52 protein-coding genes (1 of these 52 running past the window's edge) are annotated in these 57,671 nt (G+C 55.9%); 21 read left to right on the plus strand and 31 right to left on the minus strand.

Features of this window, described 5'->3' with window-relative positions; genetic code table 11:
- Positions 1–57: 57 nt before the first annotated feature.
- Complete coding sequence (gene mnmM, locus JJL52_RS17140) at positions 58–522, plus strand: tRNA 5-(aminomethyl)-2-thiouridylate-methyltransferase MnmM (RefSeq protein WP_236994335.1); 465 nt, start codon at positions 58–60, stop codon at positions 520–522.
- A gap of 91 nt (positions 523–613) precedes the next feature.
- Positions 614–955 (plus strand): DUF2956 domain-containing protein, encoded by a 342-nt coding sequence (locus tag JJL52_RS17145; protein WP_202053717.1) that lies wholly within the window; start codon positions 614–616, stop codon positions 953–955.
- Positions 956–1,031: 76 nt separating this feature from the next.
- Here the strand turns inward: JJL52_RS17145 and JJL52_RS17150 are convergent, their stop codons facing one another.
- On the minus strand, positions 1,032–1,751 hold the full coding sequence (locus JJL52_RS17150; protein WP_202053718.1) for a glutathione S-transferase family protein: 720 nt from the start codon (positions 1,749–1,751) through the stop codon (positions 1,032–1,034).
- A 107-nt stretch (positions 1,752–1,858) separates the two neighbouring features.
- On the opposite strand from JJL52_RS17150, the gene JJL52_RS17155 reads away from it, so the two are divergent.
- Entirely contained in the window at positions 1,859–2,242 is a 384-nt protein-coding gene (locus JJL52_RS17155) for a winged helix-turn-helix transcriptional regulator (RefSeq protein WP_202053719.1), read from the plus strand.
- Positions 2,243–2,321: 79 nt separating this feature from the next.
- On the opposite strand, the gene tatC is transcribed toward JJL52_RS17155, so the two are convergent.
- From tatC to hisB, 9 genes are all read right to left on the minus strand, one after another.
- Positions 2,322–3,092 carry a twin-arginine translocase subunit TatC gene (tatC, locus tag JJL52_RS17160; RefSeq protein ID WP_236994333.1) on the minus strand — a complete coding sequence of 257 codons (771 nt, stop codon included), beginning with the start codon at positions 3,090–3,092 and terminating at the stop codon, positions 2,322–2,324.
- Complete coding sequence (gene tatB, locus JJL52_RS17165) at positions 3,082–3,408, minus strand: Sec-independent protein translocase protein TatB (protein ID WP_202053720.1); 327 nt, start codon at positions 3,406–3,408, stop codon at positions 3,082–3,084. Before tatB ends, tatC begins: the two co-directional genes overlap by 11 nt.
- 2 nt (positions 3,409–3,410) lie before the next feature.
- Positions 3,411–3,623: a twin-arginine translocase TatA/TatE family subunit gene (tatA, locus tag JJL52_RS17170; RefSeq protein WP_202053721.1), complete on the minus strand. Its 213-nt coding sequence runs from the start codon at positions 3,621–3,623 to the stop codon at positions 3,411–3,413.
- A 176-nt stretch (positions 3,624–3,799) separates the two neighbouring features.
- Positions 3,800–4,117: a phosphoribosyl-ATP diphosphatase gene (locus tag JJL52_RS17175; RefSeq protein ID WP_202053722.1), complete on the minus strand. Its 318-nt coding sequence runs from the start codon at positions 4,115–4,117 to the stop codon at positions 3,800–3,802.
- On the minus strand, positions 4,114–4,506 hold the full coding sequence (gene hisI / locus JJL52_RS17180) for a phosphoribosyl-AMP cyclohydrolase (RefSeq protein ID WP_202053723.1): 393 nt from the start codon (positions 4,504–4,506) through the stop codon (positions 4,114–4,116). Before hisI ends, JJL52_RS17175 begins: the two co-directional genes overlap by 4 nt.
- Positions 4,503–5,279: an imidazole glycerol phosphate synthase subunit HisF gene (gene hisF, locus JJL52_RS17185; RefSeq protein WP_202053724.1), complete on the minus strand. Its 777-nt coding sequence runs from the start codon at positions 5,277–5,279 to the stop codon at positions 4,503–4,505. Before hisF ends, hisI begins: the two co-directional genes overlap by 4 nt.
- Positions 5,280–5,281: 2 nt before the next feature.
- Positions 5,282–6,013, minus strand: coding sequence for a 1-(5-phosphoribosyl)-5-[(5-phosphoribosylamino)methylideneamino]imidazole-4-carboxamide isomerase (hisA, locus tag JJL52_RS17190; RefSeq protein ID WP_202053725.1), 732 nt, complete (start codon positions 6,011–6,013; stop codon positions 5,282–5,284).
- Between the two features lie 63 nt (positions 6,014–6,076).
- Positions 6,077–6,712, minus strand: coding sequence for an imidazole glycerol phosphate synthase subunit HisH (gene hisH / locus JJL52_RS17195; RefSeq protein WP_202053726.1), 636 nt, complete (start codon positions 6,710–6,712; stop codon positions 6,077–6,079).
- Positions 6,713–6,793: 81 nt separating this feature from the next.
- The gene (gene hisB / locus JJL52_RS17200; RefSeq protein WP_202053727.1) at positions 6,794–7,387 is read right to left on the minus strand and encodes an imidazoleglycerol-phosphate dehydratase HisB; all 594 of its coding nucleotides are present in this window, start codon (positions 7,385–7,387) and stop codon (positions 6,794–6,796) included.
- A gap of 296 nt (positions 7,388–7,683) precedes the next feature.
- Between hisB and JJL52_RS17205 the strand changes: the two genes are divergently transcribed.
- Entirely contained in the window at positions 7,684–9,645 is a 1,962-nt protein-coding gene (locus tag JJL52_RS17205; protein ID WP_202053728.1) for a SpoIIE family protein phosphatase, read from the plus strand.
- A 433-nt stretch (positions 9,646–10,078) separates the two neighbouring features.
- Positions 10,079–11,095 carry a sterol desaturase family protein gene (locus JJL52_RS17210; RefSeq protein ID WP_202053729.1) on the plus strand — a complete coding sequence of 339 codons (1,017 nt, stop codon included), beginning with the start codon at positions 10,079–10,081 and terminating at the stop codon, positions 11,093–11,095.
- A 73-nt stretch (positions 11,096–11,168) separates the two neighbouring features.
- Here JJL52_RS17210 and JJL52_RS17215 read toward each other — a convergent pair whose 3' ends face one another.
- On the minus strand, positions 11,169–12,542 hold the full coding sequence (locus JJL52_RS17215; protein ID WP_202053730.1) for a class II fumarate hydratase: 1,374 nt from the start codon (positions 12,540–12,542) through the stop codon (positions 11,169–11,171).
- A gap of 190 nt (positions 12,543–12,732) precedes the next feature.
- Here JJL52_RS17215 and JJL52_RS17220 point away from each other — a divergent pair, with 190 nt between their 5' ends.
- Positions 12,733–12,987 (plus strand): hypothetical protein, encoded by a 255-nt coding sequence (locus JJL52_RS17220; RefSeq protein WP_202053731.1) that lies wholly within the window; start codon positions 12,733–12,735, stop codon positions 12,985–12,987.
- A 143-nt stretch (positions 12,988–13,130) separates the two neighbouring features.
- Here JJL52_RS17220 and JJL52_RS17225 read toward each other — a convergent pair whose 3' ends face one another.
- Positions 13,131–13,343 carry a cold-shock protein gene (locus JJL52_RS17225; RefSeq protein WP_202053732.1) on the minus strand — a complete coding sequence of 71 codons (213 nt, stop codon included), beginning with the start codon at positions 13,341–13,343 and terminating at the stop codon, positions 13,131–13,133.
- Positions 13,344–13,717: 374 nt separating this feature from the next.
- On the minus strand, positions 13,718–14,062 hold the full coding sequence (smbP, locus tag JJL52_RS17230) for a small metal-binding protein SmbP (RefSeq protein WP_202053733.1): 345 nt from the start codon (positions 14,060–14,062) through the stop codon (positions 13,718–13,720).
- Between the two features lie 646 nt (positions 14,063–14,708).
- Here smbP and JJL52_RS17235 point away from each other — a divergent pair.
- Complete coding sequence (locus JJL52_RS17235; protein ID WP_202053734.1) at positions 14,709–14,972, plus strand: RNA recognition motif domain-containing protein; 264 nt, start codon at positions 14,709–14,711, stop codon at positions 14,970–14,972.
- A gap of 170 nt (positions 14,973–15,142) precedes the next feature.
- On the plus strand, positions 15,143–16,279 hold the full coding sequence (locus JJL52_RS17240) for a DEAD/DEAH box helicase (RefSeq protein WP_202053735.1): 1,137 nt from the start codon (positions 15,143–15,145) through the stop codon (positions 16,277–16,279).
- 289 nt (positions 16,280–16,568) lie between these two features.
- Here the strand turns inward: JJL52_RS17240 and JJL52_RS17245 are convergent, their stop codons facing one another.
- The 4 genes from JJL52_RS17245 to JJL52_RS17260 form a co-directional block, all read right to left on the minus strand.
- Positions 16,569–17,267, minus strand: a complete 699-nt coding sequence (locus JJL52_RS17245) for an OmpA family protein (protein WP_202053736.1) — start codon at positions 17,265–17,267, stop codon at positions 16,569–16,571.
- 70 nt (positions 17,268–17,337) lie between these two features.
- Positions 17,338–17,751 carry an exosortase system-associated protein, TIGR04073 family gene (locus JJL52_RS17250; protein ID WP_202053737.1) on the minus strand — a complete coding sequence of 138 codons (414 nt, stop codon included), beginning with the start codon at positions 17,749–17,751 and terminating at the stop codon, positions 17,338–17,340.
- Positions 17,752–18,252: 501 nt separating this feature from the next.
- Positions 18,253–20,160: a proton-conducting transporter transmembrane domain-containing protein gene (locus JJL52_RS17255; protein WP_202053738.1), complete on the minus strand. Its 1,908-nt coding sequence runs from the start codon at positions 20,158–20,160 to the stop codon at positions 18,253–18,255.
- On the minus strand, positions 20,157–22,760 hold the full coding sequence (locus JJL52_RS17260) for a YbcC family protein (protein WP_202053739.1): 2,604 nt from the start codon (positions 22,758–22,760) through the stop codon (positions 20,157–20,159). Before JJL52_RS17260 ends, JJL52_RS17255 begins: the two co-directional genes overlap by 4 nt.
- Positions 22,761–23,410: 650 nt before the next feature.
- On the opposite strand from JJL52_RS17260, the gene JJL52_RS17265 reads away from it, so the two are divergent.
- Genes JJL52_RS17265 through JJL52_RS17290 form a run of 6 tightly spaced genes read left to right on the plus strand, consistent with a single transcriptional unit; the run spans position 23,411 to position 33,129 of the window.
- Positions 23,411–24,874, plus strand: coding sequence for a complex I subunit 4 family protein (locus JJL52_RS17265; RefSeq protein ID WP_202053740.1), 1,464 nt, complete (start codon positions 23,411–23,413; stop codon positions 24,872–24,874).
- 27 nt (positions 24,875–24,901) lie between these two features.
- Positions 24,902–28,195, plus strand: coding sequence for a DUF2309 domain-containing protein (locus tag JJL52_RS17270; protein WP_202053741.1), 3,294 nt, complete (start codon positions 24,902–24,904; stop codon positions 28,193–28,195).
- A 2-nt stretch (positions 28,196–28,197) separates the two neighbouring features.
- On the plus strand, positions 28,198–29,760 hold the full coding sequence (locus JJL52_RS17275; protein WP_202053742.1) for a proton-conducting transporter transmembrane domain-containing protein: 1,563 nt from the start codon (positions 28,198–28,200) through the stop codon (positions 29,758–29,760).
- 7 nt (positions 29,761–29,767) lie between these two features.
- Complete coding sequence (locus JJL52_RS17280) at positions 29,768–31,357, plus strand: complex I subunit 4 family protein (protein WP_202053743.1); 1,590 nt, start codon at positions 29,768–29,770, stop codon at positions 31,355–31,357.
- Positions 31,354–32,913 (plus strand): complex I subunit 4 family protein, encoded by a 1,560-nt coding sequence (locus JJL52_RS17285; RefSeq protein WP_202053744.1) that lies wholly within the window; start codon positions 31,354–31,356, stop codon positions 32,911–32,913. Before JJL52_RS17280 ends, JJL52_RS17285 begins: the two co-directional genes overlap by 4 nt.
- 18 nt (positions 32,914–32,931) lie before the next feature.
- On the plus strand, positions 32,932–33,129 hold the full coding sequence (locus JJL52_RS17290; protein WP_202053745.1) for a (2Fe-2S)-binding protein: 198 nt from the start codon (positions 32,932–32,934) through the stop codon (positions 33,127–33,129).
- 98 nt (positions 33,130–33,227) lie between these two features.
- Here the strand turns inward: JJL52_RS17290 and JJL52_RS17295 are convergent, their stop codons facing one another.
- The 8 genes from JJL52_RS17295 to JJL52_RS17330 form a co-directional block, all read right to left on the minus strand.
- Positions 33,228–34,241 (minus strand): sodium:calcium antiporter, encoded by a 1,014-nt coding sequence (locus JJL52_RS17295; protein ID WP_202053746.1) that lies wholly within the window; start codon positions 34,239–34,241, stop codon positions 33,228–33,230.
- 60 nt (positions 34,242–34,301) lie between these two features.
- A complete protein-coding gene (locus JJL52_RS17300; protein ID WP_202053747.1) occupies positions 34,302–34,892 on the minus strand; it encodes a DUF502 domain-containing protein in 591 nt (196 codons plus the stop codon).
- A 578-nt stretch (positions 34,893–35,470) separates the two neighbouring features.
- Positions 35,471–37,144: a formate--tetrahydrofolate ligase gene (locus JJL52_RS17305; protein WP_202053748.1), complete on the minus strand. Its 1,674-nt coding sequence runs from the start codon at positions 37,142–37,144 to the stop codon at positions 35,471–35,473.
- Between the two features lie 63 nt (positions 37,145–37,207).
- Complete coding sequence (locus JJL52_RS17310; RefSeq protein WP_202053749.1) at positions 37,208–37,444, minus strand: PIN domain-containing protein; 237 nt, start codon at positions 37,442–37,444, stop codon at positions 37,208–37,210.
- Positions 37,441–37,671 (minus strand): hypothetical protein, encoded by a 231-nt coding sequence (locus JJL52_RS17315; protein WP_202053750.1) that lies wholly within the window; start codon positions 37,669–37,671, stop codon positions 37,441–37,443. The genes JJL52_RS17310 and JJL52_RS17315 overlap by 4 nt, the downstream gene beginning before the upstream one ends.
- A gap of 155 nt (positions 37,672–37,826) precedes the next feature.
- Positions 37,827–39,083 carry a serine hydroxymethyltransferase gene (glyA, locus tag JJL52_RS17320; RefSeq protein WP_202053751.1) on the minus strand — a complete coding sequence of 419 codons (1,257 nt, stop codon included), beginning with the start codon at positions 39,081–39,083 and terminating at the stop codon, positions 37,827–37,829.
- A 76-nt stretch (positions 39,084–39,159) separates the two neighbouring features.
- On the minus strand, positions 39,160–40,524 hold the full coding sequence (locus tag JJL52_RS17325) for a DUF4147 domain-containing protein (protein ID WP_202053752.1): 1,365 nt from the start codon (positions 40,522–40,524) through the stop codon (positions 39,160–39,162).
- Positions 40,525–40,548: 24 nt separating this feature from the next.
- Positions 40,549–41,406, minus strand: coding sequence for an NADP-dependent methylenetetrahydromethanopterin/methylenetetrahydrofolate dehydrogenase (locus JJL52_RS17330; protein ID WP_202053753.1), 858 nt, complete (start codon positions 41,404–41,406; stop codon positions 40,549–40,551).
- Between the two features lie 246 nt (positions 41,407–41,652).
- Between JJL52_RS17330 and JJL52_RS17335 the strand changes: the two genes are divergently transcribed.
- Positions 41,653–42,630 (plus strand): malate dehydrogenase, encoded by a 978-nt coding sequence (locus JJL52_RS17335; protein ID WP_202053754.1) that lies wholly within the window; start codon positions 41,653–41,655, stop codon positions 42,628–42,630.
- Positions 42,631–42,721: 91 nt separating this feature from the next.
- Here the strand turns inward: JJL52_RS17335 and JJL52_RS17340 are convergent, their stop codons facing one another.
- The 5 genes from JJL52_RS17340 to JJL52_RS17360 all read right to left on the minus strand — a co-directional run bounded on the left by JJL52_RS17340 (position 42,722) and on the right by JJL52_RS17360 (position 47,800).
- Positions 42,722–43,696, minus strand: coding sequence for a 2-hydroxyacid dehydrogenase (locus JJL52_RS17340; protein ID WP_202053755.1), 975 nt, complete (start codon positions 43,694–43,696; stop codon positions 42,722–42,724).
- Between the two features lie 220 nt (positions 43,697–43,916).
- Positions 43,917–45,083 (minus strand): aminotransferase class V-fold PLP-dependent enzyme, encoded by a 1,167-nt coding sequence (locus JJL52_RS17345; protein ID WP_202053756.1) that lies wholly within the window; start codon positions 45,081–45,083, stop codon positions 43,917–43,919.
- 247 nt (positions 45,084–45,330) lie between these two features.
- Positions 45,331–46,557 (minus strand): vWA domain-containing protein, encoded by a 1,227-nt coding sequence (locus JJL52_RS17350; RefSeq protein WP_202053757.1) that lies wholly within the window; start codon positions 46,555–46,557, stop codon positions 45,331–45,333.
- Between the two features lie 146 nt (positions 46,558–46,703).
- Positions 46,704–47,273, minus strand: coding sequence for a hypothetical protein (locus tag JJL52_RS17355; RefSeq protein WP_202053758.1), 570 nt, complete (start codon positions 47,271–47,273; stop codon positions 46,704–46,706).
- Positions 47,270–47,800 carry a PspA/IM30 family protein gene (locus JJL52_RS17360; protein ID WP_202053759.1) on the minus strand — a complete coding sequence of 177 codons (531 nt, stop codon included), beginning with the start codon at positions 47,798–47,800 and terminating at the stop codon, positions 47,270–47,272. The genes JJL52_RS17355 and JJL52_RS17360 overlap by 4 nt, the downstream gene beginning before the upstream one ends.
- Before the next feature lie 176 nt (positions 47,801–47,976).
- Here JJL52_RS17360 and JJL52_RS17365 point away from each other — a divergent pair, with 176 nt between their 5' ends.
- The 6 genes from JJL52_RS17365 (at position 47,977) to JJL52_RS17390 (ending at position 56,634) form a co-directional block, all read left to right on the plus strand.
- Positions 47,977–48,684, plus strand: a complete 708-nt coding sequence (locus JJL52_RS17365) for a response regulator transcription factor (protein ID WP_202053760.1) — start codon at positions 47,977–47,979, stop codon at positions 48,682–48,684.
- Positions 48,681–50,843 (plus strand): sensor histidine kinase, encoded by a 2,163-nt coding sequence (locus JJL52_RS17370; protein WP_202053761.1) that lies wholly within the window; start codon positions 48,681–48,683, stop codon positions 50,841–50,843. The genes JJL52_RS17365 and JJL52_RS17370 overlap by 4 nt, the downstream gene beginning before the upstream one ends.
- A 600-nt stretch (positions 50,844–51,443) precedes the next feature.
- Positions 51,444–52,394: an HpcH/HpaI aldolase/citrate lyase family protein gene (locus tag JJL52_RS17375; protein WP_202053762.1), complete on the plus strand. Its 951-nt coding sequence runs from the start codon at positions 51,444–51,446 to the stop codon at positions 52,392–52,394.
- 26 nt (positions 52,395–52,420) lie between these two features.
- Positions 52,421–53,620, plus strand: a complete 1,200-nt coding sequence (locus JJL52_RS17380; protein ID WP_202053763.1) for a malate--CoA ligase subunit beta — start codon at positions 52,421–52,423, stop codon at positions 53,618–53,620.
- 9 nt (positions 53,621–53,629) lie between these two features.
- Positions 53,630–54,517, plus strand: coding sequence for a succinate--CoA ligase subunit alpha (gene sucD, locus JJL52_RS17385; RefSeq protein WP_202053764.1), 888 nt, complete (start codon positions 53,630–53,632; stop codon positions 54,515–54,517).
- 1,106 nt (positions 54,518–55,623) lie between these two features.
- Positions 55,624–56,634, plus strand: coding sequence for a cytochrome-c peroxidase (locus tag JJL52_RS17390; protein WP_202053765.1), 1,011 nt, complete (start codon positions 55,624–55,626; stop codon positions 56,632–56,634).
- A gap of 168 nt (positions 56,635–56,802) precedes the next feature.
- Here JJL52_RS17390 and JJL52_RS17395 read toward each other — a convergent pair whose 3' ends face one another.
- Positions 56,803–57,671 carry the 3' portion of a YfiM family lipoprotein gene (locus tag JJL52_RS17395; RefSeq protein WP_202053766.1) on the minus strand. Its footprint extends 412 nt past the window's final position, so 869 of the gene's 1,281 nt are visible here — the last part of the coding sequence; the start codon falls outside the window, past its right edge; it ends in the stop codon at positions 56,803–56,805.

The raw sequence follows: 57,671 nt of genomic DNA on the forward strand, positions 1-57,671 counted from the left end.
AACGGTATTTCTTTACCTGCCTTTTGTGGATCGGGGTAAAGTGATAGGTGGTGAGTTCTGTTACAGAAAGTCGCGCCGAAGGGCAGGGTCTACGGTTTCGATATTCAACAGTCGGCTCTTGAATCAGCGCAAGACAGAATTACAAACCCTATCCTTCGGAATTGCCTGACCCTGTTTCATCGCAGCCATGCCGAAATGGATGAGATGCTGCCTCAGGCGCGGCATGGCTTGGTCAGTGCCGTGATGTTCAATCTCGGCTATTTGCCCGGCGGCGATAAATCGGTAATCACCCGATCCGAGTCGACATTGGCGGCATTATCGGCTGCAAGCCGGCTGCTGAGTCCTAAAGGGATCATCACGATCGTCGCCTATCCCGGCCATGCCGGCGGCGCACAGGAATGCGAACAGGTCCGGCAGTGGTGTGCGCAGTTGGACTCCGGGCGCTTTGAGTTTGAACTGATCGCGGCCAAACCGGGCGATCAGTCCGCTCCCCGGCTTTTTGCGGTGAACCGGAAATTTTAAGCGCTGCCGATGGTTTTTGGCTGCAGCATGCGGTCGAGCGAAGCCGGCAAGATCTGTTTGATGAAATGTATTTTCCTTCCCATACACCTTTATGGCTAACAAAAATTATCAAAAACCTTCGCCGCAAACCCAGGAAGAGGCGCTGAAAATCGCCCGGGCTACCCAGCGGCCGGCGCAGACGAAAGAACAGACCAAACTGATCGCCCAAGGCATCCAGAAAGGCATCGAGCAGTATAAAAAACAGCAAAAGGAAAAAGCTCGGGAACTGAGCAAGAGGCTCAAGAAAGCCTCGCATCAGAACGGGCCGCAGGACGTCCAAACAGACATCAATCCGTCGATTCCGGAAACGATCGTTTACAAGCAGCACTGGCTGCCCTGGCTGTTGCTCGGTTTGACCTGGCTCGGGATCGGCATTTACGGACTGTTTTACTGAAAGGCTCCATCCGATACGCTGACTCCTAAGCGGAAAGGACGCTATTCAGCAACGCCATCACGGGCCTTGATGCACTTCAGCTTGCGCGCCAGGGCAGTTCCGGATAGAACTCGGCCTGCATGCGCCTGCAGTAGTCGTGCAGGTTTTGCCTGGATAACGCATGATCTTTCAGCGGCGATTCGATCGGGCCGCCGATGATATTGACCAGAATGCCATAGGCACTGGCATCCAGGGTGCTTGGCCGCTTGCCCATGAAATACGGCTTCTCGCCGAGAAAATCTGCGAGGCTGTCGAGGTCTTCCTTGCCCAGTTTGAACTTTTCCTCGTGGCTCAGACGGCCGATGCCGTGCCCGAGAATCTGGCCCTTGATTTTACGGCGGTAAACGGCGGCGGCCAAGTCGCGCGCAATCGGCGGCAACACCCCGAAAATCGCGGCTTTGTTTGCCTGCCAGTTGCTGTCGCCGTAGTCCCAGCGCGTCACCATGCTGATCCAGTAGAGATGCTCTTCCAAGAGGCGCTGAAACGATTTGGCCGTGGCCAGTTCTTCGGACGAAAGGTGGGCATCCCGGCCCGTGCCGTATTTCGATTGCAAGTGATGCAGGATCAGGCGCGAGTCGGCGATTCGATGGCCTTCGTCGTCGATAAACGGCAGTTTGCCGCGCGGAGCCTTGAGGGGAAGGGATTCGGCGATTTGATACGGTATCCGGTTCATGCGCAAGTAGGTTTCGAGCTTGACGCAGAACTGGCTCAAGTTGGGAAGTCCCCAGGTACGGGCGAATTGGTGAAGGATGATCATTTTTTTCTCCGGGCAGTTCATGTGTTATAGTTACTTTAAAAATGCAAGTGACTATGTTAGGGCAAGTAACTTGCAAAAAGCAAGTAATATGAAAACCGGATGCTGAAATGCACGATCCCAATCAAGACAAATTCGAACGCTCCTGTTGTCCGGTCGCGAATGTGCTGGATCTGTTAGGAGATAAATGGACGCTGCTGGTGGTGCGCGATCTGGTATTAGGCAAATCGCGTTTCGGCGAGTTTAGCGAATCGCCCGAAGCGATCCCGACCAACATTCTGGCGGACCGCCTGAAAAGGTTGGAGCAAAGCGGAATAGTAATGAAAGCCCCTTATTGCCGCAGACCCCTCCGCTACGAATACGAACTGACCGAGAGAGGGCGGGACTTGATACCGGTGCTGGAGTCGATGGTCGTCTGGGCGGGCAAACACCTGCCCGGAACGCAGGTGTTTGCCCGTTACGTCCGGCCGGTTCAGGATGGCTCGGGCGGATAGATTGGGTTAAGGCAGGCAGACCTGCCAGGTTTTAAAAACCTGGCAGGTTTTTTGCGGGCAAGTGGTGGCTCGCCCTGCCTTAGGATGGCGTCAGTTGCTTGTTTGGATCGGATTCGGCGGGTTTGGGCGCAAACAAACGGGAGCACAACAAGCCCGCTTCGAACAGCAGCCACATCGGTACCGCCAGCAAGGTCTGCGAAATCACGTCGGGCGGAGTCAGCACCATCCCGATCACGAAAGCGCCGACAATCACATAGGGACGTTGTTCGGCAAGGCTGCGCGGCGTTACGAGGCCGGCCCAGACCAATACGACCGTAAAAATCGGCACTTCAAAGCAAATGCCGAAGGCGAAAAACAGGGTCAGAACGAAGTCGAGATAGTGGCTGATGTCGGTCATCATGGTCACGCCGGTAGGCGCGGCTGCGGTCAAAAACTGGAACATCAGCGGAAACACGGCGAAATATGCAAACGCGACGCCGAGAAAGAACAGCAGGGTGCTGGCGATCAGCAGCGGCAGGATGAAGCGCCGCTCGTGCTGGTAGAGTCCCGGTGCGACGAAGGCCCAGAATTGGTACAGCAGATACGGAATCGAGATGAAGATCGCAACGACCAGCGCCAATTTAAAGGGTGTAAAGAACGGCGAGGCGACTTCGATCGCGATCATGCTGCTGTTGGCGGGCATGTACTTCATGAGCGGGCCTGCCAGCAGCGCATAAATATCGTTCGCGTAATAGGCGAGCGCGAGGAAGACCGCCAGCACGAAGATGACTCCCCGCAGCAGGCGGTCGCGCAGTTCGATCAAATGGCTCAGGAAAGGCATTTCCTGGTCGTCGTTCAAGTTATTTTTCATGATGCTGCTCTGCGTCCGGCTTCGGGCTGTCTTGCGGCAGACTTTCGAGAGAGGATTGGAACGAACGGGCGGCGCCGCGGGTTTCATCGATCAGGTTTTGCAGTTCTTTCAGATCGCCCTGTTCTTTTAAAACCTGCCGCATTTCCTCGGCATGAAGCTCGGCGCTGATTTCGGCCTTGGCGGCGGCAATCATCCGCCGGGTTTTGCCGATCCAGTAGCCGGCAACCCGGGCGACTTTGGGAAGCCGCTCCGGCCCGATCACCAGCAGGCTGACCAGCCCGACCATGACGATTTCGGAAAAGCCTATTTCGAACATGGTCAGGTTTTTTCTTGATGTTTGGTGATCGTTTCGCCTTCGATCGGCGGTTTATCCTCGGCTGAAAGCGTCGGATTGTCCTGGTCTTTGACCGCGTTACGGAAGCCCTTGATGGCTGCGCCCAGGTCGGAGCCGACATTGCGCAACCGTTTGGTGCCGAACAGCACCACCACGATCAGCAACAAAACTAATAATTCGGAAATGCTGATGCCCATGGGCTTAACCTCTTTCTGATTAGGTGGGAGTTACGACTGGGCTTCAGTAGCCCGTTGTCGCCGGCGCGGGAGCCTTTTATTAGGACAAAACCTCAGTGCCATTATCGTGAGAATTGATTTGAAAAGCAGGGCGGATACGCTTCGCTATTCTCGCGCTGCAATATGATTCCTTAGGTTTATTTTTGCCGTTGCGCCTTTTCTTCGATACCCGACAGCCCGAAGCGGCGCTGCAGCTCGTTCAACACGTCGTCCGGCCCCAGTCCTTGTTGGGCCAGCAGCACCATGCAGTGAAACCATAAATCGGCCGTTTCATAAACGATCTGCTGCTTGTCGCCGCCTTTCGCGGCGATTACCGTTTCGGTCGCTTCCTCGCCGATCTTTTTCAGGATCGTGTCGAGTCCCTTTGCGTAAAGGCTTGCGACATAGGATTTCTCCGCCGATTGCTGTTTGCGCTGTTCCAGCACGTCCGCCAGTTGTTGCAGTATTTCGCTCATGAGGTTCGATAGATAGCTTCGGGGTCTTTCAGTACCGGTTCGACCGTCTGCCATCGATCACCCTGCAGTTGCCGGTAAAAGCAGCTCTCACGTCCGGTATGACAGGCAATGCCGCCTTGCTGTTCAATTTTGAGCAAAACGACGTCTTCGTCGCAATCGAGGTAGATGCCGAGCACTTTTTGCCGATGGCCGGATTCTTCGCCCTTGCGCCACAATTTGTTCCGCGACCTGGACCAATACACCGCATAGCCTTCGGCGGCCGTCAACTGCAGCGACTCGCGGTTCATCCAGGCGAACATCAATATTTTGCCGCTGTCCGCCTGCTGGGCGATCGCCGGCACCAGGCCGTCGGCGGTCCAGCGGATTTCGTCGAGCCAGGCTTCGCTCATGTCAGCCTTACCTCGATCCCGCGCGCGGCCATGTGCCGTTTCGCCTGCTGGATCGAGTATTCGGCGAAATGGAAGATGCTGGCCGCGAGCACCGCATCGGCTCTGCCTTCGATAATGCCGTCCGCCAGATGATCCAGATTGCCGACGCCGCCCGAGGCGATCACCGGAACAGTGACCGCTTCACTGATTGCGCGCGTCAGCGGCAGATCGAAGCCTTCGCGCGTCCCGTCCCGGTCCATGCTGGTCAGCAGAATTTCGCCGGCGCCGTAATCGACCATTTTTCTCGCCCAGCCGATTGCGTCGATGCCGGTCGGTTTGCGCCCGCCGTGCGTGAAGATTTCCCAACGGTTTGGTTCGCCGGGGGCGGACACTTTTTTCGCGTCGATCGCGACGACGATGCACTGCGAACCGAAGCGGTCGGCTGCTTCGCGTACGAACTCGGGATTGAAGACGGCCGCGCTGTTGATGCCGACCTTGTCCGCGCCGGCGTTCAGCATCCGGCGGATGTCGTCGAGCGTGCGGATGCCGCCGCCGACCGTCAGCGGGATGAAGACTTCGCCGGCGACCTGTTCGACCACATGCACCATCGTGGCGCGGTTGTCATGCGTGGCGGTAATGTCCAGAAAAGTGATTTCATCCGCGCCTTCGCGGTCGTAGCGCCGGGCAATCTCGACCGGGTCGCCGGCGTCGCGGATATCGACGAACTTGACGCCTTTGACGACTCGTCCGTTGTCGACGTCCAGGCAGGGAATGATGCGTTTGGCAAGGCTCATGATCAGAACGATTCGGCCAGTTTTTCCGCTTCGGCGAAATCGAGCGTGCCTTCGTAGATGGCTCGGCCGGTGATTGCGCCGATCACCCCGTCGCCGGCAATCTCGCCGAGCGCGCGGATGTCGTCGATATTGGTGATGCCGCCCGAGGCGATGACCGGAATCCGGATCGCGCGTGCGAGCCGCGAGGTGGCTTCGATGTTTACGCCGGACATCATGCCGTCCCGCGAAATATCGGTATAAATGATCGCTTCGACGCCGTCTTCCTCGAAATGCTGCGCGAGGTCGATCACGTCATGGCGGGACAGTTTGGACCAGCCGTCGATCGCGACCTTGCCGTCTTTCGCGTCGAGCCCGACGATGATCCGGCGCGGATATTCGACCGCCATGTCGCGGACGAAATGCGGCGCATTGACCGCCTTGGTGCCGATGATCACGTATTCGACGCCCGCATTCAGATAAGCCTGAACCGTTTCTTCGTCGCGGATGCCGCCGCCGATCTGGATTGGAATATCAGGAAAGGCTTCGACGATCGCATGAATCACGTCCGCATTGCGCGGCTTGCCCGCGAAGGCGCCGTCCAGATCGACCAGATGCAGCCGTCTGGCGCCCAGGCCGACCCAGCGGCCCGCGACTGCGACCGGATCCTCGGAGAATACCGTATCGTCTTCCATACGCCCCTGCCGCAAACGGACACACTTGCCTTCTTTCAGATCAATAGCAGGTATCAACAACATACGCGGATTTCCTCAACAGCAATTTTTATAATAATTAAGAAAGATCAGTAAGATAAAAGTCAATCAGCAGGACCAGCGCAAAAAGTTGCGCAGCAGCTGCAAGCCGGCCGTCTGGCTTTTTTCGGGGTGAAACTGCACCGCGAAAATATTGTCCTGCGCCAGTGCGCAGGCGAAGGTTTCGGGGTAGGCGCTCGTGGCGGCCGTCGTATCGGCGTTATCGGGCCGGGCGTAATAGCTGTGCACGAAATAGAACCGGCTGTCCTGCGGAATGTCCTGCCATAGAACGTGCGGAATTTGATGAACTTGGTTCCAGCCCATATGCGGAATTTTAAGCGCATGGCCGTCGCTGTCGGCCAGATTCTCGGCGAAACGGACCACATGCCCCGGGATCAGGCTCAAGCCCGAAGTACCGCCGTTTTCCTCGCTGTCGGTCAATAATGCCTGCATTCCGAGGCAAATGCCCAGCAGTGGTTTGGCTGCGGCGACTCGGCGGATCACCTCGTCCAGCCCGCTTTCGTTCAAGGCGCGCATGCAGTCGCGGATCGCGCCGACACCGGGGAAAACTACCCGGTCTGCGCCGAGAATGGCTTTGGAATCGGCTGTGCAGATCACTTCGGTTTCAGGATCGGCATGCTGCAGTGCTTTGACGATGGAATGCAGGTTACCCATTCCGTAATCGATAACAGCGACGGATGACATAAGACTAAGACGAAAGGCTCGGACTAAAAGGAAAAAAATTCAGGAATCATTGCCGATAAAATGCACTGGAGATGCGCGTGGTTAAAGGCTGCCTTTCGTGGAGGGCATGATGCCGGCCATGCGCGGGTCGGGAGTGACCGCCATTCGCAGCGCGCGTCCCAGGGCTTTAAAGATCGTTTCGGCGATGTGATGGGCGTTGACGCCTTTCAAATTGTCGATGTGCAGCGTTACCCCGGCGTGGTTGACGAAACCCTGGAAAAACTCCCTGAACAGATCGACATCGAAGCGGCCGATCATCGCGCGCGGAAATTTGACTTCATAGAAGAGCCCCGGGCGGCCGGACAGATCGATCGCGACACGCGACAGGGCTTCGTCGAGCGGCACATACGCATGGCCATAGCGAACGATGCCTTTCTTGTCGCCGACCGCCTGCGCGAAGGCCTGGCCGAGCGTGATGCCGATGTCTTCGACGGTATGGTGGGCGTCGATTTCGAGATCGCCTTGCGCATCGACCTCAATATCGATTAAGCCGTGCCTGGCGATTTGATCCAGCATGTGGTCCAGAAACGGAACGCCGGTGACAAACCGGGCTTTGCCGGTCCCGTCCAGATTCAGGCTGATCTTGATTTGCGTTTCGAGCGTGTTGCGCTCGACGCGAGCGGTGCGTGGGTCCATGATTCGGTTAAAAAAAGCAATGTCGGCCATTTTACTATGAACTGAAGTGTTTTTGCAGTAGTTGTTCGCTTTAACCGGCAATGCCGGTTTGCGGAGAGGCGGAGAGGGAAAGCGGCGCCTGCGATTATCCGGCGAATTCAAGGTTAGGACGGCAAATTAAACCCATAGGGGGAAAGATCGAGGCGAGGACGATTGTGTTATGATCCGAAAAGCTCCGGAGCCTAATCTTGCCTTGCTTAACCAGGATTTTTTCAACAAACCTGAAAGTCTCAGCTGAAGTTATCAGGAGAGAAAACTTGCATCAGCCTAATGAACTTCCGAAAGCCAAGATCGTGATTGCCGAATGGGAACGTTCGGGCAATGCCTGCGTCTGGCCTCCCCGGATCAAGCACATCAATGCCGCGGCGGCCGAACTCTTGGGCTTCGACGAGAAGGAGGTGGCGGACAAATCCTTCCATTTGCTCTGCCCGGAAAACGAAGATCAACCCTGGCAGCAAGTCTTTTCGCGTTTGCTCGAATCGGGCGACGATCAGTATGTGATCGCCGGAGTTGCGACCCGTAGCGGACGGCTAATCAAATCCCAACTGTCGCTGTCGCGCTTGATTACAAAGGATCCGGATTTGATCAATATATTGATCCTGATTCAGGAATTCGGCAATAAACTCCTTCTGGAAACCGCCGGAGAGGAGGAAACCAGGTTTTCTTCCGCGACTTCGGGGTTGTGTATGGATGTCGAATCGGCGCTGATCGAGAGCGAGAAACGTTTTCGGCAGATGGCCGAAATGACCGGGGAATGGCTTTGGGAACAAGATCCCGACGGCTTCTATATTTACTCCAGCACGGCGGTTTACCAGATTTTGGGTTACCGGCCCGATCAGGTCATCGGCAAGCACTACACCGAATTTTTAACTGCGCAAGACAAGGCCGAGCAACTGTTTTACGCGACCAGCCAGGAGCCGTTCTACAGCCTGATCAACCACTACCAGCATCGGGATGGCCATCAGGTGATTACCGAATCCACCGGCTTGCCGATCGTCGACGCCAGCGGAAAATTGCTTAAGTGGCGCGGCGTCGACCGCGATATTACGGCTCGAAAGCAATTCCAGGATGCCTTGATCGAAAGCGAAAAACGCATCCGGATGATTATCGAGAGCTCCCTGAATGCGGTTGTAATCATGGATGCTCACGGGCTTATCCGGGACTGGAATCAAAAAGCCGAACAGATGTTCGGCTGGAGCCGCGAAGAAGCACTCGGACAGCGCCTGGAAGAACTGATCATTCCCGAACGGTTCCGCAGAGCGCATCGGCAGGGCGTGGAGAATTTTTTGCGCAGCGGCGAGGGTCCCGTTTTGAATCGCCTGATCGAACAGACCGCCTTGCGCCGCAGCGGCGCGGAGTTTCCGATCGAACTGAGCATCTCGCCGCTCAGGGAAGGCAATACCTTCATCTTCAGCGGGTTCATTCACGATATCAGCGCGCGCAAGGCTGCCGAACAACAGATCCGCCAGGCCCAGGTCAAACTGGCGGTCGCGCGCAACGAAATCGAAATCGCGCGCAAGATTCAGACAACGCTCTCTCCGTCATGCCCGATCCGCAACGACCAATTCGAAGTCGTAGGCCGCTGTTTGCCGGCCGACCGGGTCGGCGGCGATTATTACGACTATTTCAGCCGCGGCAGCCGCCATCTGGAACTGGTGATTGCCGATGTATCGGGCCATGCGATCGGGCCGGCGCTGTTTATGGTCGAGACGCGCAGCGCGATCCGCGCAAATGCGGGCGGGGTCGAGTCGCCGGCGGCGAAGCTGAGCGTGTTGAACAATTTCCTGTTTGAGGATCTTGACAAATCGGACTTTTTCCTGACCTTATTCTATCTGCAATACGACATCGACAACCGGCTGATCCGTTATGCGAATGCCGGCCATCCTCCGCCTTTATTATATCGGCAGCGCCACCATGTCTGCTTTCCGCTGGATGCGGAGGGTTTGATCGTGGGCGTTACCGAACAAGTTTTTTTTGAAGAAAAGTCCCTGCCGCTGGAACCGGGCGACATGATTTTGTTTTACACCGACGGTTTAATCGAAGCCGAAAACGATGGCGGCGATTTTTTCGGAATGCAGCGGGTCGAGAACCTGCTGCTTGAACACTGCAGAGACGATCCTGAAACGCTGATCGATGCTTTTTTGGCTCGCCTGCAGCAGTTTTGCCGGACCGATTCGTTCAAGGACGATATTACGTTGATGGTTTTCAAGTGCCGTTGAATCGGCTTCGCCGGGGCAAAAAAATCGGCAATACTTTCGCTGAAACATATACCCGGCATTTACCTGCCGGAACTTTTGGTTTTGATGCAAATCTACAACAGTAACTGCACCTAAAACAACAATTCAATCGCACAATAAAGGTGCATGTTTTCTTCGGGGAACTGAACTTTTTACCCTTCTTTTTCAAAAACTTAAGATATTTATTTGTAAAAACAATAAAATCAAGTATTTAAGTATTTGTTGTTTGCTTTTTCCTTAAAAAATAGCTGCAATTTTTTATGGCATTGAAATTGCTGTGAACCCTAATGAGGAAATAGCGGAAATCCGTCTAAAACCCAGAGAGAAATTTTCATCACTCCGTCACATGCAATAATTAGAATAATTTTGTGATGCACTTTCCATCAAGTTATTTGCGGTAAATTGAGGTAAAGTCATGCTTAACATCATCGAAATTTATTCCACCCTGCAACCCTTGCTGTCGGCCTGGCAAATGCAGTTCGCCGACAATTGGCCGTTCATTTGTGTGATTTTGGGATTTGCTCTGCTGTCGTTTGCCGAAATTCAGCAGCCCAACCTGCCGCAGCGGCCTAAACAAACCCTTGCTGCCTATCGCGTTAATTTGGGACTCTTTGTCGTCAACAGTGTGCTGATATCCGCTTTGTCAATAACAGGCTTATGGTTTGCGCTGGAGCATTTTTCCGGAAAAGGCCTGCTGGACGGGATCCGTAGCCACGGTTGGAAAGCGCTGGTAGGCTTCTTACTGCTGGATTTGCTTTTGTATGCATGGCATCGGGTCTGCCATCGGTTCGACGGATTATGGCTGTTCCACAAGGTCCACCACAGCGATCCCTATCTGAATGCATCGACTGCTTTCAGGATTCATATCGTCGAGATGGTGATGACGACCGTGCTGAAAGCGCTATACATTGTTCTGCTCGGCATCGACAAAACGGTCGTATTCGCTTACGAAACGGTATACCCGCTGTTCGTGATGTTCCACCATGCGAATATCGCCTTTCCGGGTGAGAAATGGCTCGGTCAAGTGATCGTGACGCCGCATCTGCATCGCGTTCACCATTCGCGCGAACGGTCGGAGCACGACAGTAATTACGGGGCGATCCTTTCGATCTGGGACCGGCTGTTCCTGTCGCGTAAAGAGGTTGAGCCGGCAGCCGTCGGGATCAAGCAGGCGGCACCGCAAACGGTGTGGGGATTGGTCAGATTCGGTTTCGTGAATACCGCACCCCCTGCGCCGGTTCCTGCCTGTGCCGGCGCGGTCACGGTGAATATCCACACTATGATTGCCGAAGCGGCGTACTACAAAGCCGAAAAGCGGTCATTTTCGCCGGGTTATGAATTGTACGACTGGCTCGAAGCGAAGAAGGAAATCCTCAGCCAGATCCAGCGTGACCACAATCAGTTCCAGCGCGATCGCTGCATGAATTGTTGAGGTGCCGTCCGAATGTAATGGACAGTGCAGTGCGGCAGGCGAGTGAAAATTAACTAATCGCTCGCCTGCCGCGTTATTTGCCGATCAGCCGGGCCGGATCCAGCAGTTTTTCGAGTTCCTCGCGCGACAGACCGGTCATCTCCGCGGCCACGTCGATGATCGGGCGCTGTTGCCGATAAGCGGTCTTCGCAATTTCCGCGGCTTTGGCATAGCCGACGACCGGATTCAATGCAGTCGCCAGCATCGGGTTTTTCGCCAGCGGCTCCGCGAGTTTTTCAGTCCGCACTTTAAACCCCTTAATCGCCTTATCGGCCAGCAGGCGGCAGGCGTTGCCGAGTATCTCGATGCTTTGCAGCAGATTGTAGGCGATCACCGGCAGCATCACGTTCAGCTGGAAATTGCCGGATGCGCCGGCCAGCGTGATCGCCGCATCGTTGCCGATCACCTGGACGGCGGCCATCGCGGCCGCTTCCGGAATCACCGGATTGACCTTGCCCGGCATGATGCTGCTGCCCGGCTGCAAGGCGGGCAGTTCGATTTCTCCAAGACCCGCCAATGGACCGCTGTTCATCCAGCGCAGGTCGTTCGCGATTTTGAGCAGGCTCACCGCAACCACTTTCAACTGGCTCGATAATTCGACGCTGGCGTCCTGGCAGCTCAGGCTTTCGAAAAACGAGCCGTTCGGACTGAACGGCAGGCCCGTGTCGCGGCGCACCGCTTCGGCAAACCTTGCCGCGAATTCGGGATGTGCGTTGGCGCCGGTGCCGACTGCCGTGCCGCCCTGCGCCAGTCGGTAAATCCTAACCAGCGCCGTCTCGATTCTTTCCTTACCATTCCTGATCTGCAGCGTCCAGGCGTTCATTTCCTGACTCATCCGCAGCGGCAGCGCGTCCATCAAGTGCGTGCGGCCGGTCTTCAGGATTTCGTTAAGAGCGGCCGATTTCGTTTCGATCGCTTCGGCCAGATGCGTCAGCGCAGGCAACAGGTTGCGATGGCAGGCGAGTGCGGCGCTCAAATGAATCGCGGTCGGTATCACGTCGTTGCTGCTTTGCCCGCGGTTCACATGGTCGTTCGGGTGAATCTCGACCCCCGCCTGCCGGCTTGCCAGGGACGCAATCACTTCATTCACATTCATGTTCGTGCTGGTGCCGGAACCCGTCTGAAATATGTCGACCGGGAACTGATCGGCGTGCCGGCCGTCGATGATTTCCTGCGCGGCTTCGGCAATTGCCGCGCTGCGCGCTTCATCTAGCTCGCCCAGTTCTGCGTTGACCTCCGCCGCGATTTTCTTGATCAGCGCGATGGCCTGGATGAAGCTTGGCGGCAAAGTCAGGTCGCTGACCGGGAAATTCTCGATCGCGCGCTGAGTTTGCGCGCCGTATAAAACGGAGGAGGGCACACGGATCTCGCCGAGGCTGTCTTTCTCGATGCGGTAGGATGGAGTCATGGCATAGCCTTGCAAAGTATGAATTGTAGAGTCGATCTCTTGCCAGTTCTTTGAGTGGGTTGTGCCGTGAAGGTTTCCGAAGCCGGCTCCGATGTCTTGTCTGCCCGCCCGATACGATAAAGGCATGTTTAAGATCAGCGGACGGCGCTTGCTGTAAAATCGCCTTTCGACAAATGATCGGAAAATCGCTATGGCTATTAATCCGTGGGCAACCCGCGTTTTGTTTTTATTCTGCCTGCTGTTGAACGCTTGCGCCGAAATTAAACAGACCGGCAGGGTTGTCGGCCATACCACGCGCGATGCGACGCGCGAAATTGGGCATGGCACGCGCGATGTCGTCAAAGCCATCGGTCATGGAACTCGGGATGCGGCTCGGGAAATCGGACATGGCGCCCGGCGCGCGGTCGATAATATTAAGGGCGAAGTGGAGGGAGAGGAAAATTAATCCGCGGATGGCGAACGGCCATAGATGCGCTTACTCCGTTAGCACATCCTACAAGCTAAAATCAATCGCCATTAACTTAAACGAGGGCGAGTAAAGGCCGGAAGGCAGGCTGCGGTATCTGCACAGCCTGCCCAGTCAATGAGTTAAATGACCTTTACGTTTTCCGCTTGTGGACCTTTCGGGCCGCGGTTTACGCTGAATTCGACCCGTTGGCCTTCATCGAGGGTTTTATAGCCGCCCGCATTGATGATGCTTCTGAAATGGACGAAAACATCCGGGCCATTCTGTTGTTGAATGAAGCCGAAACCTTTTTCAGCGTTGAACCATTTGACGGTGCCTGTAACAACTGTAGACATAATAAGTCCTCTAAAAATTAATAATGGTAAAGCCCTAAGCGGGCGGATGTAGCTGATAAAAGAAAACTTACTGAGTGGAAAACAGGACGAGAAACTACAGGAGAGACATCGAAATGAGAAACAGAGGGTAAATCTTTTTTAAGCTCCTATTAGTATGAGCCGGATGTTTGGTGAAGTCAAACAATATCTGACTAGACTTTCTATGACTTACCGATTTCTAGAGGGTGGGGCGTTAAAGCCCGCGCTCTTCCATTGCGGCGGGCTTTGTGTGCGAGTTTCGTGTTTAGCGGCATTTCCGCAGAGAAGCGGTCGAGAAAAGGCTTGGGTTCCGTCTGAAAACCTCATCTTAGAGCGGCTTAAAACGTGCAGTCAAATTACTGATTACCGGCTTTAATGTGGGCCGCCGCTTCTTCAGCGGCTTTGGTTGCAGCTTTTGCGTGGTCTTTTCCTTTCATTTTGCCGTGTTCGATAGAGGCTTCCAGGGATTTAACGGCGGCATCCATATGAGTTTTCGACTCGCCACTGGCAACCCGCGCGGCCGCTTTCGCGTGAATCAATGCCTCTTTTGCGTGTGTGGTCAAAATAGCGTTATGTTCGGCCTTTCCATATTGGATCGCCATATTTGTATGTTTCAAAGCCTCGTCGGCGTGTTCTTCCGCAACTACCGCAACGCTCAGTAAACCCATTAAAGCGGCGCCGATCAATGTGATTTTTTTCATAGTGTCCTCTGTTTATTTTTTTTATGAATATTCCTGAGCTGTAGCGGTAAACAATTTGCGAAGTTCAGGAGCCGGCATCATATCATGTCCTGAAAAAAGCCCACGATTTAATTCCGATTAAAATTATCGGAATTATTGTGCGGTCCTGTATCGTATGCCGCCATTGTCCGCATAAAATGGTCAGTATCTATCGCATAAGCTTGATATTTAGGCGGTTTTATTTGAACCCCAAATAAGAGTGATTTGCACTCCTTGGGACGCGAATTAAATTAAATCATAGGATTAAATTGCTGTCCGGTTAGTGAATGTCATATAATCGAGACCGTTTCGAACTTCATAGCTAAATTGTAGTTGTTTAGTTATTGTTGTGGATGACCAAGGGTTAGGCGCAATCTTCCGGTTGTTGCTGACATCAAGTCGTTCAAATCCCCTCTATTCTTCTATCTGAGGCATTGGATGGGGCGCGGAAAGTAATCCTTGCGCCTCTCTTCTATCCAGAATTCGCTACGCTTGTCCAGGGGATTCAAGCAAACTGATGATTTGCCTCTCCTGTGACGCCTCCATCAGCGTAGCACTCCACCCTGTTGTATCCCGGATTTACAAATTGACCGGCTACAGCTTTTCTATCCCCTATTAAGGACTTCTATTGAAAAGATTATTTGTGGGAAATTTGCCCAGCGACGCGACCGAAGCCGGTGTAACGGCATTGTTCTCGGAGTTTGGCAGAGTCCATTCCATTGAAATTATTACCGATCTGTTCAGCGGCAAATGCAAGGGTTTTGGCTATATCGGCATGGAAGGCCATGAAGCCAGAGCCGCAATAGCTAAACTTAACGGCATGCCTTATAGCGGCAAGCCGCTCCGAGTCAGTTTTGAAGACACTAGCGGCAGAAAGGGCGGTCGCCGCTAGCAAAACGGTTAAATCAGTCAAAGAACATCATCTGTTCATTCTACCCTGGAGCGCGGCACCTAGCATTGGACAGGATCTTATGTTCTGTGCGAGGAAAAGAGCCGCGCCATCATCTTCCTCCGTTTTTTTAATTATCCTGGGACTTGAGTTCCTTCTTATTGAGATTTTCTATGCCATTTTCTTCTCTCGGCCTCTCCGAGCCCCTGTTGCGCGCGGTCAGCGACTCAGGCTATACCACGCCTACACCGATACAGCAAAAGGCCATTCCAGCGGTTCTATCGGGCCGCGATCTGCTCGCCGCCGCGCAGACCGGCACCGGCAAGACCGCCGGCTTTACCCTGCCAATCCTCCATCGGCTGGCGGATAAGCCTTACGACCGTAACCGTCCGGTCAGGGCGCTTATCTTGACCCCAACCCGAGAACTGGCGGCGCAAGTGGGCGAATCGGTAACCAAATACGGCGCGCATCAACTGCCTCGGCTAAAATCGGACGTCGTATTCGGTGGTGTTAAGATCAACCCGCAGATGATGCGGCTGCGCGGCGGCGTCGATATTTTGACCGCTACGCCAGGGCGTCTGCTGGATTTGGTTGCGCAGAATGCGGTCAAATTGAATCAGGTCGAGATTCTGGTTTTGGATGAAGCGGACCGCATGCTGGACATGGGGTTTATCCGGGATCTCCACAAGATTCTGGCGCTGTTGCCCAAGAGGCGGCAGAATCTGCTGTTTTCCGCAACTTATTCGCCGGAAATCCGCAAATTGACGCAAAAACTGCTCATCAATCCGGTGCAGATCGAAGTCGCGGTTGAAAACGCGGCGGCCGACACCGTCGAACAGGTAGTCTACTCGGTCAATAAGACGGCGAAGACCGCGTTTTTGACGCAGTTGATCAAGCACAATGACTGGCGGCAGGTTTTGGTGTTTACCAGCACCAAGCACGGTGCCAATAAACTCACCGAAAAGTTGAATTCCGCGCAGATTGCAGCCAAGGCCATACACGGCAATAAGAGTCAGGGAGCGAGAACCAGTGCCTTGGCCGATTTCAAAGCCGGGGAAATCCAAGTACTTGTCGCTACCGATATCGCCGCGCGGGGGATCGATATCGACCAGTTGCCGCATGTTGTAAATTATGAATTACCGCGCTCCTCCGCCGATTACGTGCACCGTATCGGTCGTACCGGACGGGCAGGCCGAGGCGGACTTGCGGTTTCTCTGGTTTCGGAAGAAGAAAATAGCGCGCTGCGTCTGGTGGAAAAATTGATCGGATCTAAAATCGCTCGCGGACAAGGGGTTGATTTCTTTAAATAGAAGCCTATCGTTAAGCTATTTGGGAACGAAGCAGAGGGGGCAGAGGGCTTTTTTTATAGTGTAGAACCAAACTGTCTGTTACCCAGTAATAACCTGCCGATAAAGGCGCGGCCCGGTAAGGCCGTTTTGGGGCTGAAATGAGACGTTGTGGGTAAGACATTATCAAGATTAATTCGAGGCGTTATACGATAAAGTTCAAATCTTTACAGTTTCAGCGGCTTGTGCCCCACGCCGCTTTCCTCTGGTTTTTGCTTAAAAGCCTGAACAGGCGCGGGGCAGGAAGACGGTTTTATTTTAAACCGGCGCAGTCCTGGTAGCCCGGATGGAGGGTACTCATCATCACCACTCGATGCTGTTGGCTCGGCGTATTATCAGGGCCTTCCGCTTCGCCCATCGCTTTGACGCGCAGTTGCCCGGATTTTGCGCCGTGCTCGACGAGCAGCCTGGCAACCGTTTCGGCACGTCTTTCCGCCAAACCCTGGTTGCTGGCTTGATTGCCCACTGTATCGGTATAGGCTGTCACATCGGCAAAAGCATCGGGATGCGATTGCAGGTACCGGCCCATGATCGCGATGGCTCGCTGATCGGTTCGGTAAGGGGTGGCGCTGCCGGTTTTGAAATAGGCGGCGGCATGCTGCGCAACCTCGCTCATGTGGTGGTTGGGGCTGTGGACGGCCGTCAGCCACTGGCAGAGCGCTTTTTCCGATTCCAGGCGGTGCTGCGAGGCGGCCCGGGCCGAATCGATCGCATGCTGCCCTTCCTCGATATTCCAGTAGTGATCGTTTTTCCAGTGGTTCAATACCTTGACGGCCTTTTCCAGATTTTCCTCGGCCAGTTCCTCGTGATGGATGGACTGGCCGTAATCCCCGAGGACGGCGGCGTCTGCTTCCGAGGTCAGCAGCGGAATGTCTTTATGGGGCGGCTGCGCGCATCCGGCAAGTGCCGTGGCAATTACCGCGCTGGGCAAGTAAAAAAAGTGTTTGTTCATGATCTTATCCTCTTAATTCCAAATCAACCGCAGTAGTGAGCAACGATGAGCTGATGGGAACCGGCGCGGCCTAATCGTCGTCGCCGTCGTCCAATGGACCGTAAGTCGTCCAGAAACCGGGATAATGCGCCCCGAAATAGCGTGTGTCCTCGCTAAAGCGTTCCCAGACGTAAGGAGGCGTAATGTAATCGTCGGTCGGGATCGGAGAGGTAATTAATTCCGCCGCACCGACAAGGGTGCGGCTGACCGCATGTGCCGTGCCGCGCAGCAGCCCCCAGCTAAAACCGACGAAGATATTTTGATCGTGGCTGATATTGACGACGTTTTTGGGAATTTCGATCCATCCCGTGGTCGTATTGAAAAATCCCTGATTGACTTTAGAGGTAAAACCGGAGAGATAAGTGTGCGTATCGGCATGGGCCGGTTGCGTCGACAGCAGGGTGCCGGTTAGAACACATAGGTTAAAGAGGTGTTTTTTGTTCATTATTGATTCCTCCCAAAAATTAAATAGCCGAATCTTGTTTCACCGAAAAAAAGATTCCGGGGAAATTTAATACGATGAAACGGGCAAGAAGATCATACAACGGTAAATCCTTGAAAGCGACAATTTCTAGATATTGAAAACCACGGAAGGTTCAGTTGGGGATTGCGTTAATTTCTCGATACGTCTTAAGCGGTTACCGGCAAAGGATGAGGATAAAGACCCGCTTCCCAGTCGAGGATATTTTGTAATGATTTGGCTTGTTTACCGGTTTGGAAGAATCTACAGCGTAATCTAAGGGGTATGCTTAAGGGGGATATCGCTTAAGAGGGAGGGGATCAGACGGCGACTTCCCGAACTGAAGAGGCTTTGCAATTTCATGCCTGAAAACTTCATCCATAAAATCGCAAAGCTAGGTTGATGGTGTGGATTTGGCGGTCTGGCTGCGGGCTGATACGCGTTTTCGCTGCCAGACTATTATTGAATCAAAAAGTTGAATTCCGGTTATTTATTCAATTCCACCGGCCGTCCCATGCATAACCGCAGAAAAATACGCGCGGCCGCGATGCCGTTCACGACGAACGAGAAAGCGATTAGCGCCGCGAACCACGGTTGTTGGCTGCTGGCGTGGTAGAGCAACAGGTCTTCGCCGACGAAAGCCGGCGTGATCGGGAAACCGACCAGACCCAAGAAACTCAGAAACAACAGCAGCGACAACAGCGGTTTACTTTCCGCCATACCGCGGTAGGCGAACGGCATTTCGTCGAAATTTTCCGCTTTGAGCAGTAAATAAAGTGCGGCCAGACCTAAAAGCCAGGCCGGCACGATGCCGGTCAGGAACAGCAGCGCATCGTCCCAGGCCGAATTGACCATGAACCAGACCGCGGTGCAGGCAAAGAAATAACTGAGCGCGATATCGTTCCAGGTCCTGAAAGGGCTGTGTTTTTGGCTGAAGCCGCTTAACGTGGCCAGTACCATCGCGATCGAAGCAGGAAGCGCGAGATATTGGTAATGCAGCAGTTCCGCTTCGGCGACGAACACGAACAATCCGAAAATCAGGAGCGCGGTCGAGCCTTTGATCCAGGGGCTGATTTTGTTCATCTTGGCGCCGATTTTCTTCAATGGATCCCATAATAAGGCGCGCATCAGCATTTCGAGGTTGCCTTCCTGCAGCGAAAACACGTACAGGCTGTTGCGCAGCACGCCCGGCAAGGTGTCGCGGATCGACAGGGGCAGTTTTTCGCGCAGCGAATTGCTCTTGATGTAGAACTCGGTGTCGGCCGAGCCTTCCAGGCGCAACAAATGCGCGACGATCGACGGCGACACCAGCAGCTGATAACAGCGCAAGAAGGCATTGCCGAGGAAATGCACCAGCACCAGGAGTTCGAGGCCGAACGCCAGTTCCATGAACATGAAGCCGACTTGGGTGATCGAGCTGTAGGCGATCTGGCCTTTGATGTTCGATTGGGTTTTTTCCGATAAGGTGGCGATGCAAACGGTCATCAACCCGATCAGAAACACGATCGCGCGACTCGGGAAATGATAGGTCCAGATCGGCATCGTGCGCAGCAGTAAAAACACGCCGAGATGCACCGACAAGGCGCCGTAGAAGATCGCGCTCGACGGCGTCGGTCCTTCCATTGCACGCGGCAGCCAAAAACAGAACGGGAATTGCGCCGATTTGCCCGAGGCGGCCATCACGATCAGCAGCGACAACAGCAACAGCGCGCCGTAGCCGGCCGGCGGCATCGCTTCGTGTTCCAACAGCCGGGCAATCTGGCTGAAGTGATCGCTTTCATGGAAAAGCATGTGCGTCATCCAGGCGCCGAGCAGCAGGCCGATGTCGCAAAAACGGTAGATCGTATAGGCGCGCAACGCATTGCGGACCGGCTGCGGGCGATGGCGGTAGAACGCGATCAGCAGGAAGGACGAGACGCCGACGATTTCCCAGCCGGCGAACAGCGTATCGATCGAGCCGGCCAGGATGACCATGATCAGGCCGAACACGAACGCGAAAATGGTCAGGAAAAAGCGCTTATAGCCGGCTTCCCGGTGCAGGTAATTGCGGCAGTAGCGGACGATGATCGAGAAAATGATCCAGGTGCAGAACAAATAGGCCGCACTGACCTTATCCAGATAGAACAAAACCGGGAAGCGGTAATCGCCTTTTTCATACAGCGTAAACGCCTCGTATTCGTAGCGCGGAAAACCGTCCAGCGCCCATAACGCCAGCAGCGAAGCGATGCTGATGCCGAGCGCGGCCGTGCACCCGTAACTGATGGCGGCGATTCTTTTTTCGTCCGCGCTCCAGTAGGTGTATTGGGCAAAGGTTTTGCGGTCCTTGGGCGTCAGAAAGATGCCGATGAAGCCGAGCAAAGGCAAGAACTGGCAAGCCAGCAATAAAGTATTCATGATGGGCTCCGTTCTGTCACGAGTTTGTGGATCGGCACCGTATGGGTTTGTCCTGAGAAGGCGGCTTCGGAGTCGGGTGCGGACGGCGTTGGCGCGCTGTCTTCAAAACCGACGCGATCCCAGCCTTGTGCGCGGTAAAAATAGACTGCATGGCTGCCGGGTTCGAGACAGCCGAAACGGACCCAGTCGTTGTCGAGCCATTCCCGTAAACTGCCGATTTGTCCCAAGGCTTTGTCGATGATTTCGCGTGTCTGCTCGATTACGATCAGCAAGCGTGCCGGCTCGTGCACTTCGATCATTTGATTTGGCAGGCCGGTGCGCAAGTCCCCTTCGACGCCGTTCGCTACGCCGAGCAAGCCGATCACGTTATGCGGCAGCTTAGTGCCGGCCCCGTAGACTGAATTATCGATTCGCGAAAATAGATATTCCAGGTTGATGCCGCCGCAAACCGGAATAATCGCGTTCAAAATTCGGGCTAAGATCAGACCTTGATCGTCGTTGCCGGGATCGTACGAATGCAGAAAAGCTCGCCTGTCCATGAACAAATCGCGGCTCAACGCGCGTTTGCCGACGATGCAGTACAGATTGTTCGAATGGTTGTATTCGGGGCGCGGCTCGAAAATCGATACCGAGCGGCCTTTCACGTGCGCATGCGCCGCTTTAGGATTTTGGCTTTGTGGCGCTAACTCGAACCAGCGGCAGCGTTCAAGCGCGTTGCGTTCGAGGGCGCGTTGCATCGTATCCTTGAAGGCCTGCAAGCCGCTGGCCGGCTGCTGCTCGAAGAGATGCTCGTCGAAATAGGTCATTTCGTCGCGGGTGGTGTTGTGCATCGCGGCAATGAACCGGGTCGTTTCGGGAATGTCGATTCCGCGCTCACGCAACAGTGCGCGTACCTTTTCGTGATTGGCCATCCAGGCGAAGGCGCGCGCATTCGGCGCGCCTGGCTTGCCGGAACAGGCGCCGCAGTCGTAAGCCGCAAAATGCGGATTATTGACGCTGGTCGAACCGTGCGCGACCACCACGACCAGCGGCGCAAAGTCTTTGATCAGCCCGATGTTGCGGAGCAGCCCCTCGATCCGGTCCGCCATTTCTCCGAGCGAAAATCCGAGCATGCGCCCGTCCTCGGTCGGCGTATCGCTTTCGCGCAGCAGATGCAGATGCGTGTGCGCAGCGACTTCGCTCAATTTTTTGATATCGGGCAAGCGGCCGCCAGGTCGAAACACGTTCCAGGCCAGCCTGATCGCATAACCGATGCCGAGCGTTTGGGTGTACAGCCAACCGCGGAACAGTGAGTGCCCTTTGACGTGCAAGTGCTGCAATTCGCCGCCGCCTTTCCTTTTGTCTTGCGTTACCGAAAGGCGCGATTCGCGTACGAGATGCTTCGGCTGGATGATCACCGGGCATTGCGCAACCGGGAACGCATCGTCGATGCCTTGATACAGGAAGTCGATACCGAAAAAACCGGCCGCGCCGAAGGTTTCGATCGCCGGGTTCAATTCTTCAAGATGCCTCCGCAGCGAGCACTCGCGGTCGTCGATGCAAAACAACGCTTGCGCGAGCGTTGCGGCTTTTGTCGCGCCGGCCGGAGGCTCTGAAGCCAAGGCTGCCAATAGTTCGGAATGTAACGTCCATTCCATCGCTTCATGCCAGACTTTCAGGCGTAAAGGGACTTTCGGTTTGAAGTGCGGGTCGTTCAAGAGCGGGGCGGCTTTGGCTTTAGGGGTTTGAGCGATGTTCGCGAATCGGTGGCCTTTTTTTAAGTAGAGGAATGCCAGTTCGCAGGCCAGTTCGACGGCAATCAATTCTTTCAACGAAATGTTTCGGCGCGCCAGCAGCGCGGATGGATTCAATTCGACCAAACGAACCATGCCGGACCAGCCCGGATGGGCGAGCAGCATTTCGAGAAGATATTGTTCGTAAAGCTGTTCGTCGCCGACGATTCGGTCAAGGCAGGTTAGGATGACTCGTTCCGGTTTTTCGAGTAGCAGCGTACGGACAGTAGGTTCGTGGAAAGGGTGGAGCGATAACAGGCTGTTGTGTACGAGCCGCCACAGGCAATCCCAGAATCGCTCTCCATCTTGAGAGAGCGTCCAGCGGCTGATGCCTTGATCTAAAAAATTTGCCAATAAACGGAACAGGACCGGATGCGTCAGAGCGTTCAAATCGACTTCCAGTTGCGTCAGCCAAGTATTGCGGATGCCTTGGTTGGCAAGCGAAACGGGCGGATAATGACTGCGGTAGTCCTCGATAAATAGGGAGTCGCGGAATTTTTCGATGTCTTCGATATAGGCTGCCGATTGGTCTATCGCCCAATCGATCGCCGCATCGGCGATTCTTCCCTGCCGGTAGCGTTTCTGGTAATCGGCGAGCGGCAAATAGCTGCGGGCGCCGAAAATCCGGGCCGCCAGCGCGACGCCTTCATGAAAGGGGTGCTGCTGAACCGAATGCAGCGTATTGTGGTGAATGAAGTCTTTGATCGGGCCCTGGGTCGGAAGCCAATGCGAGATATGATCGATGGCAGCGTCCAAATTGAACGTGGATATCGTCTTATCGGAGACGGAGGGATGGGGAACGTGTCGATGCGGTGCGCTAATGGTCATCTTGAGACTGTAAACCTCGAGAAAAATAGTCAGGCGAATAACAACCGGTTTGACTTGAGGAATAACCTAAAGGTGCTTGGTTACTCGTCAGGCGTTTATCGATTGCCTGCCTTGATAAAAAGCAGCGATTTTTTCATGCCCTTCGAACAGGGCGCTGACAAAGCCGCGTCAAATAGCAAAATCAGTTCGAAAACTGATTCTTGTCGAAGTTCTAGCATTATTCATGCCGCAATCTAAATTGTTGATTTTACAGCTTAGAGGCAGCGGATGAAGTGTCGAAGGTGCGGTTAAAAAAACCGTTTGTCGGTTGATTTGAACTGAATTGCAGCATGATATCGGGTAAAATGCAGAAGCTTTAACGAAACGGTCCTCCCTCAGCTTCTCAGATAATTTATTTTCGGAAAAAGTCTTAACCGGCTTTTTGCTGCTGATGCTGATTTTTCGGGTGCTTGATCGAAATAACGGAGTTTGCTATTAAATTTGCCTAACTTGCCGGCGTAGAGAATTGATTAAGCATGGATTCGATGAAGAGAAGTCTAACCGAGCCGTTATCGGCGCCGGCTGAAGCAACCGGCGCAAGCTCAGCATGCCGGCTGCTCGGGTTGGCAAACATTTTCAGGCGGGCCTGGGCGGCTTAAGGATCATCGGAGATGGGAATACTCAGCATTTTGCTCTGGACGCCGGCAGTGGGCGCTTTGCTGCTGGCGATCACATCGGGCCAGCATGCTGCCTCGATCCGCTGGATCGCGCATACATTTTCACTGCTGACGCTCGCTATTGCCTGCCGATTGCTCTTTCAATTTGATGCGAATCAGTCCCAACTGCAATTCAGCGAATTTTTCATATTGAACCCCGACGTCGGGAGTGCCTATTCTCTCGGTGTGGACGGGGTGTCGATGCCGATGGTGTTCATGGCGGCACTGTTGTCGTTTTGCGCCCTGTTGATATCCCACACGATCAAAAACGGGATCAAGGGCTACTATTTCTGCCTCCTGCTGCTCGAATTCGGCATGTTGGGTGTGTTTCTGGCCCAGGATTGGGCGTTGTTCTACGTGTTCTGGGAAGTCACGCTGATCCCCTTGTTTTTTCTGATCGGACACTGGGGCGGGAGCCGGCGCCATGCGGCTAGTCTGAATTTCGTGCTGTATACGATGGGCGGCTCGATCTTCATGCTGATCAGCCTGCTGGCGATCAGCCAGTACGATCTCGAGTCCGGCGGCTCGCTGATGGCATCGCTGAGCCAGTCGACCTATTCGATGTCTAGGACAGAGCAGTTGCTGATACTGCTTGGGTTGATCATCGGCTTCGGCGTAAAAATGCCGATTTTCCCCTTGCACGGCTGGCTGCCCCTGGCTCATGTCGAAGCGCCCAGTCCGGTCAGCATTTTGTTATCGGGCATCCTGCTGAAGATGGGGGCGTACGGTTTATTGAGAGCAATCGCGATGCTGCCGCAGGCTGCGCAATTTTTTCAGCCGGCGTTGGTGATTCTGGCGCTTATCGCGATGATTTATGGCGGTTTGCTGGCCTGGCGGCAGACCGATCTGAAAGCGATGGTCGCTTATTCTTCGATCAGCCATATGGGCATCGTGTTGCTGGGCATTGCGTCGCTGAACGAAACCGGCATGACCGGGGCTGTTCTGCAAATGACCGCGCATGGATTTATCGCGGCGGCGATGTTTCTGCTGGTCGGTCTGCTGTATGAAAGAACGCATACCCGTAACATTCAGGATTACAGTTCATTGGTACAGGTGACCCCGCGTTTTGCGCTGTTTACGACATTGACCTTGTTTGCTGCGATGGGTTTGCCGGGAACTGTCGGTTTTGTAGCCGAACTGCACGCGCTTGCCGGTGGTTTCCAACAATGGGGCGGCTGGATGGCCTTATTTAGTCTTGGCATTTTATTGAGCGCCTCTTACGCGATACGGACCGTCGGCTTGCTGTTCACCGGACCTGTCAAGGCCAAGATGCAGCATGTTGCCGACCTGACCGGGCCCGAGATGTTGACGGCGGGCATTCTGGTCGGCGGCATCGTAATTCTGGGCGTGATGCCGCAGCCGTTGATTGCGCTCTCGGAAGCAACGATTACCCACCTTTATACCTTAGTATCACCTTAGGATTTCGGCGTGCAGGAGCTTTCTTTGATGTCTGAAATCCAACCCCAACTCGGCAATGCTTTGCTGCGCGAGAAAGTCGTCCACATTCTGCACGAATTGGATCATGTTTTGCCCGGCCAGGCGCCGATTCTCGATTTTGTCCATCACAATACGCTGCACGGCTATCAGCATTTGCCTTTCGAAGATGCCTTGGCAGAAGCAGAGCGGATTACCGGTATTCACGGCTATCTGCCCGAGAGCAAATTCCGCGAATATTATCGGCAAGGCCGAATTACCGAGGACGATCTGTCCGATGCCCTGCGGCATGAGCCCGATTTGAATGCCGACGCCGTCATTTGTAAAGTTAAAGACCGAACCATTCTCCGCCGGGATATTTACCGGATCGCCTTGCTGTTCGACCTGGAGCCGATTACCGAAAGCCAGCTCAACTGGAATATGCAAGAACTGGACGCCCTGGAATCGATACAAAAAGATGTGCCGAAGGTGGTCAAAACGGCGCTGTTGGGTAAGGAGGCCTCGCCGGCCTGCGAAAAAAAACTGGTCGTCGGACTGTGGAACCGCGTCGTTGCCAAATTGAATCTCGACGAGACCATTCCGCATCCCGAGGACCTGCTCGATTTGTCTCAGGAACAGGCCGAAGAATGGCTGGCCTTCGCGATGCAGAATCAACCGGACGGCGCTCATCAATCCCTGCATGAGTTGATGCGGGAGGAAGCCGGCTCGACATTGAGCCGTTTTTTGGCGAAAGTCGGCGACGGATTGACCGTGGGCGGGTTCATTCAGGCAATTACCGGAATCAATATTCTCGACGTGATCAAGCCCCAGTTGATCCGCATCTGTGCGTCAGCGATGGATGAAGGACTCGCGCCCTGGCAATTGCCGGAACGCGAGGCATTGGGCCTTTACGCCGGCTGGTGCAGAATGTTTCGTTGCGATGTGAATCCGGTTTTTCTGGAATTGCCGGACTGGGCGGGGCTGGTCGAGCAGTTGCCGGACGATCCGGTCGAGGCGATCATCGAACAGTTGCTCTATATGCAGCTTCCCTCTGCCAAATGGCCGGGTTATCTGCGACGGCTGGCGCTGGAGCTTCCGGGCTGGTCGGGTATGATCAATTGGCGGCAGCACCATCCCCGCTACCGGACTCCCAACCATGCGGACATCCATCTTGCCGATTATCTGGCGATCCGCCTGATCTACGACAGGCTCTGGCTCGGCCAGATTTGCCGGGACGTCTGGAGAATCGAGGCCAAGCTGATTTCGATCGAAAGTTACTTCAGGAAAAACCTCTCCGAATTCATGGTGCGCAGCGAATTGTTCAAGGGCGAGCTGCCCGAATACCTCGCACACAAAGCCAAGGCCCTGATCCTGCGCGCCCGCTCCGAACGCCATTTCAAACAGGAATGGCAGGAGCTTTCCGATCAGATCCGCACCTGGCAATTGAGCCCTCTGGCACGGCATGAAGCCCGGCATTATCACTGGAGCAGCGGTTGGCGACTGTTCCGGCTTTGCCAGCACCTGGGGATGACCGGCGAAATGGTCGAAGCGCTGCCGGCCGAGCAGGTCCAGGCACTGCTGAATCTGTTGGACCGGTTTTCGTTCGCACGGCGCGGCAAGATCTGGCTGGCGGCTTACGAGCGCAATTACCGGGAAAAGCTGTTCCATGCACTGAGCGCCAATCGGGGCCGAGGACGCTGGGCAAACCGCAACCGGCGCCCGGAAGCGCAGCTGATCTTTTGCATGGACGAGCGTGAGGAAAGTTTCCGACGCCATCTCGAAGAAGTGAGCCCCGCCATCGAAACGCTCGGAGCGGCCGGTTTTTTCGGCATTCCGATGTATTACAAAGGGCTCGATGATACAAAAACGTCGCCGCTGTGCCCGATTGTCGTGACGCCTGCCAATGAAGTTCGGGAAGTCGGCCGTTCCGGCTGCGAGGGTGGTTTACGGCGGCATTCTGACGGACGCAGGCTGAATCAGGAGATCAGCGGTCTGCTGCATCACGAGGTACGACGCAGTGTGTTATCCGCTCACCTGTTGATCGACGCGTTTGCGCCGGTGGCTCTGTTGGGAGTGTTGGCCAAATCCCTGTTTCCGAAACTGCAAAGCCGCTTGCTGGGCCGTTTGGCCGAAGCGCTTTCTCCGGCCGTGCCGACGCGACTGATGTTTACCGCTTCAGAGCAAGAGGCGACCACGCCGGAACTTCCGAAGTCGGGATTTACCGACGTCGAGCAAGCGGACCGGATAGCCGGATTTTTGAAAAGCACTGGTTTAACCCATGGCTTTGCGCCGCTGGTTGTGCTGGTCGGGCACGGTTCGAGCAGCCAGAACAATCCTCATCGCGCGGCATACGACTGCGGCGCCTGCAGCGGGCGGCACGGCGGCCCGAATGCGCGAGTGTTCGCGGCAATGGCAAATCGCCAGGAAATCCGCGCGCTGCTGAGTGACCGGGGTATCCACATACCGTCCGACACCTGGTTTATCGGGGCCGAACACAATACCTGCAACGAGGAAATCCTCTGGTTCGACCAGGATGATGTGCCGTCTGTCTTCCACGCGGCCTGGCGGAAACTTGACGTAATTTTGGCAGAGGTACGCGGCAAGTCCGCCCACGAACGCTGCCGTCGACTGGCCTCCGCGCCCCGTAATCCGACACTGGAACAGGCATTGGAGCATATCGAAGAACGCGCCGATGACTTTTCCCAGGCACGCCCGGAATTGGGACATGCAACGAATGCCTGTGCGCTGATCGGACGCCGTGCGGTGACCCAGGGGGCTTTTTTCGATCGCCGAATGTTCTTGATTTCCTATGATCCGACCCAGGATCCCGAAGGGCTGATCATCGAAAATATTCTGCTGGCGGTAGGACCGGTCGGTGCCGGGATCAATCTGGAATATTATTTTTCGACTGTCGATAACGATCGGTTCGGCTGCGGCACCAAAGTCCCTCACAATGTGACGGGACTTTTCGGGGTGATGGAAGGCACGAACAGCGATCTTCGCACCGGTTTGCCGAGCCAGATGATTGAAATTCACGAACCGATGCGTTTGCAGGTGATCGTGGAGGCCGAGACTGCAGTTTTGGAACGCATTTACCAGCGCCAGGCGTCGCTTCGCGAACTGATTGGGAACGGCTGGATTCATTTGAGCGCGATCGACCCTGCAACCGGCGACATTTCTCTCTTCGAACGCGGCAAGGGCTTCGTGCACTGGCAGGGAGGAGAAAAGCCGATAGCGACCGTCGAAAATTCGCAGGCCGCGTACCGCGATCAGACCGGTCCGGTCGCGCCGGTGCTGATCAGGCAACCGATTGCCGCAGGAGTCTGAAGATGGATGCGTTGGTGATTTTGATTCCTTTGCTGCCTCTCGGCGCCGCCCTGATGCTGGGATTGGGCATTTTGTTCGACTGGTGGAGCGGCGAAGAGAAAGAAAGCCTGACCTCAGGTATTGCGCTCTGGACTGTAACAATGTCCGCGCTATTGGCTTTGACCTTGTTCGGAGCCGATTTGGCCGGAAAGAACCGGGGCTCGTTCAATCTCGGTACCTGGTTGCAAAGCGATACGTTTGAAATTCCGGTTAATTTCGTCACACAGGGGATTGGGCCTCGAGTAGCCGCCTTATTCGGCATCATGCTCGCGATTGTGGTCCGTTTCTCGATTAATTACATGCATCGAGAAGCCGGTTTTCACCGTTTTTTTTTCGTGTTGACGTTGTTCTCGGCTGCCATACAGTGGCTGGTGCTGTCCGGCAATGCGGTCGGTACTTTTGCCGGCTGGGAAGTCGCCGGCTTGTGTTCTTACCTGCTGATCGCCTATGCCTATGACCGTCCGGCCGCCGCGGTGAATGCGACGCGGGTTTTCGTTACGAATCGGATCGGCGATGCGGCGTTTATTATCGGAATCGGGCTCAGCTACGCGTATGCGGAAAGCATCGACTGGATGAAATTGAATACGCTTGCCGCGCAATTGTCGCCCGGGGAAGCGACCGGCATCGCGTTCTGTTTCGCGGTCGCCGCATTTGTCAAATCCGCGCAGTTGCCGTTTACGCCCTGGCTTTTGCGTGCGCTTGAAGGCCCGACGCCGTCGAGCGCGGCCTTTTACGGCTCGGTGATGGTGCATGCGGGCGTTTTTTTAGTTTGTCTGCTGGAGCCGCTGTTCGAAATGTCGGCGTTTGCGATGGGGATGCTGGCGGTGGTCGGCCTGGCGACCGCGATTTACGCTTATCTGCTCGGATTGACCCAGACCGATGTCAAAACCTCATTGATCGCGGCGACCTCGGTTCAGACCGGGCTGATGTTTTTCGAGTGCGGGCTGGGATTGTGGCAATTGGCGAGCTGGCATCTTTGCGCCCATGTGGTCGTGCGCGGCTATCAATTATTGGCCGCGCCATCGCTGATGCACAATGTCCTGGGCAATCCGGTCAAACCGGTCAATTCGGTGCTGGCCAGAAGTTATCGGCTTTATACCGTATCGCTGCAGCGTTTTTGGCTCGATTCCGCGATAGATTACTTGTTTGTCAGGCCGATCGGACGACTGTCTCATGATCTGAGATATTTCGACGATTATATCATCGACCGGATTTTAGGCTCCCCGGCTCCTGCGATGCGGGCGATCTCGTCGCTGGCCCAATACGAGGAGCAAAAAATCGGCGCTCGCCTGAACAACGAGTCCGACCTGTTTGCGCAAGGCAGTGGCCTGGCCGGCAAACTGGCCGAATGGATCTCGGCGCTGATCCATGCTTTCGAAGACCGCTTCATGCTGCGCGGTTACGGCAAAAATGCGACGATTTTGGGCAGGCGGATCGGCCGCTCCGCCAATCGTTTTGAAGCTTATATTTTAAGGCCGCGCTATCTGGTGCTGTTCATATTCATAACCCTGCTGGTCGCATTTTGAGGCCCTGATGCAATTTCCCGTTAATACCTGGCCTGAAACGGCGGCTTTTCCGGTCCTGACGACGATGACGCTGATTCCGCTTGCGGCCATGATTGCCGTACTCTGCACCCGTTCGTTGAAGATGGCCCTGCAGTTCGGGTTTGTCGGCACTTCCCTGACTGTATTGTTGAGCCTTTATCTGCTCGCCGTATTCGATGCGGAAGTTTCGGGCATGAATCTGGTCGAGCAGGTTCGTTTTGCGGGAATGAGTTATACGGTAGGGGTGGACGGCGTCAATATCCTATTCATTCCGCTGACCGCCGTGATCGCTTTTCTGGTATTGCTCTATACCTTTTCGCATGCGAAATCGCGCTATCGCGACCGTTTCTATGTCGCCAGCGTGTTGGGCTATGAAACGGTGCTGATCGGCGCTTTTGTCTCTTTGAACGTGATGCAGTTCTGGCTGTGGAGCGTTTTGGAAATGATTCCGGTGGTGTATCTGACGCTGCATTCCGGAACCGGACAGTGCCGCCGCTGGGCGGTCGACCGCTTTCTGCAATACTGGCTCAGCGGTTTGTCGATGACGCTGACCGGTTTTTTGCTGCTGGCATTCGGTTTGATCGACTCCGAGCATCCGTTGACCTTTGACTGGCTGACAATCAAGCAGAACAGTGCTTATTTGCACGATGAGGCCTTGATCTTCGTGCTGCTGTTCTACGGCTTTGCGGTGCGAATGCCGCTGTTTCCGTTTCACGGTTGGCTCCCGATTCTGGCTGAACACGGCACCGTCGCCAGTTGCATGATTTTTCTGGTCGGGCTGAAGCTTGGGGTTTTCGCGATTCTGCGCTTCATCCTGCCGATTTTGCCCGGCGTGGCTGAAGACTGGGCAGGGCTGGTGCTGGCGTTGGCGGTGCTCAGCATATTCTACGGCGCAATCATGGCTCTGCTGCAGATCAATATCCGGCGATTGCTGGCGTTTGCGGTGCTCAGTCAGACCGGGATTCTGGTGATCGGGCTGTTCTGTTTTAACAATTTCGGACTGGAGGGCAGCATCATGCTCTCGGTTGCCTACGGCTTGGCGACCGCTGGCATGCTGTTCAGCGTCGGCCTGATTTACGAACGGACCGGCACCGCGATCATGCCAAGGCTCGGCGGACTGTTTGATTCGAACCTGACCCTGGGCATGCTGTTTCTGGTTTCGGCGCTGAGTACCTTGGTCAAGCCCGGCACGCCAGGGTTCGATGCGACTCACCTGATTATCGAGGGCACCATCGAAGAGCATGGCTGGCTGTTGGCGATTGCGATTTTGACCGGCAACCTGTTGGCCGCCGCGTTTATCCTTTGGGCTTTTCAGCGCGTCTTTTTAGCCGGTTCCCGGCGTTTTGCCCAGCCCTATTCGAGTTTACACCACCCGGTCTTGAAAGAACGCCTGATTACTGCCGTGATCTGCGTACTGTTGGTCGGCACCGGATTCTATATGCGCCCCTGGCTTCGGCTTGTCGACCAGGATGCGTCGATGATTACGAAAGGCTATCCGATCCATAGCTCGATGCCGCACGGACCATCGGCGGGATCGCCTCAATCCGGACCGTTTCAACTCGAGGAAGAACAGCCATGAATGCAGCAGAGTTTCCGGTGCTGAGCATTTTGATTTGGCTGCCTTTGCTCGGCGCCATCATCGTCGGTTGTATACGCAATCTTAAGGCTGCTAAATGGGGCGCCTTGGCGATTGCCGGTTTGGAACTAGTTACTGCGTTGCTCGCGGTGATCTGGTTTCAGTCGGAAAACAGTAATGAATTGCAGTGGGTCGAGCATCATGCCTGGATTGATCGATTGAATATCGAATATTTTCTCGGCGTGGATGGCGTTTCGATTCTGCTGTTGCCGTTGTCCGCGCTCTTGACCTTGCTGACCTTGCTGGCGACGTGGAATTCGGTGCAGCGTTTGCCGCACTTTCACCTGTCCCTGTTGCTTGCGCTCGAAGGCATCACGATGGGGGTGTTCACTGCAATGGACATGATGCTGTTTTTCCTGTTTTGGGAGCTGACTTTGCCGCCGATCTTCTTTTTGATCGGTCTGTGGGGCATCGGCCCCGGCCGTCGCGCCGCGGCGATGAAGTACACGTTGGTCATGCTGTTCGGCGGCGTCGCGCTGCTGTTTGCGATCATTCTGCTTGCGTTCAACCATGTCGATGCGATTCACGGAACTATTCCCGACGATCTGGCGTTTAGCCTGCCGGTGTTGTTGACCACGCCGCTATCCGCACACCTGGAGACGGCGGTTTTCTTTTTGCTGATGGTCGGCTTCGCGGTCAAAGCGCCTCTGCCGCCTTTTCATACCTGGCTTCCGACGGTCGCGATGGAAGGGTCGACGCAGATGACCTCACTCTTGACCGGGCTTAAGCTGGGCGTTTACGGAATTATCCGTTTCGGGATGCCGCTGGCGCCGACTTCGACGGTCGAATATAACTGGACGCTCGGCATCATCGGTGCGGTCACGCTGATTTACGGGGCTCTTGTCGCTTTGCAGCAAAGCAACTTTCGCCGCCTGCTGGCCTATGCCAGCATCAGCCACATCGGTCTGATCATCGTGGGCCTGTCTTCGCTGAACATGCAGGGCATTCAGGGGGCGCTGTTCCAACTGGTCAATTTTTCGGTCGATGCGAGTGCATTGATGCTAATCGCCGGCTTTATCCATCACCGCCTCGGCAGTACCGAAAGAATTCACATGGGTGGACTCGCTAAAGTGATGCCGCGCTTAACGGGCTTTTACTTCCTGTTCATGCTGGCCGGTTTGGGCATACCCGGAACGAACGGCTTTCCAGCCGAACTGCTGCTGGTCGTCAGCGCCTTGACCTCGCATCCGAGCCTGGCCATTGCCGCCCTGGCCGGCGCCGTTCTCAGCGCGGCCTATATGCTCTCCTTTACGCGCCGCGCTTTCATGGGGCCGACGGCAAGCGCTGCGGTCAGACAACTGCAGGAACTGCGTCCGCGCGAATTGAGCATCCTTTGCGTATTCGGGGCATTGGTTATTTCATTCGGCTTGTGGCCGGATGTTATTTTGGAAAAGCAGCGGGCTGCTGCCGAAGCTTGGCTGAATCACCTGCTCGAACCGCCGGCGATGGACGGCACCGATTTCGACTCGAACTTACCAAATCCGGAAACCCGCGAATGATCCGCGGAGTGTTTCAAGATGGCTGATGCTGTGCGTAACGGAAAAAAGCATTTCATTTGCCATTGCAGCGGCACGACCGAAGAGAAAATCCGGGAACTGGTCGAACAAGGCATCGACGATCTGGAATCCGTCTCCCGGCTGACGGGCACTTGCGCCGGTTGCGGCGCCTGCGAGACGGAGGTGTCGGATTTGCTCGCCGAACTCGCCGAGCGGTGAATCGAGCGCGTTCGGTTACCGGCGGTTAGCCGTCCGTTCGAGCGCCTGATTCGATGGCGCTTGGCTGCGTCGGCCATAGGATGGCCGGATCCGAACCGTTATCGGCCCTGCAAATACAGTACGGTTACGTTAACAATAAAGATTCCCACCATGAAAAAGCTGACCCAGCCGACCGTCTTGAAGAGCCGCGCGTTGGAGCGGTACAGCAGGCCGACGATCGCGAGCCCGGTCATCATGATGGCCGACTGGGCCGAAATCAGGTGTGCCGACGAGACCGCGGAAAACAGGGGGCCTTTCAAATAAGCCAGGTCATCCAGGGCGAGAATGGTCAGATTGAACAGGTTGCTGCCGAACAGGTCGCTGATGGCCATGTCCAGCGCGCCGATCCGAAACGCGGAAAACGTGACCGCCATTTCCGGCATCACCGTTGCCAGGGCCACGAACACCGTACCCACGAAACTGCGCTGCCACTCCATCGCCTCTGCGACATGCTCGGCGGTCAAAGGCAGACGGATGCCCGCGGCGACGATCACGGCGGCAGCCATGCAGTAAAAAACCGCGGCTTTCCCCAAACCGATTCCCGGATGCCGTTCGACGGTTTCTTCTATCGCTTCGAGATGTTGAACCTTTTCGTATCTGAACACCGTGCGGACGGCGATCAGGTAAAACACGATCATCACGGGCGTGTAGAGGCCGATATGCCGCACGCTTAAGTCAAACCCGTGCTGATGTAAAAGAAGGTTGAACGCCACGAATCCGAGCAGGATCACCCCGAAGCCGGCCGAGAGAATATTGCCTTGGCTGACTAAAGTGAAAACCGAAGATTTTCGGTGCAGCAAATCCAGGCTGACGACCAGCAGCAGGTTGAAGGTGCAACTGCCCAGGATATTGCCTACCGCGATGTCCGGCACGTCGACATAGGTTACCGCGCTAATGCCCGTCACCAGTTCCGGCAGGGAGGTGACCGTGGCCAGCAGGGAAAATCCGACCCATCCCCCGCCCAGGCCGGTTTTCTCGGCGATCACATCGCCGTAGAGGGAAAGAAAATAGCCGGAGGTCCCGATTACCAGCGCCAGGCCGGCAAATTCCAGCAATAAAAGCCAATGCGACATCTTTTCCCTCCTTTTTGCTTAAAGGGACGCTCGTCGTATTCTTGCGCCGGCATTCCGAAACTATTTATACAGCGTTTCGACGTCTTCAGGCCTGGCGAAGTCGACGCCGACGCTGATCACGAAACTCGACACTTCTTCGATGTTCATCCGCGAATGCCGCACTTTGGACTTGTGAACCATCACGGTAAAACCGGAAGTCGGGTTGGGGGACGTGGGAATGTACAGGATATAGCAGTCGCCGATCCGGTTGGTGACATAGGCGGGCACCCACATGCCGTCTTTCGGATATTCGACATAGACCGCTTCGCGAAGCTGGGATTCATTCCGAGTCAGAAACAGGCGCAACAATTTGCGGGTCACGCGGTAGATGCTGCTGAGGACCGGGATACGCTGGATCAAGGCTTCCAGGTAGTAGAGCAGATGCGCCCGGTCCTGTTTCAGCAGCTTGCCGAAATAGGCCAAAAGGCCGATTGCGGCGGCAAACAAAGCCACGGTAATCAATGGGTTGTCATATCTGCCGTGCACCAGCAACACGAAGTTTTTCAAAAAACGCTGTACATAGACGATGATTTGAAAGATCAGTACGATCGGCACGAAGCCGACGATGCCGATCAGGACATAATCGACGAGAGTCTTCAGTTTACCTGCCATTTTTTTCTCCCTTGATTTACTGGACGAAATTTCGCCGGTTGCGGCATTGTGCGGGCGCTTGCAGCGGCCGGCTCGGGTCTACTTTAGCGGAACCGGCGGCCCTGTGCCAGCTTAAAATTATGGTCCGCCGGCAGGATCGGCAGATGCATAATGCGGCGGAAGCGGCCAGCGCCATCAGCGCCGCCCCGAATGTTCAGCAGGTTCTGAATAAGACTCGTGGGGCGGAAGCGAAGCGCATCCGCCCTATGATCGCCGGATGCGCTTCGCTTATCCGGCCTACGAAATATTTTAACTTAGGATCTGGTAGGAAATAACTTCCCGAATGCTGATTGTTTAAAAAGCAGAGGCTTCACTCCCTTCTTTGAAAAAGACGAGTGCGGGATGCAGGAGAGAGGGCAACGCAGGGAGCGGTTGCCGAGGGGGTTGGGGGAGATTGATCTTATAAATCCCCCTCAATCCCCCTTTTTCAAAGGGGGAGGTGTGTTTGACGAGACTCTCTTTTTTCAAAGGGGGACGTTGTTTTTGACGAAATCCTTAAAGGTATTGAAGCATCCCGACAGGTGCAGGATTGCCGTTGTTTAAAACAGCCCGCTGATCCGTCCGTTCTCGTCGATGTCGATTTTTTCCGCCGCCGGCACTTTAGGAAGTCCCGGCATGGTCATGATGTCGCCGGCGATCGCCACGATGAAGCCGGCCCCGTTGGCGAGGCGGACTTCGCGGATTTCGACCGTATGCCCGGACGGGGCCCCCTTGACCGAGGCGTCGGTCGAGAACGACATCTGCGTTTTCGCCATGCAGATCGGGAAACGGCCGTAGTCGCCGTTCCAGGCGGCCAGTTGGGCTCTCACTTTCGCGTTGGCGGTGACTTGTGCCGCGCCGTACAGTTTGGTCGCGATCGTTTCGATCTTTTCCCAGAGGCTCAGGTTGTCGTCGTAAACGAAGCGGCAGCCGGCTTCATGACGGTTGACCGTTTCGGCGACCGCCTGCGCGAGCAGTTCGGCGCCCTTGCCGCCTTCGGCCCAATGCTTCGAGACGATGCAGGTGGCGCCCAGCGCGCCGCATTTGTCCTGCAGCAAGGCCAGTTCGGCTTCGGTGTCGAAGGTAAAATGGTTGATGCAGATCACGCAGGGCAGGCCGTAATGTTCGGTGATGTTCCGGTAATGCCGTTCCAGGTTCGCGAAGCCTTGTTCGAGCGCGCCGAGATTTTCCCGGTTCAGGTCTTCCTTCAAGACGCCGCCGTGGAATTTCAGCGCCCGGACCGTCGCGACCAGCACCGCCGCCGACGGTTTCAACCCGGCCATCCGGCATTTGATGTCGACGAATTTCTCGGCGCCGAGATCGGCCCCGAAACCGGCTTCGGTGATCACGTAATCGGCCAGCTTCAGCGCGGTTTTGGTCGCGGTGACCGTGTTGCAGCCGTGCGCGATGTTCGCGAACGGGCCGCCGTGGATGATCGCGATGTTGTTTTCCAGCGTCTGTACCAGGTTCGGCTTGATCGCGTCTTTCAGCAGTGCGGCCATCGCCCCGTGCGCGTTCAGGTCGCGCGCGTAAACCGGCGTCTTGTTGTCGGCCTTATAGCCGATCACGATGCGGCCGAGGCGTTCTTTCAGGTCGGTAAGGTCGGTCGCCAGGCAGAGGATCGCCATCACTTCGGATGCCACCACGATATCGTAGCCGTCTTCGCGCAGATAACCGTTCGCGGGGCCGCCCATGCCGAGCACGATATTCCGCAGCGCCCGGTCGTTCATGTCGACGACGCGTTTCCATTGAATCCGGCGCGGGTCGATACCGAGTGCGTTGCCGTGGTTGATGTGGTTGTCGATCAGGGCCGAGAGCAGGTTGTGCGCGACGCCGATCGCATGGAAATCGCCGGTGAAGTGCAGGTTGATGTCTTCCATCGGCACGACCTGGGCATGGCCGCCGCCGGCAGCGCCCCCTTTGACGCCGAAGCAGGGGCCGAGCGAAGGCTCGCGCAGACACATGATGGTTTTTTTACCGATCCGGTTCATCGCATCGCCGAGGCCCACCGTCGTGGTGGTTTTGCCTTCGCCGGCCGGCGTCGGGCTGATCGCGGTGACCAGAATCAGTTTGCCGTCCGGCTTGCCGCCGAGGCTGTTCACATAATCCAGCGACAATTTGGCTTTGTAGTGGCCGTACGGGTCGAGATGTTCGGCGTCGATGCCGAAATGCTCTTTGGCCAGGCCGATAATCGGCTTCATCTTCGCTTGTTGGGCGATTTCTATGTCGGACATAGTGTTATTTATTCCTAAAGTATAAAAAAACTTATGCTGAAAAGCAGCGTGATTCGAGCAGCGCTACTTTGCCTGAATCAAATAGCCGTCGAGCTCGTGATAAGCGGGAAATGCCGCGTCAAAACTCAACAGAGATGCGTGATGATGAAGCGCAGTGGCAATGATGATGCGATCGAAACAGGATATGGCCGATATCGCGACTGCCTCCGTTTCTTCGATCAAATCGATGATGTCGGGCGATAATTTTCCGGGAATTTGATTGATCCACCAGTGCCAGATGTGGGTATCCAGCACGATCATTCGTGATGGCCCCAGTCTTCGGGTGGCGCAGAGGACATGACATCGCCTAATTCTTGGACACGGCCCGCCAATTTGGGCGGCGGTGTGCGGCGTTTCCGTGAATGCGCCGAATCGCTATCATCAAGTGTGATGACTAAAATTTCAATCCGCTGATTTACGAACGAAAGCGGCAGATCAATGACAAGGCGCGGTTCGTCGAGAACTTGAATAGTGCGTTGTATTTGCATAACTGTTCTGTGGTTATGTGCGTAATATTTTACAGTTCACTCGGGCTGAGGCATAAGGTGCAACACAACTCTATGATGAATGCCGCATTTTTGCGCTTTTCATTCGTTCGTAATGTAGGATACGCGCTGCGTATCCTACCAATTATTACCCGTTATTACCCTCCGTACACCGGAAAACGCTTGCACAAATCCGCGACCTTCTCGCGCACCGCCGCAATCACGTTTTCGTCTTCGATGTTTTCCATCACGTCGCACATCCAATGCGCGATTTCGGTCACTTGTTCTTCCTTGAAGCCGCGCGTGGTTGGGGCAGGGGTGCCGACCCGGATGCCGCTGGTTACGAACGGCGATTGCGGGTCGTTCGGCACCGCGTTTTTGTTGACCGTAATGTGGGCCTTGCCGAGCGCGGCATCGGCCGCCTTGCCGGTAATGCCTTTCGGAATCAGCGAGACCAGCATCAGATGATTGTCTGTGCCGCCCGAAACGACGTCGAAACCTCGTTCGATGAAGACTTTCGCCATCGCCTGCGCATTCTTGATCACCTGTTGCTGATAGGTTTTGAATTCCGGCTCCATCGCTTCCTTAAACGCGACCGCTTTCGCTGCGATCACATGCATTAAGGGGCCACCCTGTATGCCGGGGAAGATCATCGAGTTGATTTTCTTTTCGATCTCCGGATTGGCCTTGCCTAGGATGATGCCGCCGCGCGGGCCGCGCAGGCTTTTATGCGTGGTGGTGGTGACGATGTCCGCGTAAGGCACCGGATTCGGGTACAGGCCCGCGGCGACAAGGCCGGCGACATGCGCCATGTCGACCAAGAGGTAGGCGCCGACCGCGTCGGCGATTGCGCGAAAACGCGCCCAGTCCATGATCCGCGAATACGCCGAGAAACCCGCGACGATCATTTTCGGCTGGTGTTCGCGCGCCAGGGCCTCGATTTGATCGTAGTCGAGCAGGCCGGTGGCGGGATCCAAGTGGTATTGCACCGCATTGTAAATCTGGCCGGAGAAATTCGGTTTGGCGCCGTGCGTCAGGTGGCCGCCGTCCGAAAGCGCCAGGCCTAGAATGGTGTCGCCCGGCTTGATTAGCGCCATATAAGCGGCGGCGTTGGCTTGCGAGCCGGAATGCGCCTGGACGTTCGCCCAGTCGGCGCCGAACAGCTGCTTGGCGCGGTCGATAGCCAATTGCTCGACGGTATCGACATATTCGCAGCCGCCGTAGTAGCGTTTTCCGGGATAGCCTTCGGCGTATTTGTTGGTCAGCACGGTCCCCTGCGCCTCCTGAACGCGCGGGCTGGAATAGTTTTCCGAAGCGATCAGCTCGATATGGTCTTCCTGGCGGCGGCGTTCTTCTTCGAGGGCCTGGAACAATTCATCGTCGAAGCCTTCGATGGTCATCGATTTATCAAACATGCAAATCTCCTTGAATTAATTGTGGAATATTTTAGGGCTTAAGGGCGGCCGTGCAAAGCGTTATCGGAGTGCTGTCTTAGGTTTTCGGGCAGAGCAGCAGTATCTGCAGGTCGGCGACATTGGTGCCGGTCGCGCCGGTGCACAGTAAATCGCCGGAAGCTTGCAGCGCGTGATATGAATCGTTATTGTCGAGCAAGGCTTCCGGCTCGATGCCTTGCGCGCGCATCCGCGCCAGCGAGCCGGCATCCACCCGCCCTCCGGCCGCATCGGTCGGACCGTCGCGGCCGTCGGTGCCGCCGCTCAGGAAAACCCAGTCGGCATCGAGCCCATGTTTTTCGGCGGCTAACGCGAATGCCAGTGCCATTTCCTGATTGCGGCCGCCGCGCCCGTTGCCGATCAATCGGACCGTGGTTTCGCCGCCGGCAAGATAGGCGGTCGGCTGTTGAATTTGTCCCTTAGCGGCGATCGTTTTGACCCATTCTTCCGCGGCTTCCCGTGCGATGCCGCACAATCGATGGCTGTAAATGACGGTCCGATAGCCGAGCTGCTCGGCGGCTTGGGCGGCGGCTTTCAGGCTGATCGCATTGCTGCCGATCAGCGTGTGGCCGGTTTTCTCAAAAACGGGATCGTCAGGCTTTGGCGTTTCAGGCGTTTGCCCGCATATTCCATTCTGTAAATAGGCGCGAACCGTGCCGGGAAGCCGTTCCCAGATTTGTCTCGCTTGTAAAATACAAACCGCCTCTTCAAACGTGCTCGGATCGGGTACGGTCGGGCCGCTTGCGATTGCGCTCGGATCGTCGCCGAGCACATCGGACAGAATTAACGCATGCAGGTCGGCCGGTGCGGCGAGCTTGGCCAGCCCGCCGCCTTTCAACTGCGACAGATGTTTGCGTACGCAATTGATTTCGTTGATCGTGGCGCCGCTGGCCAGCAATAAGCCGGTCACCTCGCATTTATCGGTTAAGGAAACGGATTCGACCGGGCAAGGGATCAAAGCCGAACCGCCGCCGCTGACCAGCGTCAACACCAGCTCGCCGGCTTTGGCCCGGCCGGCTTTCTCGGTAATCCGGCGGGCGGCGTCAAGGCCCGCCGCGTCCGGCAGCGGATGGCCTGCGCCGAAGACATCGCTGCGGTTCAGGACGGCGACGTTTTCGTAGTTTGTGACCGCGATGCCTCTGCTGGCCCATAACGGCTCGGGAAGGATTTCTTCAACGGCCCCTGCCATTGCACAGGCGGCCTTCCCGAAAGCGATCAGGTGAATCTTCGGCCATTTGCCCAGGCGCTGTTTGACGGGATCGCTGATGTCAAGACGGATAGCCAAACGATCCTGGTCGGCCGACAGGCAGTTTTTGACCGCCAGGTAGGGGGCGGCCGCCGCCACGCCTGCCCGAAAGACGGTCAGAGCATCATCGCGCGCTGCCAAAATTGCTTCGCTTTCCACGGATGAATCGAGAAAGAACGGCTGTTAAGCCATTTGTTTGGCGAGTTCGAAGATGTTTTCCGCGTCGAAAACCAGCTTGTTGTCGGTAAACAGTTTCGCGATGCAGGCACGATGCAGCTCTAGCTTCAGCGGTCCGAAGCCGAGCGCACCCCAGACGATTTTGCCGTGGCGCTCAATCCCTTTGTCGAACACGTCGATGCCGCCGATGCCGATCGGCGGGGTCGCGTTCGCGTCGGCGATCAGTTCGATGTGGGGATTGTCTTGCCAGTGTTCGGTGCCGATCAACTCGATGCCGGCCGCGCCGGCCGCAAACACGATGTTGGCTTTTTCGATCGCACGGCCGCGCGCCTCGGTATCGGCTGCTTCGACCGGGACGATGTCGACGCCGAAGCGGGCTTTCATCGCGCTGCAGGCGGCGGCGACTTTGTCCATCTTGCGTCCGGTCAGGGAGACTTCGGCGCCTTCGCGGCTCAGCATTACCGCGGCGCGCTGTCCGACGGGGCCGGTGCCGGCCAGGACGACCGCTTTCTTACCGGTCAATGGACCGCTGGCCGCCAGTTTGGCGACCGCGGCGGCTGCGGTCGTGTTGCAACCGTTGCTGTCGAGCATCACCGAGACCTGGAACCCCGGGAAGAATTTGCTTTGCACCGCTTTCAGCAGGTCTTGTCCGGCGATTATGTCGCTGCCGCCGATGAAAATTGCGGTATTCTTCTTGTCTTTGGGGGGGCGTGTGAAAATCGCGCCTTCGACCAGGCCGGAAATCGTGTCGGGTGTCAGCCCGCCGAAACCGGTCACATGATCGGCTCCTCCGTCATAGGCGACGACCGTGTCGAAAACTGAGGGATGCGGGTCGGTATCGAATTGGAAAAGCAGTTTTTTCATGGAACTCGGGAGATGAGGCCGAAGGCGACCGGATTCAAATGTTAAAAAGACTGTCTATTATACCTGAGAAGCTTTTCCTTGTTGAGCAGCCTGAGGCCGTACTTGATCGGTCGAGTCATCAATTGGCTTGCGGGCGTGAGACCTTGAAGTTATCATTAAACTCAGACCGGCAGGGCTCGACAACAATGAGAATGGCGCGAACGATCAGACTTTCCGCATCTAAATTTTAATTATTAGGGATAACTAATGAAAACACCCGTTCATATCGCGGTTTCAGGTGCTGCCGGCCAAATCAGCTATTCTCTGCTTTTTCGCTTGGTGGCAGGCGACCTGTTCGGTCCCGAACAGCCGATCATATTGCATCTGCTTGAAGTTTCGCAGGCGATGCACGTTCTGGACGGCGTAGTGATGGAATTGCAGGATTGCGCGAGCCCTTTACTGTACCGGATCGAAACCACCGACGATCCGCGCACGGCGTTCAAGAATGCCGATTATGTGTTTCTGATTGGCGCCCGCCCGCGCGGTCCCGGCATGGAGCGCAAGGACCTTCTGGAAGTGAACGCGGAAATATTTTCGGTGCAGGGAAAGGCCCTGAACGAGGTGGCCAGCCGCAAGGTGAAAGTCCTGGTGACCGGCAATCCGGCCAATACGAATGCCTTGATCGCGTTGAAAAACGCGCCCGAACTGGGGCCCGAGAATTTTTCCTCGATGAGCCGCCTGGACCATAACCGCGCGGTCAGCCTGCTGGCCGAGAAATGCGGTGTCCTGACTACCGACGTCAAGAACATGACGGTGTGGGGCAATCATTCGACGACGCAATACCCCGATCTGCATCATGCGAAGGTGAAAGGGCAGGATGCGCTGTCTTTAGTCGAACGCGACTGGTTTGTCGATGAATTCATTCCGACCGTGCAGCAGCGCGGTGCGACGGTGATCAAAGCGCGCGGCTTGTCGAGCGCCGCCTCCGCGGCGAATGCCGCGATCGACCAGATGCGGACCTGGGCCATGGATACGCCGGAAGGCGACTGGGTCAGCATGGGAGTGCTGTCGGACGGCAGCTACGCGATCGAAAGGGAGCTGATGTACTCGTTTCCGGTAACCGTAATAAACGGCGAGGTCAGCATCGTGAAGGGCCTCGATATCAGCGAGTTCAGCATGCAAAGAATGAAGCTGAGCGAGGCCGAGCTGAAGGAAGAGCGGGACGCGATCCGGCATTTGTTGTAAATTTGCCGAATCGGTAGGTTGGGTTAGCCTGGAGCGATAGCGGAAGCCGTAACCCAACTTTTTAAGTAAAACGGCACTCGTCGATTGTCGGTTACGCTACCCTGTCCCGCGGCTCCTGTCCCGCAAAAAACCTTTCGATATTTTCCAATACCCGATTGCCCATCGCGACCCGGGTTTCCTCGGTCGCGCTGCCGAGATGCGGCAGCAATGCCATATTGTCGAGTTCCAGGAATCCCGGATAAACAGCCGGTTCGCCTTCATAGACATCGAGTCCCGCTCCCGCGATCCAGCGTTCTTTCAATGCCTTGCACAAAGCCTGATTGTCGACGACATCGCCGCGCGCGGTATTGATCAGATGTGCGTTCGGACGCATCCGTTTCAAGCGAGCCTCGTCGATCAGATGCCGGTTTTCGGCGCTGCCCGGGCAGTGCAGGGAGACGAAATCGGCTTCGCCCAGGAGCTCTTCGATCGTCGCGCAGCGGATTGCCTTTACGTCGTCGAGAATTTCCTGTGAGGGTGCATTGCGCGGCGTATAAAACAGAATCCTCATCCCGAAGCCGTGGTGGGCTCGTTTGGCCGTCGCTTGCGCAATCCTCCCGAAGCCGATCAAACCAAGCGTCTTGCCGGTGACTTTCTGTCCGAGCAGATGGGTCGGTCCCCAGCCGGTCCATTGGCCGCTACGTACCAGGCGGTCGCCTTCGGAGGCGCGCCGGGCCGACATGAGCAGCAGCAGCATCGCGATGTCGGCCGTACAGTCGGTCAGGACGCCGGGGGTGTTGGTCACGACCAGGCCTTGCTCTTTCGCGGCGGCAATGTCGATGTTGTTATAGCCGACCCCGAAATTGCCGATGATTCGGGCTTTCCTGTTCGGGACCCGCAGGATGTCGGCGGTGATCGGATCGGTCACGGTCGGCAGCAGCGCATCCGCGGTTTGCAGCGCCCGTTTCAGTTCATCGGCGGTCAGCGGAACGTCGGATTCGTTCAGGGTAACGTCGTACAGTTCTTTTAATCTTGCTTCGACTGCCGTAGGCCATCTGCGGGTGACGACGACTTTGGGTTTGTTCATGCGATTAACTTAACAACGAGTTCAACAGGAATAGGAAGGGTAAGCAAAGAAGCGAACTCCTCATAGCTTAGGTTGATAGGTTTCGAACGATGGGTTTCGGCTGGCGCCTCTCGGCAACCGCTCCATGCGTTGCCCTACCTCCTGCATCCCTGCAGTCGTACCCATCCTACGCAGTTCCATCCGTGGAGTCGTAACTCCTACGATATACCGTCAATGCGTTTTATTTCGCGGTCGAACGGTAATATTCGACTGCCGCCGCGACGCCGCTGCCCGGTTTGATGTCGAAGCCGCAATCCAGCATCGCCATTTCGACGCCGGCAAATGCGCCGAGCATCGAGACGTCGTTCATATCGCCGACGTGGCCGATGCGGAACACCTTGCCAGACAGTTCGGAAAGGCCCGCACCGAGCGACAGATTGTATTTCTTGAATGCGGTGCCGATCACTTCACGGGCGTCCTTGTCTTCCGGCACGACGACTGCGGAAACGGTGTTCGACTCGAAGCCCGGATGCGCGCACAGCTTCATGCCCCAGGCCGCAATCGCGCGGCGGGTGCCTTCGGCCAGACGATGATGGCGCGCATAGACATTGTCCATGCCTTCTTCGAGCAGCAGGTCCAGCGCCTTGCGCAGGCCGTACAGGATCGGCAGCGCCGGCGTGTAAGGGGTATAGCCATCCTTGTTCTGGTTCATCTGGTCGCGCAGATCCAGGAAGCAGCGCGGATATGTGTTGGTTTCGGTTGCCTTCAACGCCTTTTGGCTGAAGCAGAGGAACGCACCGCCGGCCGGCAGCATAAAACCTTTTTGCGAGCCGCTGATCGCGCCGTCGACGCCCCATTCGTCCATCCGGAAATCCAGGCTGGCGATTGAGCTAACGCCGTCCACGAACAGCAGCGCAGGGTGGCCTGCCGTATCCAGCGCCTTGCGGACGCCGGCGATGTCGCTGGTCACGCCGGTCGCGGTTTCGTTATGGGTCGCCAGCACCGCCTTGATTTCGTGATTTTTGTCTTCTTTCAGGCGCGCTTCCAGCTTGTCCAGCGGAATGCCCTTGCCCCAGGTTTCCTGGTGGATTTCGACGTCGAAGCCGAGGCGCTTCGCCATTTCCGCCCACAAATGGCTGAACTGGCCGAAACGGTAGATGATCACTTTGTCGCCCGGATTCAGCGTGTTGGTCAGCGCGATTTCCCAGCCCGCGGTGCCGGTCGCGGGGAAAATGAAACATTGTCCTTTTTCGGTCCGGAAGACTTTTTTCATGTCTTCGAGCAAAGGTTTGAAGATCGTCGGAAATTTAGGTGAGCGATGGTCTTCCATCGGCGCGTGCATCGCGCTCAGGACTTCGTGAGGGACATTGGTAGGGCCAGGAATATAAAGGTGGTTGCGACCAGCCATGGATTTGCCTCGTCAGGGTAGTTAAATGTTGTTAAGAGCGGAGTTGGGCAAAATGCGCCAAAATTCAAAACCGCCAATGATGACATACTGGATTGCAATCATCAATAGTGCTGTAGGCCGGGCACGCCTTTTGTGCCCGATATTTTGAAAGGTTCGATTTGTCCATGGATTCCGGTAATCGCAATTATCCCGAAGGGCCTCCGCCCAAAGTCGGGCAACGATGAAGCGGCTGCCCGACCTACTGCTATTAATACTTGGCGCTGTCGTCCCGGTAAACCAAGCCTTTGTCTTTGGCCTGCTGCCTGATCGCTCCGTACAATTTGGCGTCCAGCGAATCCTTTTTGCCGCCCTCGGCAGCCACTTTACCCCGCAGGTAATCGTTGCGCTGTTCGGCGAGCGTTTTGATTTCGGATTCCAGTTCTTTCCGTTCCTGTTTCGTTTTGTTCACGAATTGTTCCTGGGCGGAAGGCGACAGGGCTTGCAGGCTTTCGGGCAGGGCCTCTTTCGGCAGGCTGGACAGTTTCACCCGGCCGCTGCCGACCGCGTCGACCAGTTCGTTGTCGCCGAGAAAATTGCGTTTACCGCTGGCGGAGGCATTGAAGGCCGCCCGGCGCGCTTGCGATTCGGTGCTGGCTTCCTTGTGCACTTTTTCGGCCGCGGCCAATTTGCCCGCCTGTTTCGCCTTTTCATCTTTGTTGCCGTAGAAGAGGCGGGTTTTGTCCAATTTGCCGGATAACTCCGCCAGCTTTTTGTCGTACGGCGTCGCGATCGCGACTGCGTTGCCGGACTGTTCGACCTGAAAATAACTGCCCTGGCCGAGGCTGGCGACTTGCTGCCATTCGGCGGTCGTGCCGCTGTCCTGTCCGCACTGGATCGCGTTCACGATGATGCCTTTTTGTTTGGCCAGCGCCAAGGTGACCGGGTATTTGACGTCGTTCGGGTAATCCATGTGCGGCGGCGCGTCGCCGACCAGAAAGATCACTTTGTAAGTTTTGGGGTTCTGGCTCCAGGCGATCTTGTTCACCGCATCGTGCAGGGCCTGGTTAACGCTTTCCGGCCCGTCGCCGCCGCCGTCGGCCTGAAAATCCATCAGTTTGGCGTACATTGAATCCAGATCGGCGGAAAGCGGGACGGTTTGGGTCACATAAGCATCGCCGCGGTCGCGGTAGGCCACCAGCCCCATTTTAATGTCCGGCGCGGTTTGCGCGGACGCCATCGTGCTCGCGATCGACCAGATTTTTTCTTTCGCTGAGGCAATCAGGCCGCTCATGCTGCCCGTGGTGTCGAGCACGAACACCACTTCGATCGCGGGTTTTTGATTGGCCGAAATTGGCTGCACGATCGGATCGACCGCCGTCGGCGGGGATTCGAGCCCTTTCATGGTTGTGGCGACGGCTTGCCTGACCGCCGGAAAAAAGGTGACCGTCGCCGCGGTCGCGGTAAAAAGTCCGATTGCCAAAAGTTTAGTTTTCATCGTCGTCTCCTAATTAAAGTGTTTGAAAATTCCCTCTCCCTCCGGGAGAAGGTTAGGGTGAGGGAATACAAATAAATTATTTATCTATCGTTGGCCCTCACCCCCGTCCCTTCTCCCGGAGGGAGAGGGGGGGTGAAAGCTTGCTTCTAATCAGCATTTGAAAGTTTGCGCACGGCGGCTTCAGCGGCCCGATATGCGCGGTTAAAGTCGGATTCGCCATCGGTGGGAAACGCCGCATCGGTGGACGCCGGCGGATTTCCGCCCGACAAGGCCCCGAACAAAGCCTGTATCAAAAAGAAACACCAAAAGGCCATGAACAGGCTGCCGGTCCGGTCGAATGCCCAGAAGGCCGACGCGATGCCGAACAGGCATAAACCGAGGTCGGCCAGGGAAAAAAACAGGCGGCTGTGGAAATACAGCGTGCGAATCAGCCAGACGTAAAGCGCGTGCGCGAGCAAAAACAGGAACAGCGGCGGATAGAACAGCCATACCGCCGCCGACAGGAGGCCGCCAGCGAGCAGGACCGTAGCCCGACCGATGCGTTCAGGGCTGCGACCGAGTAAATAAAAGACGTAGGCGAAAGCCAGGCCGCCGATCACGACACGGATCGCGACCGCTTCGGAAAAGACCCAAGCGAAGGCATAAAAGCCGCCGGCGCCCGCGATACCGGCGAACAGGGCGACTGCGACCCCTTCCCAAAATGTCGGCTTATTCATGACGCGCTCCATTTTTGTTTTTCTTTCAGGAAAGCGACTTCGACGTCTTCGTCCCGGACGGTGACCTGCGGGTTTTCCCAGGGATACGAGGAAACCGCGCCGTTTTCCAGAAAGACCTCGGCTTTCTGTTTCATCGCCGCCAGTTGTGCCTGGTGTTCCGCGAACCGCTTCGTCAAACGGCGCGTTTGCTCGTCCAGGACCGCGATCTTTTCGGCCAACAGTTGCTGCATTTGCAGCGTTTCGAGTTTGCGTTTGACGAAAGCCCGCGCCAGATCGTCCTTGCCGGATTGAAAACAGAATGCGCATTTTTCATCCAGCTCGGCCAGGGTTTCCGCGAGTTGATCGCGCTTGCCTTCGAGTTGCTGCCGTCTGTGTTCCGATAGGCGGACGTGCCGCTCGTCGGTCAGGACGGATTCCTCCATTTCCCGGATGCTTTGCTTCAGCAGCGCCGCGGGTTCTTCGATTTTGTCCAAAACCGCATGCATGTCGGCCTGGAACAGTCTTGACAGTCGTGTAATCAGCGCCATGAGGCACCTCCCGTGTTTGATGTTCGACGGGCACAGTCTAGGCGCGAAGGGCGGCGGCAAACAGGCACGCTTCGGTAAAACGTTCGGCGCGGAATTTACAAAAAATTTACAGTTCGCTTGCCGATAGCGCGCACAGGCTTGTTAAACTGTCCGTATTTTTCGGCAAGGCCGCTGCCATGACCCGCAAACCGCACATACTGATCATCGAAGACGAAACCGCCATCCGCACCGGCCTGATCGACGTGTTCGTCTACCACGGCTACGACGTCGATTTTTCCGCCCACGGCTCCGAAGGTTTGGCGAAGGCGCTCAGCGGCAAATTCGACCTGGTCCTGCTCGACGTGATGCTGCCGGGCCTGAACGGTTTCGAGATTTGCAACCGGATTCGGGAACAGAGCCGCGATCAGGCGATCATCATGCTGACCGCCAAAAGCAACGACGAAGACATTATCGAAGGCTTGTCGCTGGGCGCCGACGATTACGTCGCGAAGCCGTTTTCGGTCGCGCAACTGGTGCTCCGGGTGCAGGCGGTCTTGCGCCGAAGCGGTCAGGGCTTGGCGCAAGAGGCGTTGATAAGGCTCGGCGACGAATTGACGATCGATTGCCGAAACCTGTCCGGCCGGCGCGGGGCGCAAACGCTTTCGTTCACACGGCGCGAAATCGAGATTCTGCAATACCTGCAACGCCATGCCGACCGGCCGGTTGCGCGCGAAGAACTGTTGCAGAAAGTGTGGGGTTACGCGAATCATCTGGCGATCGAAACCCGCACCGTGGACATTCACATCGCCAAACTGCGCCGTAAAATCGAAGCCGATCCCGCCGAACCGCGCTTTCTGATCACCGTGCGCGGCGCCGGCTACCGGCTGATCGGGCCGCCGCGATGAAGCGGAACCGCCTGAAAAGGCTGGACAAAAAAAGGCTCCGCCGCTGGCTGCTGGTTTTTTTCCTGAGCCTTGCGATCCCGACCGCGGTGCTCGTCCAGCAATCCTACAGCCGCTTGAAATGGGAGGCTTTTCACCAGCATCGGCTGATGGCCGAAGAATTGACCCGCCGGATCGACAACCAACTGCTGCGGCTGATCGACGGCGAAGCGGAAAGGTCGTTCACCGACTATGCCTTTTTGAACGTGGCCGGGGCGCCGTCGGCCAATTTTTTACAGCGCTCGCCGCTTTCCCGATACCCGGTGCAGGCGGAAATCCCGGGCTTGATCGGTTATTTCCAGGTGGATGCGGCCGGCCGCTTATCGACGCCTTTGTTGCCCGAGGATATCGACAAAGCGGGGCGCTACGGACTGGCCGAGCGGGAATTGTCCGAACGGGCTGCTCTCCAGAACCGGATTCGGCAGATATTGCGCGAGAACCGGCTGGTCAAAAACCATACGGCGGCTTCCGGAAAAAAAAACCAGGGGTTTCGCGATCGTTTCGCCGCGCGGCAAGACAAGGCAATGCGTGAAAATGAACAAGACGCCGATTTCCTTGAGCGATCCGTTGCCGCGAGCAAGCGCCAACAGCCTGCCGCAGCCGCCCCGCCCCCCATCGGCGCAGGCCAGGCGGTCTTTGACGAGCTTAAAAAAATGGCGCCGGCCAAAAGCAAGCAGGAAAACTCCCTGGGCCGTCTGGAAGACATCAAACTCAAGCAAACCTTTCAGAAAGAAGCCGTGCCGATACGGCCCGAAGAGAGCGTCCGCAAGGCGCTGAAAGCGGCGCCCAAAAAGGCGCGCACCGAGCAGAACGTCCTGCCCGAGCCGGTGCAGAGCGCCGAAGGACCTGCCGTCGCCGCGTCGGAAGCATCCGGTCGCCCAGCAGCGGCTCCGGCCGCGCAAGCAGAGGCAAAAACTTTGCGCATCCGCACCTTCGAAAGCGCCGTCGATCCTTTCGAATTCAGCCAGCTGGATAGCGGCCAGTTCGTGCTGTTCCGCAAAGTCTGGCTGAACGGCCGGCGCTACATCCAGGGCCTGCTGATCGAAAAAGACGCCTTCCTGCAAGGAACGATCAACGCGGCGTTCCAGGAAACCGCGCTGTCGCGGATGAGCGATCTGCTGGCCGTTTTTCAAGGCAACGTGCTTTCCGCTTTTGCCGGCCGCGCGCCGCGCGGTTACCTGTCGAGCGCCGACGAGCTGCAGGGCGAGCTGCTTTACCAAGACCGCTTGCCAGACCCGTTCGGCGACTTGCAGCTCGTGTTCAGCATCACGCAGCTTCCGGTCGGGCCGGGAGGCTGGGTGATCATCTGGTTGAGCGCGGTGCTGAGCGCCGTCTTCTTGGCCGGTTTTTATGGGATGTACCGGCTCGGCGTCGGCCAAATCGATCTGGTTAACCGGCAGCAGGATTTCGTTTCGGCGGTCAGCCACGAATTGAAAACGCCGCTGACTTCGATCCGGATGTACGGCGAAATGCTGCAGGCCGGCTGGGTGGACGACGGCAAGAAAAAGGCCTATTACGACTTCATCCTGGACGAGAGCGAGCGGCTGACCCGCCTGATCAACAACGTGCTGCAACTGGCTAAAATGACCCGCAACGAAAACAAGCCGGCGTTGCAAAGCCTGACGGTGGCCGAATTGATCGACGGCATTCACTCGAAAATCTCGACCCAAATCGAACGGAGCGGCTTTCGTTTGACGCTGTCGGTCGATCAGGACGCGGCAGAGGCCAAAGTGAAGGTGAATCCCGATTGGTTCGTCCAAATCATGATCAACCTGGTCGACAATGCGATCAAATTTTCCGCGAAGGCGGACATTAAAGCAGTCGATTTATCTTGTCAGCGCTTGAGCGGCGGGCGCATCCGTTTCACCGTGCGCGATTACGGCCCCGGCATTGCCAAAGACCAACTGAAAAAAATATTCCGGCTCTTCTACCGCGCCGAAAACGAACTGACCCGCGAAACGGTCGGAACCGGGATCGGGCTTGCGTTGGCGCATCAAATGGCAGTCGCCATGAACGGGCGAATCGACGTCACCCATCGCGATCCGGGGGCGGAATTTAGGATCGATTTTCCGGTTGATAAAACTTCCGAGAACGGCAGAGAGATACGCCGATGCCGCCGTTAAGGGCTTCGTCAAACACACCTCCCCCTTTGAAAAAGGGGGATCGAGGGGGGATTTATTTAATAAATCTCCCCCGGCCCCTCGGCAATATAGCTCCTGCATTGCCTACCTCCTGCCTCCCTGCAGTCGTCGGCAATTGCTCCTGCATTGCCCTCGATCGCGTGTTCCCGACGCGATCTACCTCCCCCATCCGTGGGGTCGTCGATCGCGTGTTCCCGACGCGATCTACCTCGCCCTTCCTTGGGCTCGTACCTCCTGCATGAACGCCAGGGATGGCGTGAATGCAGAGATTGCAGGAGCAAATCTCTGCCCGTGCAGTCATCTTTTTCAAAGAGGGGAATGAACAATCCATTTTTCATAACAATCAACTTCGGAACGTTATTTCCTACCAGATCTAAGTCGTGAGTACGTACAAGTCGAGTTAAAAAATGCATGCCGATCTTTCCCTGCGGAAACGGAAAAAACAAATCCGGCAGTCGTTGACTTTGAGTCCGCACGAAGTAAAATGGTGGATTTATTTATTTGCGGCCGAAGCCAACCGGATGCGATTGATCATTCGGCCGGATCATTTTATTAGAAGCACATACAGGCAGGTAGTCAATAATGAGTCACACTTTATATACGGCGTCGGTGCAACGCATCCAACGTTGTGAATTGGCAGTTCCCGGTTCCAATCCCGGCATGTTCGAAAAAGCCTTGAAAAGCGGTGTGGACTATATTTTTCTCGACCTCGAAGATGCGGTTGCGCCGGACGACAAGCTGCAGGCACGCAAGAATGTGATCGAGGCGATCAACGACCTGGATTGGAAAGGCCATGGCATCACCTTGTCCGTGCGGATCAACGGGCTGGATACGCAGTATATGGTGCGCGATGTGGTCGATCTGGTCGAGCAGGCCGGTGCCAAAATCGATACAATCCTGATTCCGAAAGTCGGTGTTTACGGCGATGTCTACATGGTCGAGGCGATGCTGAACCAGCTGGAAATGCAGCAGGGCCTGAAAAACAAGATCGGTATTGAAGCATTGATCGAAACCGCGCTCGGCATGGCCAATGTCGAAGACATTGCCAGACAGGGTGCTTTGGGCCGTCTTGAAGCGCTGCATTTCGGCGTCGCCGATTATGCGGCCAGCAATCGGGCGCGCACCGTCAACATCGGCGGGCTGAATCCCGACTATCCGGGCGACCAGTGGCATGCGGCGATCAGCCGGATGACCGTGGCCTGCCGCGCTTACGGCCTGCGTCCGATCGACGGGCCGTTCGGCGACCTGAAAGATCCGGAAGGCTACAAGCAGGCCGCACGGCGTGCAGCCGCACTCGGCTGCGAAGGCAAATGGGCGATCCATCCGTCGCAAATCGAACTGGCCAATGACGTTTTCACCCCGCCAGCGGCCGAAGTCGAAAAGGCCAAACGCATTCTGGCGGCCCTGCAGGAAGCGGCGGCGCAAGGCAAAGGCGCGGCTTCGCTGGATGGGCGTTTGATCGATGCGGCTTCCGAAAGAATGGCGAACAATGTCGTAAGAGCGGCCGAAGCGATCGCCGCGAAAACCAAATAAATTACTGAAAGCAAGAGGCAAGAGTCGTGGATATTCATGAGTATCAGGCGAAAGACATATTACAGGGCTACGGCGTAAAGATCGCCGAGGGCGGCCTGGCGTACAGCCCGGAAGACGCGGTGCAGCGCGCCCGTGAAATCGGCGGGCATCTGTGGGTGGTCAAGGCCCAGATCCATTCCGGCGCGCGCGGCAAGGCCGGCGGCATCAAGATCTGCAAAACCCATGATGAAGTTGCGGCCGCGGCGGAAGAACTGCTGGGTAAAAGACTGCGCACTCACCAGACCGGGCCGGCCGGCAAAGTATGCAATCGCCTTTATATCGAAGCAGGCACCGAGATTGCAAAAGAACTGTATTTCTGCCTGCTCGTCGACCGCAGTGCCGAACGGATCGTGATGATCGGATCGGCCGAAGGCGGGATGGAAATCGAGGAATTGGCGAAAACCCGTCCGGAAGCGATCACCAAGATTTATATCGAACCGGCGGTCGGCCTTCTGGATTATCAGGCGCGCGAGATGGCCTTCGCTCTCGGCCTGGATGCCGAAATCATGAGCCATGCGGTCAAGACGATCCGGGGGTGCTACAAAGCCTTGCGGGCTCTCGACTGCAGCATGCTCGAAATCAACCCGCTGGTCGTTACCCGCAGCAACGAGCTGATCGCGCTGGACGCGAAGATGGGATTCGACGATAACGCCTTATTCCGTCAGCCGAAAATTTCCGAACTGCGCGATAAGACTCAGGAAGATCCGCGCGAAATGGCCGCCGCGGACCGCGGTCTCAGCTATGTCGGCCTCGACGGCGATATCGGCTGCATGATCAACGGCGCCGGCCTGGCGATGGCGACGATGGACATGATCAAACTGGCCGGTGGCGAACCCGCAAACTTTCTCGACGTGGGCGGTGGCGCCTCGGCCGAGCGTACCGAAAAAGCGTTTCGTCTGGTGCTGGCCGACAAGAACGTGAAGGCGATGCTGGTCAATATCTTCGCCGGTATCAATCGCTGCGACTGGATCGCCGAAGGCGTCGTCCATGCGGTCAAGAAAATCGACATGCAGGTGCCGCTGATCGTGCGGTTGTCCGGCACCAATGTCGAAGAGGGGCAGCGCATTATTCGAGAGAGCGGCCTGCCGATCATTACCGCCGATACTTTGGCCGAAGCGGCAGAAAAGGCGGTGCAGGCGCGTAATCAGGCGGTCGCGAAAGCCGCGGTCGCGACAGAAGGTTGTTAAGGAATCAAGATGGCAATTTTTATCGACGAAAACACACGGATTATCGTTCAAGGCTTCACCGGCAAGATCGGTTCGTTTCATGCCGAGGACATGATCAAATACGGCTCCAATGTTGTCGGCGGCGTCACCCCGGGCAAGGGCGGTCAAACCCATCTGGGCCGGCCGGTGTTCAATACGGTCAAAGAAGCCGTGCTGAAAGCCGGCGCGGAAGCCAGCATCGTGTTCGTGCCGCCCGCGTTTGCGGCCGATTCGATCATGGAAGCGGCCGACGCGGGGATCAAATATTGCGTCTCGATTACCGACGGCATACCGACCCAGGACATGATGAAGGTCAAAAACTTTCTGCGCCGTTTTCCGAAAGAAAAGCGCATGGTTTTGACCGGTCCCAACTGCGCCGGCACGATCAGTCCCGGCCGCTCGATGCTCGGCATCATGCCGGGCCATATCTATATGCAGGGCAATGTCGGCATCGTGGGCCGTTCGGGCACCTTGGGCTACGAAGCGGCCGACCAGATGAAGCGCCTCGGTATCGGTGTCTCGACTTCGGTCGGCATCGGCGGCGATCCGATCAACGGTTCTTCCCACCGTGACATCCTCGAAAAGTTCGAGCAGGACCCCGAAACCAAAGTCGTACTGATGATCGGCGAGATCGGCGGTCCTCAGGAAGTGGAAGCGGGACTGTTTGCGAAGGAGCACATGACCAAGCCGGTCGTCGCTTATATTGCGGGTCTTACCGCTCCCGAAGGACGCCGGATGGGGCATGCCGGCGCGATCATTTCCTCGGCCGGCGAAGGCGCGGCCGAAAAAGTCGCGATCCTGAAGGAGCTCGGCGTCACGATCTGCCCGACCCCGGCGGCGATGGGCGCGACCGTGGCCGAAGTATTGGCGAAGCTATAGGTTCACGGTCTATGGCAATCGGGCGGGCTGTTGCTGGGTCGGCCTAAACTTTGAGGATGAGAGCTTTTTTTCGGTTGGATATCTTTTGATCAGGCAAGCGGAGGGAATAGGCTTAATCCTTAAAGATTCTAGTAAAGCCGTTAGGTATTTGATATTTTATTGCCTGCTATAACCCTGTAAAGGGGTAGCGCTGATAACATAACAATACGAATATAACCTCTAGGACAGTCTATATGAAAACCATGAATATCTTTGCAGCAGGTATCGTCAGCTTGGCCTTATTGGCAGGCTGCCAAAAGTCTGAAGAAAAAGCTAAGGAAAGCGCCGCTCCGGCGGCTGCTCCGAGCGCTCCTGCTCCAGCTCCGGAAGCAGCTCCCGCTCCGACAGCGGAGCCCGCCCCAGCCCCAGCCCCAGCTCCGGAAGCGGCTCCTGCTCCTGCTCCGCAAGCAGCGCCAGAGCCGGCTAAATAATAACGATCACCTCTGATTTCGGAGAAGTGCCGGGCCAAATTTTCCGTTGGTTCGGCATTTTTTTTGCCTTATTATTTTCCGCTGTCTTCTAATATGACCGGCAATTTTCCAATTACATCTATACAGCGATCCACTTCCTCCAGGCGCAGGTTGCCTTGGAAACGTTTTTTTGCGGGCATTGAGGCTCGGTGAAAACATGATTTTTAAGTCCGTATTTCCGTATATTAACTTATTACAGTGCTTATCAGTCGACCAAGTGCCTCTCCCCTTAAATAAACGGTGATCGTTACGAAGAACGAGTGTGGCTTCGCCGAAAATGAATGCCATACGAGTGAATGAAGCGTTGCTTACGAATAGGTATAGGTTTATATTTACGGGGCTGACTGACTTCGTTCAAGGATTCGTACTTAAATGAGAGGGCGTTTCGGCATAATCCTCGATTTAACGAGATAAGAGGACCAAACTGTAGCGAGCGAATCCATTAGCAGCCATTGTCCGGGGCTTTTCGTCCGTTATAAATGAATCCTGATGGGGATTTTTGTAAATTGGGCGGAACGGGGCCCGACAACCGGCAAATTCCGTCGGAATGAGGTTTTACCCTGACAAAAATGATTAGAATAAAATTAGGAGGAACATATGTTTAAATTTCGTGCGCTGGCGACGGCGTTGGCATTGGCGAGTTCTGTTTCAGCGGCATGGGCGCTCGAAGCATTGCCGACCGAAGCTCCCGCGCCTGCCGACAACCCGACTACGGAAGCCAAGGTCGAGCTGGGCAAGATGCTCTATCATGATCCGCGTTTGTCATCGACCGGCACTGTGGCTTGCGCCTCTTGCCATAACACGATGCAAGGCGGCGAAGACAACCGGCCCAATTCGATGGGCGTGAACGGCCAGACCGGCGGACGCAGCGCGCCTACCGTCTGGAATTCCGCCTTCAACAAAGTGCAATTCTGGGATGGACGGGCGGAAAGTCTGGAAGCGCAGGCGGCAGGTCCGGTCACCAATCCGATCGAAATGGGCATGAAGAGCTGGGATGACGTGGTAGCCCGATTGAAAACGATCAACGGTTATGAGGAAGCGTTTGCGGCAGCGTTCCCCGGCGGCGAAATTTCCAAGGACACGGCGACCAAAGCGATTGCCGCTTACGAAAGAACGCTGATCACTCCGAACAGCGCTTATGACAAATATGCCAACGGCGATCAATCGGCCTTGACCGAGCAGCAGTTACGCGGCCTGAACAAAGCGGCCGAACTCGGCTGCACCAGTTGCCACAGCGGACCTGCCTTCAATGGCGGCGGCTCGTTCCAGAAGTTCCCTTTGCATGAAAACGGCTATTTCGAGGCGCAGTATCATTTCATGAAGGACAAGGGCGTCGCCGAAGTATCGAAAAATCCGGCCGACGAACATTTGTTCAAAGTGCCCACCTTGCGCAACGTAGCCTTGACCGCGCCTTATTTCCATAACGGTTCGGTCACAACGCTGGACCAGGCGGTCAAGATCATGGCTAAATTGCAGTTGGACAAGGATCTGCCGAAGCAAGACATCGACGACATCGTGGCTTTCCTGAATGCGCTGACCGGCGAGTTCCCGAAACAAACGATGCCGCGTCTGCCGGGCACTTCCAATAAAACGTTTAATTACGATTAATCGCCTACATTGAAGCCGGGACGGGGTGTTCATGCTCCGCCCCGGCTTTCCCCTGGATCCGCTCCAGATCGTTCTCTCTAAATTGTTTTTTCCTCTCCCTGCAGCTCTCGAATGGAACGCAAGATTAGGCGTAATAACAGAGGTTAAGCCTCGCCGTTTTGGATGATTTTATTTGTTGTTTTGAATCCGGTAGATCGACAGGGCGGTAATGCGGGCGTCGATTTCTTTTGAAATCTTTTGATATTCCGGACTGTTGATCGCTCCGAAACGTTTCCTGAATTCTTCCGCGCTCATTTTTTCCGGCAGATCTCGCGGATCCGGCATGAATTCGCTGTAGCTTCGGATCGTAGACATCGCTTTTTGAATTTTCCGGGCATTTTCAGGTGTCGAGGTCGCGATTTCGCCGAAGCGGGTGCCGGCCTTGTCGGCAGCCAGATCGATGAAGCTGAAACCGCTGCCGCCGTCCGCGTCGCTCAATTCCTTTTGTTCGCCCATGACTTTTGCAAGCTTGCCGTTGACCGAGGCTGTCAATGCAGCTGCGCCGATGAAATGCTGGGCCAGATCGATACGCTTGTACATAAACGCGGAGTATTGAGGTTTTTCGGCTGTTTTGAGGTCGGTAGCGTCGAGCAGCTTGGGAATCTGGTGCTTGTTCACATAATCGTTTACGGCAAAAATCACCAGACGGTTTTCCTCGATCGCACTTTCCGGCGTTGAACGATTGAAAGCCAGTTGGAACATCGGCTGCAGCAGTTCGGCAAGCGACAGCCGCCATTCGGGGTCGTGATTTGCGACGATTTCGGCCAATTTTGTTTTATAGAGGGCCTGTTCCGGGTTAGCGCTGCTGTCAGCGAGAAAGTTTCTCGCCTGCCGCAGTGTCTCAGCGCTTGAAAAATAAGTGATCGAAACCTTCTCATCGTTGATCTCGACAGCTTCGATCGGGTGAGTCGCTAACAAATAATATTCGCGCAGCGAACTGTTCTGGATGACCCGTTCGATCACCCAGGCGGCGAATCTGGCGGGAAGCAGCAGCTTGC

The sequence above is a fragment of the Candidatus Methylomicrobium oryzae genome, assembly GCF_016745425.1.
GTDB lineage: Bacteria > Pseudomonadota > Gammaproteobacteria > Methylococcales > Methylomonadaceae > Methylomicrobium > Methylomicrobium oryzae.

Coding starts and splice junctions, on each gene's coding strand:
- JJL52_RS17210 (WP_202053729.1), top strand. CDS start 10,079: ATGCTTAACATCATCGAAATTTATTCCACCCTGCAACCCTTGCTGTCG.
- JJL52_RS17150 (WP_202053718.1), bottom strand. CDS start 1,751: ATGATCATCCTTCACCAATTCGCCCGTACCTGGGGACTTCCCAACTTG.
- JJL52_RS17285 (WP_202053744.1), top strand. CDS start 31,354: ATGAATGCAGCAGAGTTTCCGGTGCTGAGCATTTTGATTTGGCTGCCT.
- JJL52_RS17345 (WP_202053756.1), bottom strand. CDS start 45,083: ATGGCTGGTCGCAACCACCTTTATATTCCTGGCCCTACCAATGTCCCT.
- JJL52_RS17145 (WP_202053717.1), top strand. CDS start 614: ATGGCTAACAAAAATTATCAAAAACCTTCGCCGCAAACCCAGGAAGAG.
- JJL52_RS17390 (WP_202053765.1), top strand. CDS start 55,624: ATGTTTAAATTTCGTGCGCTGGCGACGGCGTTGGCATTGGCGAGTTCT.
- JJL52_RS17300 (WP_202053747.1), bottom strand. CDS start 34,892: ATGGCAGGTAAACTGAAGACTCTCGTCGATTATGTCCTGATCGGCATC.
- JJL52_RS17250 (WP_202053737.1), bottom strand. CDS start 17,751: ATGAACAAAAAACACCTCTTTAACCTATGTGTTCTAACCGGCACCCTG.
- JJL52_RS17350 (WP_202053757.1), bottom strand. CDS start 46,557: ATGAAAACTAAACTTTTGGCAATCGGACTTTTTACCGCGACCGCGGCG.
- JJL52_RS17280 (WP_202053743.1), top strand. CDS start 29,768: ATGCAATTTCCCGTTAATACCTGGCCTGAAACGGCGGCTTTTCCGGTC.
- hisA (WP_202053725.1), bottom strand. CDS start 6,013: ATGTTGTTGATACCTGCTATTGATCTGAAAGAAGGCAAGTGTGTCCGT.
- sucD (WP_202053764.1), top strand. CDS start 53,630: ATGGCAATTTTTATCGACGAAAACACACGGATTATCGTTCAAGGCTTC.
- JJL52_RS17260 (WP_202053739.1), bottom strand. CDS start 22,760: ATGACCATTAGCGCACCGCATCGACACGTTCCCCATCCCTCCGTCTCC.
- JJL52_RS17220 (WP_202053731.1), top strand. CDS start 12,733: ATGGCTATTAATCCGTGGGCAACCCGCGTTTTGTTTTTATTCTGCCTG.
- JJL52_RS17370 (WP_202053761.1), top strand. CDS start 48,681: ATGAAGCGGAACCGCCTGAAAAGGCTGGACAAAAAAAGGCTCCGCCGC.
- JJL52_RS17290 (WP_202053745.1), top strand. CDS start 32,932: ATGGCTGATGCTGTGCGTAACGGAAAAAAGCATTTCATTTGCCATTGC.
- JJL52_RS17255 (WP_202053738.1), bottom strand. CDS start 20,160: ATGAATACTTTATTGCTGGCTTGCCAGTTCTTGCCTTTGCTCGGCTTC.
- hisB (WP_202053727.1), bottom strand. CDS start 7,387: ATGGACCCACGCACCGCTCGCGTCGAGCGCAACACGCTCGAAACGCAA.
- JJL52_RS17215 (WP_202053730.1), bottom strand. CDS start 12,542: ATGACTCCATCCTACCGCATCGAGAAAGACAGCCTCGGCGAGATCCGT.
- JJL52_RS17270 (WP_202053741.1), top strand. CDS start 24,902: ATGTCTGAAATCCAACCCCAACTCGGCAATGCTTTGCTGCGCGAGAAA.
- JJL52_RS17375 (WP_202053762.1), top strand. CDS start 51,444: ATGAGTCACACTTTATATACGGCGTCGGTGCAACGCATCCAACGTTGT.
- tatC (WP_236994333.1), bottom strand. CDS start 3,092: ATGAAAAATAACTTGAACGACGACCAGGAAATGCCTTTCCTGAGCCAT.
- JJL52_RS17355 (WP_202053758.1), bottom strand. CDS start 47,273: ATGAATAAGCCGACATTTTGGGAAGGGGTCGCAGTCGCCCTGTTCGCC.
- JJL52_RS17310 (WP_202053749.1), bottom strand. CDS start 37,444: ATGATCGTGCTGGATACCCACATCTGGCACTGGTGGATCAATCAAATT.
- JJL52_RS17315 (WP_202053750.1), bottom strand. CDS start 37,671: ATGCAAATACAACGCACTATTCAAGTTCTCGACGAACCGCGCCTTGTC.
- smbP (WP_202053733.1), bottom strand. CDS start 14,062: ATGAAAAAAATCACATTGATCGGCGCCGCTTTAATGGGTTTACTGAGC.
- JJL52_RS17295 (WP_202053746.1), bottom strand. CDS start 34,241: ATGTCGCATTGGCTTTTATTGCTGGAATTTGCCGGCCTGGCGCTGGTA.
- JJL52_RS17360 (WP_202053759.1), bottom strand. CDS start 47,800: ATGGCGCTGATTACACGACTGTCAAGACTGTTCCAGGCCGACATGCAT.
- JJL52_RS17275 (WP_202053742.1), top strand. CDS start 28,198: ATGGATGCGTTGGTGATTTTGATTCCTTTGCTGCCTCTCGGCGCCGCC.
- JJL52_RS17155 (WP_202053719.1), top strand. CDS start 1,859: ATGCACGATCCCAATCAAGACAAATTCGAACGCTCCTGTTGTCCGGTC.
- JJL52_RS17335 (WP_202053754.1), top strand. CDS start 41,653: ATGAAAACACCCGTTCATATCGCGGTTTCAGGTGCTGCCGGCCAAATC.
- JJL52_RS17365 (WP_202053760.1), top strand. CDS start 47,977: ATGACCCGCAAACCGCACATACTGATCATCGAAGACGAAACCGCCATC.
- JJL52_RS17240 (WP_202053735.1), top strand. CDS start 15,143: ATGCCATTTTCTTCTCTCGGCCTCTCCGAGCCCCTGTTGCGCGCGGTC.
- tatA (WP_202053721.1), bottom strand. CDS start 3,623: ATGGGCATCAGCATTTCCGAATTATTAGTTTTGTTGCTGATCGTGGTG.
- tatB (WP_202053720.1), bottom strand. CDS start 3,408: ATGTTCGAAATAGGCTTTTCCGAAATCGTCATGGTCGGGCTGGTCAGC.
- hisH (WP_202053726.1), bottom strand. CDS start 6,712: ATGTCATCCGTCGCTGTTATCGATTACGGAATGGGTAACCTGCATTCC.
- hisI (WP_202053723.1), bottom strand. CDS start 4,506: ATGAGCGAAGCCTGGCTCGACGAAATCCGCTGGACCGCCGACGGCCTG.
- JJL52_RS17175 (WP_202053722.1), bottom strand. CDS start 4,117: ATGAGCGAAATACTGCAACAACTGGCGGACGTGCTGGAACAGCGCAAA.
- hisF (WP_202053724.1), bottom strand. CDS start 5,279: ATGAGCCTTGCCAAACGCATCATTCCCTGCCTGGACGTCGACAACGGA.
- JJL52_RS17305 (WP_202053748.1), bottom strand. CDS start 37,144: ATGTCCGACATAGAAATCGCCCAACAAGCGAAGATGAAGCCGATTATC.
- JJL52_RS17340 (WP_202053755.1), bottom strand. CDS start 43,696: ATGAACAAACCCAAAGTCGTCGTCACCCGCAGATGGCCTACGGCAGTC.
- JJL52_RS17245 (WP_202053736.1), bottom strand. CDS start 17,267: ATGAACAAACACTTTTTTTACTTGCCCAGCGCGGTAATTGCCACGGCA.
- JJL52_RS17330 (WP_202053753.1), bottom strand. CDS start 41,406: ATGAAAAAACTGCTTTTCCAATTCGATACCGACCCGCATCCCTCAGTT.
- glyA (WP_202053751.1), bottom strand. CDS start 39,083: ATGTTTGATAAATCGATGACCATCGAAGGCTTCGACGATGAATTGTTC.
- JJL52_RS17265 (WP_202053740.1), top strand. CDS start 23,411: ATGGGAATACTCAGCATTTTGCTCTGGACGCCGGCAGTGGGCGCTTTG.
- JJL52_RS17225 (WP_202053732.1), bottom strand. CDS start 13,343: ATGTCTACAGTTGTTACAGGCACCGTCAAATGGTTCAACGCTGAAAAA.